Origin of the sequence: uncultured Streptococcus sp., from assembly GCF_963525625.1 — a bacterium.
In the GTDB taxonomy this organism is placed as follows: domain Bacteria; phylum Bacillota; class Bacilli; order Lactobacillales; family Streptococcaceae; genus Streptococcus.
The window spans coordinates 57,672-115,342 of sequence record NZ_CAURLD010000004.1 but is presented as its reverse complement, the minus strand read 5'-3'; the positions used below and the strand labels follow the sequence as shown (position 1 = coordinate 115,342).

Genomic DNA, 57,671 nt, shown 5'->3' with positions numbered 1-57,671 from the left:
GCGCGGCAGGTAATCCACTTCCGCATCCAGCGGACGGATCTCATCAACCTTACGACCATCAGGACGAACCTTATCTTCGGTAATCAAACGACGCACTTCCGCATGCTCCATTTGTTCCAAGATTTCAGCCACATCACGCATGATACGGTCGAATTCTTCATGGTCCGCGTATTTCTCTTCATAAATTGCTGTGACTTGGTCTTTGACAGCCTGAGTTGCTGCTTCACGCGCCAGCTTTTCTTCTACCTGAACAGCCTTTTGCAAGTCGCTATTGTAGGCTGCGACAATCTCTACCTGCAGCTCTTCATCAACATGCAGCAATTCCACTTCAGCCTTTTCCTTGCCGACCGCCGCAACGATTTCTTCTTGGAAGGCAATCAATTCTTTAACTGCTTCGTGCCCTTTGAGAAGAGCTTCCAGCATGATATCTTCAGACAGCTCCTTGGCTCCAGACTCCACCATGTTAATGGCATCTTTGGTACCAGCCACTGTCAGTTCCAAAAGCGAAACTTCCTTTTGTTCCTTGCTAGGGTTGATAATGAATTCACCATCTACATAGCCCACTTGAACTCCTGCGATAGGGCCATTAAAAGGAATATCTGAGATAGAAAGAGCCAGAGAGCTACCGAACATAGCGGCCATTTGAGGCGAAGCATCTTCGTCATAAGAAAGAACAGTATTGATAACCTGAACTTCATTGCGGAAGCCTTCCGCAAACATAGGACGAATTGGGCGGTCAATCAAGCGCGCTGTCAAAGTCGCATCTGTCGACGGACGGCCTTCACGCTTGTTAAAGCCACCAGGGTATTTCCCAGCCGCATACATTTTTTCCTCATAGTTGACCTGCAATGGGAAAAAGTCACCAGTAGCCATCTTTTTGGACATAGTAGCCGCAGTTAAAACGGTACTTTCTCCATAGCGAACAACGGCGCTGCCATTTGCCTGCTTTGCAACCTGACCGGTTTCAACTACCAGCTCACGACCTGCAAAAACGGTTTTAAAAACTTGTTTTGTCATAAAGACTCCTTGCCGAGCACATGCTCAAATTTTTTCATACGCCTTGGCTACAAAGATCAAGATATTAAGACCGTCAAAAGCAAAGTAAAAATAGGAAACTGGTGAAATCTTCGATGAAGACAAGACAGTTTATCTTTTTACACAGCTTTTAGGTCGTATTCAGTTCATCAAGATACACTTAAGATGCTAAAGGGCGGTTCAGCTTAGCTTTGATGTCATGGTCTTAGTAGCTTATTATATCCTCATCTTTGTATCAAGCACGTACAGACCTTATTTTACCACAATTTCAGACAAAAGAAAAAGGCTGGAAATGGCTTTTTTCTATAAAAGTACTGAAAATCTATTTTTCTTTTCTATAGCTGATTATAGTTGGCTGTCAGAGTTCGTTTTTTCACTTTCGATTCGTCAAATAGGATGGCGGTATAGCCACTATTCACTTTTCAAAGAGGACTTCTTGCTTTATAATAAATACAGTGACTCATTTCAAACATATAAAGGAGACAATCGTGCCAAATCATCAAACAGTTGAAAAGAAAGATTTTTTCTCGCTCCTTGCGACAGCCTTAGTCTGCTTTGCAGGCATCTTATCTGAAACCAGTATGAATGTAACCTTCCCGCATCTAAGTAAGGTCTTTGGATTAGGATTGGGAACGCTACAATGGATTACGACAGGGTATTTACTAGCAGTGGCTATTACAATTACTTTAGGAGCAACCTTAGCCCACAATTGGAAAGAGAGAACCATCCTCTTTACTGCTTTGGCCAACTTTTGCTTGGGAACGCTAATTGCCATGTTGGCTCCAAGCTTTCCCATCTTGATGATAGGGAGAATCCTGCAAGGAGGAGCTACTGGATTAGCCATTCCTTTGCTCTTTAACTTGATTGTTGAGCGTGTTCCTAAGCAAAAAATTGGAACCTACATGGGCTTGTCTGGGATGGTGGTCAGCCTAGCACCAGCAATTGGGCCGACTTACGGCGGTTTTATGATTAGTCGTTTTGACTGGCATATGATTTATACCTTTATTCTTCCTGTCCCAATCATTTCCTTTATCCTTGGCTTTTTCTTTTTAAGAAATTCCGAACAGTCTAGGAAACGCGCCTTTGATCTTCTCTCATTTCTCCTCTTAGCAAGCTCACTCGTCTTTGCCATTGTAGCCATCTCCAGCTTAGAAGAAGGACATATCGATTGGCTCTATCTTGTTCTCTGCATAGTGCCACTAGCTTGCTTTATCTATCGGAGCTTGAAAATTGATCATCCATTCCTGGATATTCGGATTTTAAAGCAACCAACGGTCTTATTGGCTATTTTACCCTTCTTTATTTTTCAGTTTATCAATCTATCGGCTAATTTTCTGATTCCCAACTTTCTGGTCATAGAAAAAGACATTTCAACCGCTCAGGCAGGCTTTGCACTGCTTCCAGGAACCATGCTTGGAGCCTTCCTCTCTCCTGTCTTTGGTAAACTCTATGATAGAAAAGGCCCGAAACCAACCCTTTTTACAGGAAATTCTCTTCTTTTCCTCGCTGTACTCTTTCTCCTTATATTTACAAAAGAACTCACCTTAACAGCTGTTATTGCGATTTATATTTGCTTTACCTTGGGACGAAACATGGCCTTCAATAACACACTTGCTCTAGCCACGACTCAAGTTGATAAAGGAAAAACTGCAGATACGACCGCGCTGTTTCAACTGGCCCAGACCTTTGCGGGCGCTATAGGTACTGCAGTCACAGCTGTCATCGCCAATCAAGCTCCCAATATGACAAAAGGAACTCAAAACGTCTTCACCCTTTTATTGGGCTTGGTTATTTTCGTATTCTTATCTTATCTACTGCTTTTTAAAAAGATTGCTACAAAGAAACTTTGACTTTTATCCTCGATCTGATAAACAGCTAAAAATTACTGACTTATCCTTCTCCCCCAAAGACATTTTGGGGGATTTTTTGCTATACTATTTCTATATACGACAAAAGGAGTAAACTATGGAACAAAAACATCGTTCTGAATTTCCGGAAAATGAACTCTGGGACCTAACAGCCCTTTACCAAGACCAAGAGGACTTCCTGCGAGCCATCGAAAAGGCCAGAGAGGACATCCAGAAATTCGTCCGTGATTACCAAGGCAAGCTCAGCACTTTCGAAGATTTTGAGCGGGCATTTGCTGAGTTAGAGCAGATTTATATCCAAATCAGCCATATTGGCAACTACGGCTTTATGCCACAGACCACTGACTTTGGCGACGAGAGCTTTGCGCAGATTGCCCAAGCAGCTATGGAGTTTGAGACCGAGGCCAATGTCGCACTCAGCTTCTTTGACGACGCCCTGGTCGGCGCAGACGAGGCTGTCTTGGAAAAACTAGGCCAAGAGCCCCATTTGACTTCAGCCATTCGCCAGGCTAAAATCAAAAAAGCCCACTATCTGGGAGCGGATGTCGAAAAAGCCTTGACCAATCTAGGTGAAGTCTTTTACAGTCCACAGGATATTTACACCAAGATGCGGGCCGGCGACTTTGCTATGGCTGACTTTGAAGTAGACGGCAAGGTTTACAAAAACAGCTTTGTCACCTATGAGAATTTCTATCAAAACCATGAAAATGCAGAAATCCGCGAAAAATCTTTCCGCTCTTTCTCTGAAGGCCTTCGTCAGCATCAAAATACTGCTGCAGCTGCCTATCTGGCTCAGGTCAAGTCTGAAAAACTACTGGCTGACATGAAAGGCTATGACTCTGTCTTTGACTACTTACTGGCAGAGCAAGAAGTTGATCGCTCTATGTTTGACCGGCAGATTGACTTGATTATGAGCGAATTTGCCCCAGTAGCTCAGAAATACCTCAAGCATGTCGCCAAAGTAAATGGACTGGAAAAGATGACCTTTGCCGACTGGAAGCTGGACTTGGACAGCGAGCTCAATCCTGAAGTCAGTATTGATGATGCCTATGACCTCGTCATGAAGTCAGTCGAGCCACTCGGACACGAATACTGCCAAGAAGTTGCCCGCTATAAGGAAGAACGCTGGGTCGACTTTGCGGCCAATGCCGGAAAGGACTCTGGAGGCTATGCTGCGGATCCTTATCGGGTCCACCCTTATGTTCTCATGAGCTGGACTGGCCGTATGAGCGATGTCTACACTCTGATTCACGAGATTGGCCACTCTGGTCAGTTTATCTTCTCTGACAATCACCAGAGCTATTTCAACGCCCACATGTCCACCTACTATGTGGAAGCTCCGTCTACCTTTAATGAACTCCTGCTCAGTGATTATCTGGAGCGCCAGTTTGATAACCCACGCCAGAAACGCTTTGCTCTGGCTCACCGTCTGACGGATACCTACTTCCACAACTTCATCACTCACTTGCTAGAAGCTGCCTTCCAACGCAAGGTCTATACTTTGATTGAAGAAGGCGGAACCTTCGGCGCAAGCAAACTCAACGCTATCATGAAAGAAGTCTTGACGGACTTCTGGGGCGATGCCGTTGAAATCGACGACGATGCTGCCTTGACTTGGATGCGCCAAGCCCACTACTACATGGGGCTTTACAGCTACACATACTCCGCAGGTCTGGTCATATCTACTGCCGGCTATCTACACCTGAAAAATGACGAAAATGGTGCCCGTGACTGGCTTGAACTGCTCAAATCTGGCGGCAGCAAAACGCCGCTTGAGTCAGCTATGATTATAGGAGCAGATATTTCGACAGACAAACCGCTCCGCGACACCATCCAATTCTTGTCAGATACAGTTGAACAGATTATTTCCTACAGCGAGGAGTTGGGGGAGTAAGCTCGTATCTTTAGAATTAGACTCGGATTATTCAGCTGAGTCTGATTTTTTTCTTTTAAAAAACAAAATCAAATCTATATTTTCAATTACTACAAAATATTATTGAAAACGCTTCCTTTTTGTGATATGATGTCATTGGATAAATATCCGAAGGGAGTTTTAATATGAAAAATTTTTTTGAAAAGCCGACCTTGAAGAAAATACTGCTTGTTCTGGCAGTTCTCTTCATCATCATTCTTGCACCAATCACTATGCCATTGATGTTCCTAGGAGGATGCTTTGGTATTTGGCGCTTCACTAAACGAAAACCGAATATTCAAAAGCGCAATATCGCCATTGCTGTCACTATTGTAGGGATACTAGGAATCTATGCAGTAGGGAAGTTAACTCCTGATGTTATTAAAGAGCAGACAGAACAAAGCCAGGTAACAAAATTTACATCTAATAGTTCCTCAACTAGCTCATCGTCATCACAAACTAGTAGCTCTACAGCATCTAGCAGTAAAAAAGAAAAACAAGAGAAAGAACGTAAAGAAAAAGAGCTAAAGGAAGCTCAGAAACAAAAGCAGGAAGAGGAGAAAAAAGCTCGCGAGGAACAAGCACGTAAAGAAGCAGAGACTAAGAAAATTGTTGAAGAAGCCAATCAGGCTGTCCAACAGCTTGAAAATAATCAGGTCGCAGAAAATATTTCTCCGGCACAGGCAGCAGTCGAACGCGTTGCAGATCCAACTACAAAATCTAACTTGACGGATCGCATCGGACGAGTTCAAAATGCAATTAACCAACGGGCTGAAGACGCACGCCAAGAAGCGGAGAGACAGGCAGCGGAACAGCAACAAACAAGAACGGTTTATGTCGCTCGAAACGGAACCGCGGATGTATATTGGTATAGCATGGAGAACATGCCATCCAATACACGTTTTGACAAAGTCGTGTCCATGACCGAAGCAGATGCAATTGCCTCTGGAAAACGACACACAAGTAAAGAATAATATAAAAGAGATGAATAAGAAAGATTTTCCCCTTCACCTCTTTTATCCTTAAGACAATATGCAGAAAATGACAAACCCCTTCGCGACACCATTCAATTCTTGTCCAACACAGTTGATCAGATTATTTCCTACAGCGAGGAGTTGAGTCAATAAAAAAAACAAAATCAGCTTGAACGAAATTCAAGCTGATTTTTAAATAGTTTAATAAAAATAAAGAGGCCCAAAAAAGCGGATATAAAGTAAAATATAGGCACTAAAACAAGCGATAAATATAAGCCATCTTGTCCAGTAATGTGACTTAGTATAATTCTTCATTCGCAGCAACCCGATGAAAAACCAAATCAGACTCCAAAAAACCAGACCTAATATCTGAGGAGAAAAATACGAAATTAAAAGCAAAACAGGGATCAACAAGGCCAATACTAGTATGATTCTTTTTTGAGTGATCTGCTCTCTAGGAATCATCCACCCTACAAAGAAACACAAAATCGCTGGAGCAACAAATGGTGTAAAAATCATAAAAACAAATAAAAGATGTTTTAGCAACTCAATCATTAACATTACTTCATTCCCATCATGTTTTAAATAACCAGGCTCCCTAACGAGACCCATTGGAAAAAAATACTTCTACTTATTATACCTTAAAAAGTGAATTTTCAAACAAAATTTTTAAATTGACTCATTATTGTTATAATCGAAATAAAAAAGACCGCTCTAAAACAAGAGCAGTCTCATTTTAAAACAGGCCTATATAACCGTAATCTTACTTTATCCCAACTCCGCCACAATAGCTTTAATCTGCTGGGCAGTATGAACGCCCGCTACCTGCTTGACGACTTGACCGTCTTTTTTAAAGAGCAAGGTCGGGATAGACATGATGCCAAAAGCGCGTGCTGTAGCTGGATTTTCGTCCACATCCATCTTAACAATCTTGAGCTCATCTTCGGAAAGTTCCTCTGAGAGCTTGTCAAGGATTGGCCCCTGCATCCGACAAGGTCCGCACCAAGTGGCCCAAAAGTCAATGAGCACTAATCCATCTTTTGTTTCTTGCTCAAATGTTGCATCTGTGATTGCTTTTACCATTATTTTTCTCCTTTATTCTTAGTCAAACTTTGTCAAATCCTGCTTCATCAGGAAAAAGAAGACATCTCCATAAGTGCCCTGGTAGTTCAAATCATGACCTTTATAAGTCAGTTTTTTAACTGGGTAATAATCTGCCACTCCAATCAAGCAGGCTTGCTGGGATTGCTCAAACTCCTGATAAGACTCAAAGGTCATCTTCCGCTCCTGCTTGACAGCATCCAAATATGTGATTTCAATCATAACTTCTCCTTTTCAAAACTACTCTTGTAATTTTTATTTTATGATTATATTGTAATCTCTTTTGTTACATCTGTCAAATAAAACGACTTGGAGAAATCAATTCACTTTTTAAGCCACTCACTGATTGCCTGACAAACAAAAAAGCCTCCCATCGGAAGACTTTCCCATATAAATAAGAAAAAGCAGGCTCAATGCCCCTTGTGCTTTTCCAATCGTTTTTGCTGTTTGAGTTCGAATTTCCTTTGCTTAGCCAGTTCTTTCTGCTGCTTACGCTTGACTCGAGCGATTTTCTTTTGCTCTTCAAATTGCAGCTTCAGCGCTTCCTGAGACTTTGAAGAACGTGAAGCCAGCTGCTCTTTTTTAGCCTGTCTCTGCAAGCGTTTGGGACTGATGGACTTAGCCTTCTCCTTTACCCTGATGCTAGGACTAAATTGCAACCGATGATAATAACGGTTTAGAAAATCCAACAATTCCCGCGTGCTAGGCTCTGCACCAAAGGTGACTCGGCAAACTCTATAAGATTGAGCATGTTCCTGCTCGAAAAGACCGTGCCAAAATCCCTCTTCAAAGTAAACTGTCAGCGTCATTGAAATCTTATCCATGACAGCACCTCCTTTAAAAAATCCCTAAGAATGGACAACCAAGGAGGAAGGTTACTGACAAAAAATCGATTTTTTGCGTCTGGACTACCAACCAGAACTGTGTTTTTATCTTAGTAGCTACAGTCTAGCAATATTTTCTAAAAAATTCAAGGCTATCTGAATCTCGCTTAGATAAATGAATTGGATTTTCTTGTATGAGATCCAGAAAAATCAAAAACAAGAAAGCTCTCTTCTTGTAAAATACATTCATTTCCGATATAATACTACAAATACTGAAAGGAGAGAACTATGAAGTATATTTGGGCTTTTTTAGCAGCCTTGAGCTTAGCTGGACTGGTTCTTTTCTTCTGGCACTCCCAAACCAAATCAAATCCTACTCCTCCTAAGCCAGAAACCACACAGACAGCTTCTAGCGAGAAAATGGACAATCAACCGACTCCGACAGAAGACATCGTGTCTGAAGAATACAGCGTTTCATACGATGACAAGCAGCTCTACGGAAAGATTACTGCTCCTTCTGACTACAAGAGTAAAAAATTGCCGACTATTGTTATCGCACATGGATTGAACAACACCCTTGAGCAATATGAAATGTACAGCCAGCTGTTGGCAAAGCAAGGTTATCTGGTTTACAGCTTTGATTTCTACGGCGGCAGCCGTCAGTCGAAGAGCGGTGGACAAGATATGCTGAATATGTCGGTCAAGACCGAACTCACAGACTTGACTCAAGTCATGGAAAAGCTTCGTTCCGAGGCCTTTGTAGATAAAAGCAAAATGAGCTTATTCGGTGCCAGTCAAGGCGGCGTTGTTGCCAGTCTTTATGCTGCTGCTTATCCGGACCGCGTGCACAAACTCCTGCTCATCTTTCCAGCTTTCGTTCTTTTCGATGATGCCAAAGAGACCTATCGTGAGCTAGGGAGTCCTGACTTCGACCAACTTCCTGATAGCTTGACACACCACAATGCTACTCTGGGCAAGATTTATCTAATTGATGCCTTAGACATTGACATCCAAGCAGAACAGACCAAAATCACAGCTCCGACCCTCATTATCCATGGTACCGATGATGCAGTCGTGCCCTACCAGTATGCTGTTCAAGCGAGTCAGACCATTCCAAATGCAAAGCTGGTCACTGTAGAAGGCGGGGAGCATCGTATTGACGAAAGATTTGCTATCACTGCCGCTCCTGCCATCCAAAAATTCTTGAAAGAGTAAAGTCGCTGATAGAAAAAGTTCTTCTAAAGAAATAGAAGGACCTTTTATTTGGAAAAATTAGAAGAATTAGACTTAGAAATGATATTTGAATATCTTAAAACGAACTAAGAGGAATGATGAATAAAAAGGTCTCTAAAATCAGAGAGCCAATTTGAGCTCGGGCTAAAATTCTCGTGAAAAATTAAAAATCTCCCCGAAGGGAGAAGATCTGGTTGATTTTACCTTACAGTGCTAGGAACCGTAACCGAAGATAATACTTGAGTATATCGAGGTAAGGCGAAGGAACAGAAAAAAGCCCTCTGGAATCAGAGAGCCAATTTGAGCTCGGGCTAAAATCCTAGTGAAAAAGATGAAACTCCTTGTGTTCATCGAACACGATGTCGTTTCCCTATTTTCATACGGATTTTTGACGCCCTTAGCATCATGATTCTTGCTGGATAAAACGTTTATAAACTAGGCGACGAGGCGAAGATTGTACTAATGGTACATCGAGGCGAAGTCAACGAAGTATAGAAACGTTTTAGACGCAAGATTAGCGACGAAGTCCAAGAGAGTTGATCAACTCACGGTAACGGTTAACGTCGTTTTTACGCAAGTATGCAAGCAAGTTACGACGGCGACCGATTTTCTTCATCAAACCACGGTAAGTAGCGTGGTCTTTTTTGTGTTGTTTGATGTGGTCGTTGAGGTGATTGATTTCCCAAGTAAGGACAGCAACTTGTACCTCTACTGAACCAGTGTCACCTTCGTGACGTGCGTATTGTGCAATGATTTCATTTTTTTTCTCTTTTGAGATTGCCATGATATACTCCTTTTCTTTACGCTTCATCCGAGTGACAGGTTTGGCATGGCCTGCAACCAAGAAGAAGTTATTTGTCTTTGCGACATACTTATTCTACCAAGAAGGGCTACCTTTGTCAAATGATTCTGTTTCAACTCTTTTGTATAAGGAATTCAGGCTCTTTCATTTACAATTCTACCCCAAAGATTTCTAAAGAAAGCATTTCTTCCTCGGTCAATCTCCGCCATTCTCCAAGAGCTAGTGCGGAATCCAACTGTAGGAGCCCCATCGTGAGGCGCTGCAGATCCGTGACTTCTTTTCCGCAGGCAGCCACCATACGCTTGACCTGGTGGAACTTGCCCTCAGCTAGGGTAATTTCTACGAGAGAAGTCTCTTTTGCCTCGTCCAACTCTAAAATCTTGAGCTGAGCTGGCTGACAGGTGAGGTCTTTCAGTTCTATTCCTGCAGCAAAGCGCTCCACATCTGCTTGGTTCATCAGGCCTGCCACTTGAGCTCGGTAGATTTTTTCTACATGCTTTTTGGGTGACAGCATGGCATGAGCCAGCTTGCCATTATTGGTCAGAAGGAGCAGGCCGTGGGTATCAATATCCAAGCGGCCGACAGGAAAAACTTCTTTCCGACGGGCAGTCTCGTCCAGCAAGTCCAGAACCGTCTTATGACGGTCATCCTCTGTCGCCGAAATGACTCCCTGTGGCTTGTTGAGAAGGTAGTAGACGAATTTTTCATAGGTCAACCTTTGGCCAGAAACAATAATCTCATCTGCTGTCTCATCAATCTGAGTCTTAGGTAATTTCTCTGCTCTGCCATTGACCAAAACCAGCCCTTTCTTTAGAAGCTGCTTGACCTGAGCGCGTGAGCCCAGACCATTTTCTGCTAAAAATTTATCCAGACGCATCGTATAACCTCCTAACTTTCTGAAGCCATTCCGCTCTTTTCTTTGCTAAATCTTAGAACAAAGAGCGAGGTCAGAATCATAGCCAGCCCCAAAACGCTGAAGATAAAGGCTGGAGCGTTGGAGAATCTCCCAATGAAACTGAGGACAAAAGTAGTGGCTGTTGCTCCGATACTGCAGCCTAAAATCACGATAGAAGTTGCTTGATTGAGGAGGTGGGCGGAAATGCGCTCGGACAGGGTGTAAAAAATGGTCGTCAGACCGACACTATAGACAAAGCCAGCGCTAATAGTAGCCATGCTGAGTGACAAGAGATTAGGTGAGAAGCCTATGATAATCTGAGTCAGGCCAAAAACCAGACCAGAAAGCATCAGCAGTTTGTCTCTAAAAAGACGGGTCAAACTAGCAAAGCTGACTCCCGCTGCAATCCCAATCAACTGCATCAAGGAAAGAATCACACCTGCAGTCTGGGCAGTCCCCATGCCGGACTTCTCTACAATCCCCGGCACGCGCACATTGATGGCAATATAGGTCAGCACAATGACCCCCGACACAAAGGCAAAAGCTAGACTCAGCTGCCAATCATGACTGCTTAGCTTAGGAGTCAATTCAGACTGTTCTTGCTGCTTTTCAAAGACCTTGTCATAAGGAACAAAAAGCAGATAAAGCGCCAAAACCACCAGTCCAAAGGTGTAGACGAGAAAGGCAGCATGCCAGCCGAGAGGAAGAAGCCAACTGACGCCAAAAGTCAGCAGGGCTGTCCCGACTACTTCTGCTGATCCCCTCAGTCCTAAAAGCCGAACGCGTTCCTGTCCCTTGTAGCGCTCGCTAACAATCGAGATAGCCTTGGCATTGAGCAGACCAATTCCCATCCCAAAGACAAGCCGAGATACAAACATAAGCCAGTAAAACTGATTAAGAAGAGGAAGAAGCCCGCAAAGTGAAAAAATCACAAGTCCACTGACAATCATCTGGCGCTCTGTCAGGTATTTTTCAATGACCCTATTAAACAGCAACATCAGCATAATCCCAGCCGAAGGCAAAGAAACCAGAAGTTCTACCCAACTTTCTGGAATGCCTTTATAAAAAGCAAACATGGCCGACTGGGCACTGGAAATCGAAAAAGCCGTAGTCAGAATCAAAGAAAGCGAGAGGATACTCACCTTTTCCATCAATTTTTTCATTCTATTTTCCTTTAAAATTCACACTACCTCTATCATACAGTTTTTTGGGTCAAGACGCAATTTCTTTGTCAGGAATATTATGGGGCGCTGTCGCTTCATCAAAAAGCAGGCACCGCCAGCCAGTCAAAACCGCTCCCGCCTTTATTTCTTGCAGGTTTTATGTTATGATGAAGGATAGAAAAAAGGAGAGAATCATGTCTGTGAGTGAAAAAACATCTGTTATTGAACGATTAACCAAACCAGCCCATTTAATTGATATGAAGGACATTATCCGCGAGGGCAATCCGACCCTGCGCGCTATCGCTGAGGAAGTCAGCTTCCCTCTCTCAGACCAGGAAATCATTCTGGGCGAGAAGATGATGCAATTTCTCAAGCATTCCCAGGACCCAGTCACGGCAGAAAAAATGGGGCTGCGCGGCGGTGTTGGTCTAGCTGCTCCCCAGCTGGATATTTCCAAACGGCTCATCGCTGTTTTAGTTCCCAACCCTGACGACGAAGAGGGCAATCCGCCTAAGGAAGCTTATAGCCTGCAAACACTGATGTACAATCCTAAGATTGTAGCCCATTCCGTTCAGGATGCAGCCTTAGCTGATGGTGAAGGCTGCCTATCAGTCGATCGAGAAGTACCGGGCTACGTAGTTCGTCATGCACGAGTGACCGTGGATTACTTTGACAAGGATGGTCAAAAGCATCGTATCAAACTCAAGGGCTATAACGCCATTGTTGTTCAGCATGAAATCGACCATATCAACGGCATCATGTTCTATGACCGCATCAACGAAAAAGACCCGTTTGCAGTTAAAGACGGCATGTTGGTGATTGAGTAAATAGCTTATATATCATTATCAAAAATACCTAGATAGAAATTATCTAGGTATTTTTTTCTACTCTAACTATCCCGTCTCCAGAAAATAGCCAAGAGGATAACTGCTCCTAGCACTGATGGAACAATAGCTGTATCAGCAAGCATTGGCCCCCAATGGCCAAAGAGAAATTGACCTATCAAGGAACCAAACCAACCCAAGAGGATTTTTCCGATACAGCCCATGCGCTCCCCACGGCTGGTAATAGCCCCGGCGATAAGGCCGATGATAAAACCGACAAACATACTACCAATCATATATTCCCCTTCTTTCTATATTTCTAGCAAGGCTTCTCAAGAAGCAAGTGGAAGCTGTCATTATGGAATGAGCCATTTAGGACAGCTCAAAATCTTAAATTGCCCAGTCTCCATTTCTAAAGATTGCTACACGGCTGCCGTCTTCTCGGATACCGTCAATATCCATCTGATTTGAGCCAATCATAAAGTCCACATGGACATCCGAGCGGTTGAGACCCGCTGCTTCCAGCTCTTCTTCAGAGAAATTCTCTCCACTGACCACACTAGTCGCATAGGCTGCACCGATAGCCAAGTGATTAGAAGCATTTTCATCAAAGAGAGTATTGAAGAAAGTAATGCCTGACTGAGAAATCGGGCTTGGATCTGGTACCAAGGCACACTCACCTAAAGCACGCGCACCAGCATTTTCAAAGACAAGATCCTTCATAACCTGGTCGCCCTTTTCAGCAGTAATGTCCACAATCTGTCCATCCTTGAAGGTTACCTTGATGCCTTCGATGATGTTGCCATTGTAGCTAAGAGGCTTGGTGCTGGTCACATAACCTTCTGCCCGGCGGAAGTCCGGTGCTGTAAAGACCTCTTCTGTCGGCATGTTAGCAATGAAATACTCGCCCTGAGCATTAAGACTGCCTGCTGACTCCCAGTGATGGTTCTTGGGCAAGCCCAATGTCAAGTCAGTTCCCGGCGCTGTGTAGTGCAGAGCAGTGAATTGCTCCTCATTTAAAACCTTAGCTTTTGAGCTGAGTTTTTCTTCATGGGCCTGCCAAGCGGCTACTGGATCATCTTCATAGACACGGCAGGTCTTGAAAATCTGATCCCAGAGCAAGTCTACCGCTTCCACATCGCTGGCTGCATTTGGAAAGACCTTCTTAGCCCACTCTGTACCGGCTGCTGCTGCAACTGTCCAGCTGACTTTATTGGACTGGGTTGCAATTCGCATCGGCTTCATGGCTATGCCCATAGCCTTAGCAGAAGCTGATAATTTCTCAGCATCCACGCCGTTCAAAGCCCCCGGATCAGATGAACGAACGCCCAAGCGGCTGGCTTTCTTTTCGAGGAGATAGTTCATCTCAGCCACCTTATAGTCTGGAACATTGTCCAAGCGCTCCATTGGTGCATGGAGGAATTTCTCCCGCGCAGTCAAATCATCCGCCCACTGGACGATGACCTCGTGAGCCCCCAGAGCATAGGCTTCCTTGACAATTAAGTGAGCCAGCTCACGCTGCTCCACATCAATATTGAGAGCCACTGTGTGACCCGGCTGCACATTAATACCATTGGCAACCAATAGTTTAGCATATTTTTCTAAGTTTTCTTTAAAATTTGGCAGAACCATTCTGCTTCTCCTTTTCTTTTGTTAATTCTCTTTAAACATGGACAGCAGGCTAACCACTGCCACCGTACCGCAAATCAAAGCGGTCATTTTCAAAATCGTATCTGGATCAAGATCCAGCTGGTAATCAAACACTTTTTGCGCTGGCTTATCCTGAGCGGAAATGGTAAGTTTCATGAGATAGTCCTTTCTAAATCATAATTCTAAGGTATAAACTCTTACTTGTACTGGCGTCTTCAGAATCCTCAATTATCTTTTAATAGATTAAAATAAATCACTATGACTGCCTGTCCTAAGCAAGTTTAAAATCAATTCTTCCTTATCCACTTTATAAACCAGGAGCCAATCCGGCTGGATATGGTATTCACGCACGCCTTTAAAGTGCTTGGATGCTGTCAGTTGATGATCTCGATATTTAGCAGGAAGTTCTTTTTCCTGAATCAAAAACTCTAATACTTCTTCTAACAAGTTTGCCTTAAGTCCACGCTTCATAGCCAACTTAAAATCTTTTTTAAAATGTTTATGATAACGAATCTTAAGCACGCAAATCCTCCATCAAGTCTGAGACACTCCCAAAAGACTGACTCATATTCCGATTTTGCTCTAAATCTGCCAATACTTCCATTAGCTTCCTGCTTTCATCCAGTCTAACATCAAAGGGCAGTCCTTGGTACTGAATAGCCTGACGAAGAAAAATATTGATAGCCGTCGTCATATCCATTCCCAAGCTGTTGAAAACCTGCTGAGCCTGCTCCTTGATCTCACTGTCCAAGCGGATGCTCATACTAGTCTTTGACATACTCTCACCTTCTTTCTATAGACTATTTTAACAAAAAAGAAAGCTGATGTAAATCTATTGGATATACATCAGCCCCTTAAATTATGCTAGATTTGACAACTTACTTTTTATTTTCTATAAATTCGCTCACCATAGGTATAATCTCTTTCTCCAGTCCTACAATCTGATCTGATTTCCATTTAGTCTTTTCCGTTATGGCAGCCATTATTTGTAATTTTAGACTCTGACGTTTGAAGATATCCTCTCTCTTCCATTGTGCTAGTTTAGACTCTGGATAGGAATTTCCAAACTTAGAATTCTGACTATCTGTAATGATACAAAGATTGCCAAAGGAATGTAAAAACTCAGCAGGTAATTGGCACTCTCCATCATGTCCATTTGGATTCTGAGGAAACCAATGCTCTATGGAACGGCGATATGCAAATTTGAAATTATCAAATTTAATATCCTTGTACTCTTTCTCTAATTCGGCACGATTTTTCCATAAAACATAATCTACAAAGTTAAAAGCATAAACAGGAATTGCACCGTATTTTTTGATACTTTTTTCTTCAGTAAACAATCTTTCCTCAGCATATCTCACTGCCATTTTTTCAAGAAAATCCTTAAACTGACTAGCAAATTCTGTTTGATTTAACTCTTCAATATGGTTAAACAAGAATTGCAAGATTTCATATAACCAACGACTATCACGATTGGCAGTAAAGGTCACAGCAAACATGGATTGGAGGAGGATAATGTTTTTGTTTAAATTGTCAAAAGTATTTTTTTGAAAATTAATTCGAACATATTTCCATCCTCCATTTTCATTTCGTTGATATGTCTCATACTGACCTCGTTTGATTTGCCATTCGGTTTCATTTTCTAATTGGACATTTTTTACGATAAGCGTATCAAATATATGCTTCATAGTCAGAAGTAGTTGCCCAAATTGTTGGACCCATTCTCTATCTCGTCGTTCAATTTCAAAAATTTTCAATAATTTTTTATCATCAAATGTAGTTTCATTACTTCCTTCAATGATGAAAAACACTTGAAGCAAAAACGTTGGAAAATCAATTACAGTTGTATAGTTTGAAATATCTGACTCTTTACTTACTGCTCTCCCCCTCTCAGATTTGTCCCCAGAAATAGCCTCTAGTAAACTTTTTGTCTCTAACTTATCAACTCCTATCTTATCAAATACTTCTTGCAATTTGAAATTAGCATATTCTCTCCCAAAAATTTTCTCCCCCTCTTCATCAGGATTATTTGGTCTACTTCGAATTTGAAAAGCTTTTAATACTGGCTTATCAAACTCTGCGCAGGCATCCCAGATTCTTGCGAATTTTTGCGCCATTTCTTGATCTTCACCAAACTTAGCCATCATTTGCGCCTTAAGAATTTCATGGGCCTCTAGTTGTTCTCCTCGAGAGTTAAATCGTTCGAAATAGAGATTCAAATCTAAATCATTAGGAAGAATACTACGAAAAATAATGACTTTATCAAAAAGATAATTAAAGAAAGATTTAGATTCAAATTGGCGCTCCTCTAGCACTTTTTTCAATGCGTCATGAGCATGTCGGTAACCTCTAGTGAGTTCATTTTCATCGTCTTCAGAAATTTTTTGCTTGGTAAATAGCTTTTGAATGTTCTCATTTGACTTCTTCCTAGCTGGGAAAGTAAGATTGACAGCTTTCAATCTATCAAAACCAAACTCATGTTTCAAAGCCAAGGCAATCAAATTAAGGGCTGTTGTCCGCTGTTGCCCATCTATGATTTTGAAAAGACCATTCTCTTCATTAACGACTAATGTTCCAATATAGTAATTTTCTCTTTGTTCTTGAAAAGCATCTGCTACATCGTTCAATAATTGCTCAATTTCATCATAAGTCCAAGCAAAATTTCTCTGGTAAAGAGGAATAGCATAGCTATCTTCATTTAACAAACGACTAACTGATAAGCTTATATGTGTTTCTACCATTTCTCTTTTTCCTCCTCTATAATCTGCTCCACTGTATAATTTTCAAATAATTCTCTATCTATCTTGACCATGAAATCATTTGGAGTTACAGCATGGGCTAAAAGTTGGAATAGTTTTTGAACCTCTTTTTGTCTGAAACTTCCTCCAGCAGCATATTTTCCTACCGTTGCATCATATATCGCTCGAGATTTAACACGGGGGTAATAAGACCAAATAAATAAGGTCTCTACTATTTCCTTTGATAGCTCTTCTTTTCCAAATCTCTCGGCAAAAAGCGAACAAATATTTAGGAACATATTGTGGCACTTGAGATAGCGTCCCTTTGAGCTATTGTATATTTTCAACATACCTTCTGGGTAAGTTAAATTTTTTTCTTCCTCCTCTGACTCATTAGAAATTCCTAACTGTTCATTTAAAAAATCTTTATGATTTTTAATAGTTTCATAAGCAGATTCAATATACTTAAAAAATTCACTTCCATCAATGATAGGCATGGTAATTGACATAGGGAACTCTTCAACATGACGATACAATTCTAGGTATGGAAAGTTCTGATTTAAATCAACACCTTTAAAATCATCGATAAAATCCTCTGTAAAACGAAGATAAGAACCATAACGCTTGTTTGTTAATCCTGTCTCTCCTCGAGACCAACGTCTCATACGGAAAAGATGTTTATCAAACAACTCTTTGAGGCTTAAGTCTTTGTCTTCCACAAACTGTTCCCACTTTTCAACAATCTTTTCATCTTCTGAATCTTGCTTACGAAGATGATAAGCTTTGAGTAAATCGTGAGGTTCTAGAGATTTTCCACGATTATTTTGTGAATCAAACAATTGAAAAGCCTCTGATAATCGTTCCTGTGGCATAGTAATCACCGAGACAGAACAATTTTCAAGTAGAAAACTACACACCTGTTCAGCTTCTTTCTCGCCTACAAGTTGGATTAAATTCTTCCATTCATTAAAATTTTCGTAAGCATTATAGCAAGATAGTTCTCCAAAGTCAGCTTCAAGTAAATTTCTTGCTCCTTTAAATTCTTTATCTCTGCCTAAAGCGTAAAGAAATAGCGAAATGGAAAGCAATCGTTGCTGGCCATCTACAATATCTAGGCATCCATCATTCTCATGCAAGATAACAGAGCCAACTTGATATTCCTTTTTCTCCATAGCATCTCGTAAATCATAAAAGAGATTACGGATATGCTTTCTGTTCCATTTATAAGGTCTTTGATAACTTGGTATTGTTAGCCTATCCCATTTCAATATTTCTGATACTTTTTTACTTTCAAACCCTATTTCTTTTTCATTGATATTCATCATTATCTCCTAAAAATCTTATCAGCATAGAATCTTTGGGCCATTAATGCTTTGGAATAATAGTAGCATTAGGAATTGCTTTTGCAACGTTTTCTGCTGCTATTTTATCAAAAAATGGTCCTGCGATTTGATTGCCAAACCTATCAACTACAATCCATTCAATCATTTTTTCCTCCTTTATTTCTTAATGGATAAATTCTACATCTTTAGGTGGACATTTTATGTCCACTTAAGTTCAAATATCAAAAATATTTATTGATAGTAGCCTAAAATTTCTTTCATCGTCTTCTGAATATTATCAACTAAAGACTGTGGCGACAAAATCCTCACTGCTTCTCCTTGACTGAGTAGCCAACGTTTAAGACCAGGTGTATATTGACTTTCAAATTTAAACCGTGTCCATCCTTCGTCGGCAGATGAACACTGTGCATTAGGAAATTGGTCTAAAACAATAGTTGGATCATAACGGAATTCTAATTCAACTGTGACCTTTCTTCCTAAAAAAGCGTCTACTCGCTGATTACGAATATCTCCATCCCTGAATTTTCTGCCATAAGAGATGTTGGGTTTAGATTCCTTTGTGGACTTCCAAGTCTGGATTCTGTCCAAACGCAAGGTCATATAATGCTCATTCTTAAGATTGTAAGCTACAATATAAAAATAATGAATATCATAGTACAGAGAAACTGGAAAAATTAAATGTTCTTTTTTATCTTGATAGGGACTCTTGTAGACAATTTCTAGCACCTTCTCCTTGCGAATCATTTCTGACCATTCCCAAATCTTTTGAATACGATTTTGCTCGTCTGTAATCGGAGCATAGTTCAGTCTTTCGCTGTTGATAATCATTTCTATTTCTTTTTGTTCCTCTTTTGAAACAAGCCCCAACAAACTTTTTAACAAGTCCTCATTTTCTACTTTATTTAAGGCTCTATTTTCTAATAAAATCTTAGAAATTATTAAAATATCTTTTTTATTAAAAAGTGATTTTCCTTTTAAATATCTTGTATGATGTTTTGAATCGTATGCCAACTCAGCTGCTATCATGGGCTGAGTCATTAAAAAATCACCTAATAATGAGAAATCTCTCTGAATCGTTTTTGCACTAACCTCAAACTCATCACTTAATTGATTTTTTGATAGATGAGCTCCTGCTTGCAAACGTAACAAAATGGATAAAATACGTTCTTGATCGTTCATAAAACCTCCTCTTTCCCTATATTATAACATAAATATTCTATATATCTGCCCTGAATCCTATTATTTTTGAGTTATTTTCTTTTTTCTCTAAATCGTGTATTGCTTTTGCAAAATCTATGTAAGACAAATAGCTCAACTCTGCATCAGTTAGATCTGATACTCTCTCTTTTTTCATCAGTCGCTCCGCTTGAATATATAAAACTAATTCAAATAGTTTTCTGACATAGCGAGCATTACCAAAACTTTCTGAGCAAAGGCACTTTTCAAAATGGGTCAAAAGGATAGCTTTGCATTTCTTATCTATTAGATAACCTTGTTGATCAGCCATTAGAGTCAGAATGTCATACAGTTCATACTTGTTATAATTATCAAAATGAATTTTTCTACTAATTCTAGAAGCTAAACCTGGATTGGTATTTAAAAACTCCTCCATCATTTCTGTATAACCAGCGAAAATCACAATGACGTCATTTCTATTATTTTCCATTTCCTGAATAATTGTAGGAATCGCTTCATTAGCAAAATCACGCTCACCTTGTGGAATTAGACTATATGCCTCATCAATAAACAAAATACCACCTTTTGCATTATCAAATAATCTTTTAACCTTTGGAGCTGTTTGGCCAACATATTCACCAATTAAATCTGAGCGCCCTACTTCAATCAAAGCGTTTGATTTAATAATTCCATGTTCATAAAAAATCTTTGTCAACAATCTAGCAACGATTGTTTTTCCAGTACCAGATGCTCCAGAAAACATAAAGTGCATACAAGGCCGAACGGGCGAAGAATGTATTTCAAGTCTTCTTTGCAATATAGAAAAATAAGCTAAAATTCTATGAATCAGATTTTTAACAGTAGATAAGCCAACCAAACGATCTAGCTCCTTCAGAGTATCATAATTTGTAGCTAATGGATTGTTGCAACCTTTCATACAAAACAGCTCCAACGGCAAAGAAGAACTTTTCTTTCCAATACTCAAATTACTTTCTATTACATTATATTCAATAATCTTTTGAGCAAAATAACAACTATCGTAACTATTTGTAAGACAATTGTGATTTGAAAGTAAGTTTATTTGATCTTCTTTTAAATGAAAGCCATAATTCCCTAAGCGAAACTTTATAATATTAACAAGTTCGTTATATGAGTAGGGAGGAAAATTTAATTCATAAACGACATGAAATAGTGGAAGAAATTCTCTAGATATTTCATATGCTACGCTATCTGATTCTGCCAAAAAAATATATATTCTTCCTTCCGTTGCTTCTACAATATTATTTTTTAATTCCTCTTTTTTTCTAGGATGCATAGTTGAATAGTTCTTTATTACCACTAAACGCTGTTCTGACTCAAAATTAACTGAAAATCCATCTTTCAAAATAGTCTTAGACTTGACATTTAACAACCTCATCAAATATTCGATAGCAAATTTTTTACCAGTTCCTAAAGAACCTTTGAAAATTAAAAACTGATTTTCAACAAGGACCTTTTCTTTCTTCCGCCTTCTTTCCTTTTGATTATTTAAAAACATTTTTAGTTTTAAAACATACTCTTGAAATTCATTCAAACCTATAATATTTAAGTTTTCCCATTCTAAATCAGTAATAGCAAAGCCATCAGAATTTGAAAGCTCTCTTTCATCTGAATAAAGAAAAAGCTGACCTATTTGAGCTGAATACTTGTTCCCCACCTCCTTTAAATATTCACTTTTACTAATAGATTTAACTTTAAAATCAGTGCGTTCTTCATCATTAATCCCCAAAGTTTTTAGCTTATCAAACAAATCCTCTTTGGTACGTTCTGTGACTCCAACAACGTAAAGACATGTTTGGTTTTTGAAACAATAAAACCATTGATTCTCCTTGATAAAATCCTCATCTGCTTCTTTAATATTTTTATTCATTTTGCTAAATTCTATTTGATAAAAAAACATCTCTTCCCCCATCTACTATTTACTAAAATAAAGATAGCAAAAAAGATGGACAAAATTCGTCCATCTTTTAACTTTCTTTGAATTATCTTAGAAAAACTCATCAAACAAACTCAACTGGTTATCCTCAGGCATATTGCCTAGGATGCCCATGTCGTCCATTTTTTCGACTAGAGTACTAGAGAGACCGCCACGTTTGCGGAGCTCTGTCTTAGAGAGGAATTCGCCTTCTTCCCGCGCTCTGACCACTTGGCGGGCAACGTTGTCACCCAGACCGTCCATGGCAGAGAATGGTGGGATAAGGGTATCCTCTTCGATGAGAAACTCAGTCGCGTGGCTCTTGTAGAGATCCAGCTTCCCGAACTTGAAGCCCCGCTCCAGCATTTCATTGACGATTTCCAGAGTCGTATAAAGGTCAATTTCTACATTGGAGGCTTCGTTGTTCTTGCGCTTTTCAGCGATTTCGTTCATCCGGCGTTTGACGGCATCAAGTCCGCCACTCATGGTCTTGATATCAAAGGCCTTAGCCCGGATGGAGAAATAAGCACAGTAGTAATAAATCGGATGATGTACCTTGAAGTAGGCCACCCGCAGGGCCATCATAACGTAGGCTGCCGCATGGGCCTTGGGGAACATGTACTTGATCTTTCCACAGGACTCAATGTACCATTCTGGCACATTGTTTTCCTTCATGGCCGAGATGTAGCCATTGCGCTCTTCTTCAGAAATCTTCAGCCAAAGGCCCTTCCGCACACGCTCCATGATCGTAAAGGCCATCTTAGGATCCAAGCCCTTATGCATGAGGTAAACCATGATATCGTCCCGACAGCCGATAACGGTGGACAGGTCAGCAATCCCTTGCTTGATCAAGTCCTGAGCATTGCCTAGCCAAACGTCTGTACCGTGAGAGAGACCAGATAGCTGTAAGAGCTCGGCAAAGGTGGTCGGATGGGTCTCATCAACCATGCCCCGTACAAAATTAGTCCCAAACTCCGGAATCCCCAGCATACCAGTCGGCGTGCCGATTTGCTCCTGAGTCACACCCAGAATGTCTGTTCCAGAAAAGAGGGCCATGACGCCAGCATCATCCATAGGAATGTCATTAGGATCAATGCCAGACAAGTCCTGAAGCTTCCGAATCATGGTCGGATCATCGTGTCCCAGAACGTCTAGCTTGAGGACATTTTCATCGATATCGTGGAAGTTGAAGTGGGTGGTCTGCCACTCGGCCGTCACATCATCAGCTGGATATTGGACCGGTGTAAAGTCATAAACATCCATGTAGTTAGGGATAACAACGATTCCGCCCGGGTGTTGTCCAGTCGTCCGCTTGACTCCGGCAGCTCCCTGCGCCAGACGCTCAACTTCGGCGTCCCGATAGAACTTCCCGTAGTCGCGCTCATATCCCTTGACAAATCCATAGGCCGTCTTAGCCGCAACGGTACCAACGGTTCCAGCCCGAAAGGCATACTCCGCACCAAAGATATCCCGCACGTCCAAATGGGCGCTCGGCTGATCCTCTCCAGAGAAGTTCAAGTCAATATCGGGTACCTTGTCCCCGTCAAATCCAAGAAAGGTCTCAAATGGAATATCCTGACCGTTCTTGCTCAGCTTGTGACCACACTCTGGACAGTCCTTATCCGGCATATCAAAGCCAGAACCATAGGAGCCGTCCGTGATGAACTCGCTGTATTGGCATTTGCCACAGACATAGTGGGGCGACAGGGGATTAACCTCGGTAATTCCAATCATGGTCGCGACAAAGCTGGATCCAACTGACCCCCGTGAACCTACCAGATAGCCCCGCTCATTGGATCGTTGCACCAGCATCTGCGAAGCCAAGTAAATCACGGCAAAGCCATTCCCCAAGATGGAGGTCAGCTCTTTTTCGATCCGCAAGTCCACGATATCTGGCAGCGGATTGCCATAAATCTCAAAAGCCTTTTGATAGGTCAGATCGGCAACTGTCTCCTCGGCCTTGTCAATGAAAGGCGTATAGAGGTCGCCCTTGACCACCTCGACCGGCTCAAAGGTCTCCGCCAGCTGATTCGGATTGGTGATGACTAGCTTCTTAGCTAAGTCCTCGCCCAAGAAGGCAAATTCGTCCAGCATCTCATTGGTGGTCCGGAAGTGAGCCTTAGGAAGCGGAGCCGGCTGGGCATTTTCACCGTGACCAATAGTCCGGTTAATCATGGCTCCCTGACCGAGACTCCGTACGATAATCTCACGATAGATTTCTTCTTCCGGCTCGATATAGTGGACGTTCCCTGTCGCAAGGACAGGCTTGCCCAAGCGATCTCCGACCTCAATCAAATTGCGAATTATGGTCTGCAGTTCTTCTTGGTCTTTTATCTGCTCCTTGGCAATCAGCGGCTCATAGATAGCCGGTGGCATGACCTCGATAAAGTCATAATACCTGGCCACTTCGACAGCCGCATCCACCCCCTGAGAGACAACAGCATCATAGACTTCTCCTTCTGAGCAGGCCGAGCCCAGAATCAGACCGTCACGATGAGCATCCAGCACGGTCCGTGGAATCCGCGGGACACCTTCGAAATACTTGGTATTGGACAGACTGACTAACTTGAAAATATTCTTTAGTCCCGTCTGATTTTTCACATAAATGGTCGCATGCTTGACCCGAGCTTTCTTATAAGAATTCTCATCGACCAGATCCGTATTCAAATCCTTGAGATTGGTCACGCCATGCTTTTCAGCCACATCCTTGATAAAGATAAAGAGGAGGCGGCCTGTCGCTTCCGCGTCATAGTTGGCCATGTGGTGGTGCTCCAGAGCAATCTGGAAACGCTTGGTCAAAGGCCCCAGACCATGCCGCTTGTACTCTGGATAGAGATTGCGGGCAAATTCCAGCGTGTCAATGACTGGTTGGGTAATCTTCGGCAGGCCATGCCGCTCATAATTGACATTCATAAAGCCCACGTCAAAGGTAGCATTATGGGCAACGAGGACGCTGTCCTGGCAAAATTCTTGAAATTCTTTCAGAACTTGCTCTAGCGGTTTGGCATTGCGGACATGCTCATCTGTAATCCCGGTCAGATCTGTCGTAAAGGCCGACAGAGGATGGCCAGGATTGATAAACTCATCAAACTCAGCGATGATATTGCCCTTGTGCATCTTGCTGGCAGCGACCTGAATCAAGTCATTGTAAACCGCTGAAAGTCCTGTTGTTTCCACGTCAAAGACTACATAGGTCGCATTGCTCAGCTCCATGTCCACTTCATTGTAGACGATAGGAACCCTGTCTTCTACAATATTGGCCTCCATACCGTAAATCAGCTGAATACCAGCCTTCTTAGCAGCCTTGTAGCCATGGGGAAAGCTCTGCACATTGCCATGGTCAGTAATGGCGACAGCCTTGTGGCCCCACTTGGCTGCCGTTGCAACGATTTCCTCGACCTCAGGCAGAGCGTCCATCGTAGACATATTGGTATGAGCGTGAAACTCAACCCGTTTCTGACCCTCAGGCATCAGATCCTTGCGCTCATAGTGGGTGACGGCCTGCACATCCTGCACATTCATGGTCAGGTCGCGGGTGAAGTTGTTCATCTCCACATTTCCCCGCACCCGCAGCCAGGCACCTTTCTTAATCATGTCAAACTTCTTGGCTTCTTCTTCGTTTTTCATCCATTTCTGCAAGGAGAAGCTGGAAGTGTAGTCTGTCATTTTGAAATTGAGCAGGACCCGGCCGGTCCGAGTGACCTTCTGCTCCAAGTCAAAGACCATTCCCTCGAAGACCAGACGGTTTTCTTCAGTCTGAACTTCAATCATAGGGGTAATCTCTGCCTTGTCCAGCTTTGGTTTAGCCGCAGCCTTGCGAGCTTGGAAGTCATAGGCTGGCTTTTCCTCTGGCGGTGGTGCCATCTGCTGCAGGGATTCCATGGCTTTGAGGGCCTCTTCATTGGCTGCTTGGACAATCTTGTCATTCTCCGTCTGGAAATTCTCCGCTTGCTGCTGGGTCAACTCATCGCTGTGCTGGACCTGACAGGTCAGCTGAGGAAAGCCGTACTTGACCAGCTGCTGGCTGAGATTGGGCAGGTGATTCTTGCGAAAATGCTCGGTATCAATGGTCGAGGGACCTTCAATTAGCAACTTGTCCCCATCCAAATGAACCCGCAAATCCTGATAAAGGCTCTTAAATCCATGGCTAGCACATGGACCTTCCTCAAAGGCCAGCTGGTAATAAGCCTGCAAGAGGTCATCCGATACCTGAGGGGCCTGACAGTGAATTTCAAAAACAGCTTGATTGCCCGTCTTAGAAAACTCTTGAGCTAAGCGCTTCTGCAATTCCCGAAAAATCTCAATAGGCAGAATATTCGCAAAAGAAAAATGAAACTCCCAGACCCGACTGACCTTGTGGACCAGAACCTTCTCGATTTCTGCATTCAAAAAGGCCTCTGAATTTCTCATTTCCAGTGGCATATCCAGCTGATGCATTAAAATTTCAAACTTGTTTGACATGATATTTCCTCGTACAGTAGTGACCCTATTTTACCATAAATCAGCACTTTTTTCGATAGAAAAAGAGTAGGCCAAAGCGCGAGTCCTACACAATTGTCAATGCATTCTCTTGATACTAAGTTATGATATAATAGAATAGAACATTTATTAAAAGGAGTCTTAATTGTGAAGAAAATTTTACTAGCCAGCGCCTGTCTATTGACCCTGACTGCCTGCAGTATGCCTAATCAGAATCAGCAAGAAAACAAGCCCAAGCAAAATCAGAGTCAAAGCAAAGCCAAAGAAGAAAAGGTGAAGACAAAAACTTTTTCTAATAAAATCGATGAGTATTATACTAATTCAGTCAAGCTTTTCTATACCAAGGACAAGATCCTATCTTTTCAGCTAATTTCCAGCCAAGCTATCCCTGAAGATAATCAAAAAATGAGCGTAGAAGAACTAACAAAAATCTATAGAGAAGATCTTAAGAAAAGTCCCATGATTGAAGATCAAGAAAAGCTAAAAGGGCTTGAAATTCACGTTGAGATTTCCGAAGACAAGAAAAAAGCTATAGCCATTTTTGACTTTGACCTCAGCAAAATAGATCAAGAACAACTGATTCAGTCAGCAGGTGACTCTGAAAGCAGTCAAACTTTCTTCAAAAGACTCCAAGATAAACCGGATGTTGTCTTTGATTTTTTGAAGGGGCAAGGACTTAAAGAAGAATAAAAAAGCTTTCTGAGTGATTTAACTTTACTGTTAATGCTCAGAAGGCTTTTCTGTTTATTTTTAAATCCCAAAGGGGCAATATGCTATCTTAAGACTGCTTCTGCCAAGGCTTTTTGGATGGCGATGACGCTGCGATCGCTGGTAAATTGCAGGACTTCTGCTGGCTCTTGAGCGCTGGAAACCCAGATTTTCAGCTCAGCATCTAAGTCGAAATGTCCGGCTGTTTCTACTGAGAAGCGACTGATAGAGCGATAAGGAAAGGACTTATAAGAAGTCTTTTTGCCAGTCATTCCCTGCTTGTCGACCAAGATTAAACGCTTATCTGTAAAGACAATCAAGTCACGAATGAGGCTAAAAGCCAGTTCCACATTCTCTGTTGTTGTCAGAATATCCTCTAATTGTCTTTCTGTTTTTTCAATATCTTTCTGAGAGGCGTTGCCTAATAAACCGCCGAATAATCCCATCATTCGGTCCTCCAATCTATTTTTTCCTACTATAGCATTTTCACCTCCAATTAGCAAAAGAAAACTGCCAGATAAAACTAGCAGTTTAGTTTATTTTGTCAAAATAGACAAGGTTTCTAGCAGATTATCGGCATGGACTTCAATGGTATCGCCAGTAGCCTTAATCTTGACTTCGACAATGCCTTCGGCAGCTTTCTTACCAACTGTCACACGGATTGGAAGACCAATCAAATCGCTGTCGCTGAACTTAACACCAGCGCGCTCATTGCGATCATCCACCAAGACCTCATAACCAGCACTTAGCAAGTTAGCCTCGATTTGGTCAGTTAGAGCCAAGGCTTCCTCGTCCTTGACATTGACCGGAATCAAGTGCACATCAAATGGTGCCAGCTCTTTCGGGAAGTTGATGCCCCAAGCATAGCGGAATTCACCCTTAGGAGTTTTATTGACAAAGAGACGGGCATGCTGCTCCATAACAGCAGACAGGAGACGGCTGACACCGATACCGTAGCAACCCATAATCATTGGTACTGCTCGGCCATTTTCGTCCAAGACATTAGCATTCATGCTGTCAGAGTAGCGAGTTCCCAACTTAAATATGTGCCCAATCTCAATCCCGCGAGCAAACTTGAGGACACCTTGGCCATCCGGAGAAATTTCACCCTCACGAACTTCACGGATATCCACATACTCAGCGGTAAAGTCACGGCCTGGATTGACACCGGTCAAGTGGTAACCATCTTCGTTAGCGCCAACTACTGCGTTAGCTAGGTCTTGCACCTTGCGGTCAGCGATGATTCTCACGCCTTCTGGCAGATTGACTGGTCCTAGTGAGCCAAATCCCGCTCCCAAGAGCTGACGGACTTGATCTTCACTCGCCACATCAAAGAAATCCGCTGCCAAATGATTTTTCAGCTTGACTTCATTAAGCTGATCATTGCCGACCAAAAGTGCTACGACAGGAGACTCGTCAGCCATGTAAACCAAGGTCTTGATTGTCTGGCTTTCATCTAGCCCAAGGAAGGCAGCAACTTCGTCAATGGTCTTGCAGTCAGGCGTTGAAACGCGGACTACTTCTTCCTCAGTCACGACACGTCCTGCAGGCTTGTATTCATCCGTTGCCATTTCAAGGTTGGCAGCATAGCTAGACTCACTGGAGTAGGCAATAGTATCCTCACCAGATACCATCCAGCTGGTCAATTCTGTCCGAATAGCTTCCTGAACATCCTCAGGAATTTCATCAAAGCTGGCTACAGACTTGTCCAAGACAACCCAGCGATTCAAATCTGTCCGGTCTGGCGTAATAGCCATGAATTCTTGGCTGTCCTTGCCCCCCATGGCACCACCATCGCCGATAATGGCTTTGAAATCCAGCTCGCTGCGGGTAAAGATTTTCTCATAGGCAGACTTGTATTCATCATAAGCTACATCCAAGCTGTCATAGTTAGCGTGGAAACTGTAGGCATCTTTCATGATAAACTCACGCGTCCGCAAGAGCCCGTTACGAGGACGCTTTTCATCACGGTATTTAGGCTGAATCTGATAGAGATTGAGCGGCAGCTGTTTGTAGGATTTAACCGAATCACGGACGATAGCCGTAAAGGTTTCCTCATGGGTTGGCCCTAGGATAAAGTCTGATTTCTCACGATTTTTCAGCTTGTAGAGGTCTTCACCATAGGTCTCATAACGGCCAGACTCGCGCCAGAGGTCTGCACTGAGCAGGGCTGGCGCCAGCATCTCCACTGCACCAATCTTGTCAAACTCTTCCCGCATGATTCTTTTGGCTTTTTCAATCACGCGATTGGCCAGCGGCAGATAAGAATAGACCCCAGCTGAAACCTGACGGACATAGCCAGCCCGCAGCATCAGAGCGTGACTGATTACTTGAGCATCGCTAGGCATCTCACGCAGGGTTGGAATTAACATTTTACTTTGTTTCATAAAAACAAAACTCCTTGACTTTCATTGAATAATTTCTTTTTCATGGCTTCAAGAACCTTAGGCTCTTAGAAGAATAATTTCATAATATCGTTCCAGGTAACGGCAATCATCAGGATGACCATAATAGCCACTCCAGACAGAGTGATATAGGTCTCCGTTTCTCTTTTCAGCGGTTTTCTGCGGATAGCCTCCAGAATATTGAGGACGATTTTTCCGCCATCCAAGGCTGGAATGGGAATCAGGTTGAAAATACCGATATTGAGCGACAGCATGGCCAAAAGGCTGAGGACTGCTGGCAAGCCTTGCTCTGCAGCCTGACTGCTGAAATTGTAAATAGCGACTGGTCCACCCAGCTTATTGATATTGAAATTGAAGATGATATCTTTCAGAGCTGACAAAATACGAACCGTGGTAGACCAAGCTGCAGTAAATCCGCCAATGACCTTGTCCCAGAAGCCTGTCTTGACCGTTGGGGATACCCCTAGCAGATAACGATTGCCGTCTTTTTTAGGCTGTACGGTAATTTCTTTCGTTTCGCTGCCGTGCTTGTAGGTAACTGACAAGGTCGGCGCTTCCTTGCTCTTGCCTGTGATTTTCGCCAGAGCACTGGTTAGATCCGCCCAGTTGCTAATCTTATAGTCATTAATCTTAAGGATTTGATCGTTATTTTGAACCCCAGCAGCTGCTATAGCACTGCCATCCATAACTTGGAAATGATTGCTGTTTTCATCGCGAACGCCACCTTGAATAAAGGCCAGCAGCATAAATACCAGCACGCTCAGAATGAAGTTATTCATAGGCCCAGCAAAGTTGGTAATAAGACGACCCCAGATACTAGCATTCTGATACTGAACATCCAGCGGTGCAATCCGCACCTCAGTGCCGTCTTCTTCAACAATCGTTGCATCATGATCTACTGCATAAGTCTTGAGCTCGTCAAGGACCAGACCTGTGATTTCCAGCTTATCCTCAAAGTCAAAGCCGGTCACATTCATGGGCAGAGCTGTCTGGTCAACCTTTTTGCCAGAGAGATTGATGCGAACCACCTTGCCCTCTGCATCCAAGGTCAGACTAGCCGGTGTGCCCACCTTAATGTCAGTGGAGTCTTCCCCCCAGCCGGCCATGCGCACATAGCCCCCCAAGGGTAAAATCCGAATCGTATAGGCCGTCCCGTCTTTACCAATATGGGAGAAAATCTTAGGTCCCATACCGATAGCGAACTCTCTGACCAAAATGCCGGACTTCTTTGCAAAGTAGAAGTGTCCGAACTCATGGACCACCACAATGATCCCAAAAATAATAATAAAGGTTATAAACTGCATGGACTTCTATATTTTACCTTTCCTAGAAATCTTGTTTTTGCTTTTAAATCAAAGAAGGAGCAGAAAACGGCCAAATACCGAGCTTCCCGCCCCTGCATAGCTGACACTCTTGAAAATAGGATAGCGGCTCAGGTCAAACTTTTGAGCTCCAAATCCCAGTTCCTTCTCAGATTGTGCGGTCTTTGGACAAACTTGCCATCCCTTGCCTTCAGCTAGGCACGACTGTCTTAGAACAAGCCGAAGAAATGCATGAGCGGAAAGACAAAGAGAAGGCTGTCAAAGCGATCCAAGACACCGCCGTGGCCAGGAATGAATTTACCAGAATCCTTGACCCCGAAATGACGCTTGACTGAGCTTTCGACCAAATCACCCAACTGGCCGGCAATACTAAAGAGCACTGCCAGAATCAAAAAGACAAGGGCATTGTAAGGTGCGTAGACTTGCGGTCGAACCAACAGAAAGATTCCAGTCACTAGAACAGCTGATAGAATGCCGCCCAGGCTTCCTTCAATAGTCTTATTAGGAGAAACTCTCGGCGCCAGCTTTCTTTTACCGAAACGCACCCCAACCAGATAAGCTCCGCTGTCAGTAGCCCAGACGATAAAGAGAGCTAGCAGGACCTTGTCAATATTCATCAAGCGAGCATCAATCAAGGCATTAAAGCCAAGACCGACATAAAAACTAGCTGCAATCGGATAGGCCGCATCCTCAAAAGTGTAGTTGGAACCTAGCACAGTCGAAATCAACAGAAGGAAGACGACCAAGCCATAGGCCACGACATTGCCATCCACCGGCAGAAACTTCAGATAGTTCTCCAGAGGCAGGGTTAGGACAAAGGCTGCCAGCATGGCCAAGACGCCTTCGATGGTCGCTGTCGGCAGACCTTTCATTTGGAGAAATTCATGCACCGCCAACATAGCCAGCAGCCCCACAAAAATCTGAAAGATGACGCCTCCTGTCAATACCAGAGGAATAAAAATAGCAAGAGCGATTCCCCCAAAGATTAGACGTTTTTGTAAATTTTTACTCATACTCTTTTTCTTTCTCCCTTAAACACCGCCAAAGCGTCGATTCCGACGGCTGTATTCTGCAATTGCAGCCTTCAAAGCCTTTTCATCAAAGTCAGGCCAGAGAATATCGGTAAAATACAGCTCACTGTAGGCTGACTGCCAAGGCAGAAAATTGCTGAGACGCAGCTCTCCGCTGGTCCGAATCACCAGATCCGGATCGCGCAGCATCTTGGGCAAGTTGCTGGTATAGAGGTAGTTGCCAATGACTTCCTCTGTAATGTCGCCGGGACTGAGTTTGGCATCCAGAACATCCTGAGCAATCTCTTTAACAGCCTGATTGATCTCATATCGACCACCGTAGTTTAGGGCAAAATTGAGAATCAAACCTGTATTGAGCTTGGTCAGGCTTTCCGCCTTTTCCAAAGCTTCAAATGTCGCCTTAGGGAGCTTAGCCGTATCACCAATCATCTGAATCTTGACATTGTTCTTGTGAAGCTCCGGTACATAGCGGTCGTAAAATTCAACCGGCAGATTCATGATGAAGGAAACTTCCTTTTCCGGACGAGACCAATTTTCCGTTGAAAAGGCATAGACAGTCAAGACCTGAACACCCATTTCCTTGGCAGCAATCGTCACCTTTTGCAGGGTTTCCATGCCAGCCTTATGGCCGAACACACGCGGCTGCATCCTTTTTTTGGCCCAACGGCCGTTGCCGTCCATAATAGCAGCAATGTGCTTTGGAACATTCAGCGGTGCGTTCAGCTTTTCTTTTTTCTTAAAACCAAACATACTTTTTATCCTATTTAAAGTTTTGTCAGTTCATTATATCATAAATCCTTGGAATGTGGGCAATTCATCCGCTTTTTCAAGCCTGAGAGCATAAAATAAGGACAGAATGTCAACCGGAGAATCCAAACTCAGTTAAAACTCACCAGCTTGTCCAAACTGCAAGGCAGATAAGGTTGCAATCAAACACCTCCTAGCTACATGAACCAAAACAAAAAAACAGCCCGCAAGCTGTTTATTTCTTTACTCTTCAATCGCTGATTCTTCCTCGGGAAGGTCAACGCTTCCCTCACCGCCAGCAACAGCAGGAATCCCCTCAGTCAATGGCAGTACAGTCTTAATAGCTGTCAGTTCAAAGGTCAGGTAAACACCGTCCACATCTAGAACAACTGTCTTTTTATCTGTGTCCACTTCATCAACTGTTCCGTATAAACCACCGATAGTAATAACTTCATAACCCTTTTGCAGCTTGTTAAGACTTTCCATACGCTGCTGAGCCTGTTTCTTTTGGGCACGCATTTGGAAATAGGTCATCCCTATCAGTACAACCGCAAAGACAATAAGCATAGTTGGATTCATATATTTTCTCCTTCGAATGTCATATATGAACTACTATAGCAGATTTCCCTTATTTTTACAAGACGATTCTGACTTTTCAGGCAAAGTCCGTCTCAAGTCGGAGGAAGCGTGACTGACCTAACGACATTTTCTAAAAAAGCAAAAATCAGGATGACCTACACCCTGATTTTATGTCTTTTTATTTAAGATTTTTAACAACTTCTGCTACGTGCTCAACTGTAAAGCCGTATTCTTCCAGCACCTTGCCTGCTGGAGCAGATGCACCGAACTGGTCGATTCCGATAACTGCACCATCCAGACCGACATACTTGTACCAAGGCTGGCTAGCTGCCATCTCGATCGCTACGCGGCGACGAACTGCATTTGGCAGAATTTCTTCTTTGTAAGCTGCATCTTGAGCATCAAAAAGCTCTGTTGATGGTACGCTGACCACACGGATTTTAGCGCCTTCTGCTGCAAGTGCTTTAGCAGCTGCAACAGCCAAATTAACCTCAGAACCAGAAGCCAGCAAGATGGTATCGAAATCTGCTCCTGTTTCATAGACCACATAAGCACCTTTAGCTACCTTGTCAAAGTTTGTGCCTTCTTCAACTGTTAGATTTTGACGGGTCAAGACCAGAGCAGTCGGAGTAGATTGACTCTTAAGAGCCAGGTACCAAGCTGCCTGAGTTTCACGCGCATCTGCTGGGCGGAAAACAGTCAGGTTTGGAATGGCACGCAGACCAGCCAAGTGCTCAATCGGTTCGTGAGTTGGGCCGTCTTCACCTACTGCAATAGAGTCGTGAGTAAATACATAAGTCACTGGCAAACCTTGCAGGGCAGACAAACGGACAGCTGCCTTGACATAGTCTGAGAAGACGAAGAAGGTACCACCGTAAACGCGAAGACCACCATGAAGCGCCATACCGTTGAGAATTGTTCCCATAGCAAACTCGCGCACACCAAATTGGATATTGCGGTTGAGACGGTGGGCATCATCCTGCAGGCCGTCTTCCTTGATGTAGGTCATATTGGAATGAGCCAAGTCAGCAGAACCGCCGAGGAAAGTTGGAAGGACCTTAGCTGCTGCATTGAGGGCGTCCTGACTAGAATTACGGGTCGCTTGAGAGAAGCCATTTTCAAGTACTGGGAAATCTTCTGGCTTAATCTCTACTGGATCTTGACCAGCAATGATGGCTGTTACTTCTGCCGCCAATTCTGGATGGGCTTGCTTGTAGTCCTCTACTAACTGTTTCCAAGCATCGTAAGCCGCTGCACCACGCTCCGCTACATTTGTGCGGTAGTCAGCATAGACTTCCTCAGGAATTTCAAATGGCGCATAGTCCCAGCCCAAGGCTTGACGAGTAGCTTCTGCTTCTTCTGCTCCAAGAGGCGCGCCGTGAACTGCATTAGTTCCTTGCTTGTTTGGAGAACCGTAACCGATAACTGTCTTGACTTCAATCAAAGATGGCTTGCCGGAAGCTTTAGCTTCATTGATAGCTGCATCAATCGCTTCAAGATCTGTTCCGTCTTCCACCAAGGCAGTATGCCAACCATAGGCTTCATAGCGGGCACGAACATCTTCTGTAAAGGAATCCTTGGTCTCTCCATCGAGGTTGATATTATTTGAATCATAGAGAACAACCAACTTGTCCAGTTTTTGCAGACCAGCATAAGAAGCAGCTTCAGCTGAAACCCCCTCCATCAAATCGCCGTCACCACAGATGACATAAGTATAATGGTCGAAAATTGGATAGCCATCACGATTATACTTGGCAGCCAAGAAACGCTCTGCCTGAGCAAATCCAGTAGCTGTAGAAATACCCTGTCCCAGTGGGCCAGTAGTGGCATCGACACCAGCCGTGTGGCCAAACTCTGGGTGACCAGGTGTCTTAGAAGCCCATTGGCGGAAGTTTTTGATTTCGTCCATGCTGACATCTTTAAAGCCAGACAGATGAAGCAAAGCATAAAGCAACATAGAGCCATGTCCTGCAGACAGGACGAAGCGGTCGCGGTTAATCCAGTTTGGCTGTTCTGGATTAATACGCAGTTGTTTAGTAAACAAGTCGTAAGCCATCGGCGCAGCGCCCATGACTACGCCAGGGTGACCTGACTTAGACTTTTCAATCGCGTCAATCCCTAAAAAGCGAATGGCATTAACTGATAATTGTGACATTGGATTCTCCTTATTTTTACTATGACCTGTTCTGACATCAGAACAGGATAAACAATGGTCGTAGAAACGAAAAATTGTCTCATGTCTATTATATGAAAATTATCCCTATATCGCAAGATAGGGATAATTTTTATATAATAGATTAATTATAAATCTTGAAAGCGGTAACAAAAAGACCAAGAATTACACAGGTGACTGTTCACTCTTGGACTGTCAAAAAAATCTGCCCCTAAGGACAGAAAAAAGTAAGAAAGTGAGCATCGCAGCTCCTAAATTCGACGACGCTCCTGGCTTGTCTCATCAAGAGGCATAGAAAAACCCAGATATCCAAATGGTTAGCTGGGTTAGGGTTGAGCTACATCATAGTTTTAGACTATCCTGCGGCCTTGTGATGAATGGTGATGCCATATTTTTCATGGTTTTCTTCATACCAATTAATTAAGGCCATCGCAGTTTGATAAGTAATGTTCTTAATCTTACTGGTTCCTTTAGTTAAGGTCAGGATACTCATCTTGCTGATGTTTGCATCCGTCGCAATCCGATAACTAGTTAAGGTTCCATTAACTAACAACTGAACAACAGCCTCGACTTTCCTGTAGTCAGGCATTGTTGTAATATCCAACTTTTTCATAATTAAATCCTCTCCTAAAATTTAATTTACTAATCCATTATACACTTTTTTCTGACATTTACATATATAAAAACTTGAAAATGTACAAAAAAATTAGAACATAATTCATTGAAATGTCAACTTTTCCTGTTTTATAGACTTTTGAGAGTCTTTTGCCTCTATTAAGATAGAAAAAAAGAATTAATATTATCTTCTTTTCTTACTTTGTTAGATCGCCTTTCCGTATTATGTTGTGCATAATTACCAGTGGCCAGACAGACTTAGTAATTCTAAAAATCTCTGTATACATGACAGTCCAGCATGCAACAGTTATCATCCCAATAAGGAAGAATGTAAACCTTCCAACCGGCAAGGTATTTTGGATTTCTCTCTCAGACAGAAACTTCATAATGTAAGGCAGATGCCAAATCCACCAGATAAAGCCAACAAGTAGATATAGTTTTAAGTCGGATAATTTTAATTTGATTAATTGATTGGTAAGATATGCCCTCCAAACAGATTCTTCAAAAATATTTGGGAACTATATACCTGTTTACACTGACCACAAAATGGAGTGCTTCCGAAAATATACAAAAAGGCGACTTCCGAAATGGAAATCGTCTTTTAATGTGATGTCAATAATATTTTCTAAGTTTATCTTGATTTTCTTTGAAAAAGTTCTCTAACCAATCCATGCCATAAGCATAGCTAAAACCTTCTAGGAGAACTGAGAAGTCAATACTATCAAAGCCCATTTTTTTCAAACCATCAAAGGTGTTGAATGGCGAACGAAAATGCTTGTATTTAATAATCGCACCAATATCTTTTAAATCCTGCTCTCTAGTACTCACCATCTTCATTCCCAACACATACTCAATCGGGGTTGCTAAAACCGTTAGATTCTCAAACGAGTATAAGGTTTCACATAAACTTAACGGCGGCTGTTTGTTCATATTTGCCACATTATTGTTGAGCCATAGCTCTTCGTGAGTGTTAAGATTAAACTCTTGTCCGACACGAGCGATAATTTCATTGATTTTTTGGCTTTCTTCATAAAAAGCATCCACATCTTGCGTTGCACGCAAACCATGATATTCCAAGACATAGCCACCAACACAGATAATGGTCAAAGTAAGATTTGCCTGAACCAATTCCTTATTCAAGGCTTCAAAGACAGGTTTCATTTTATCCATGTTTATATTTCTCCATCATTTTTTGAACATTGGCTAATTTAGCTGGCTTATTTAATGAAATCACATATTCATGAGTTGGTGTGTGCTCTTGAATGGCATACTTTAAGCTAACCTTTTGAAAATCAGTTAATTCTTTGGAGACTAGTAATTTCTCAACATCCTCATTTGTTAAATAAGAATGGTCTTCAAAAATGACTTTTCGCAAATAACGAAACCAATGACTTGCATTGAAACGTGATTGCTTGGATGCATTTATCATATAATCATACCAATCCATCATCTTCCTCCTGTAAGATTTAGTTCATGTTATTGTCGTTTATATTTAAAAGTCTAACTTTTTCTCTTTCTTAACTGTTTATCTTCTTTAGGATTATAATTCAAAGCCTGTTGTAGTTTCAAATCAAAATCAGAAAGTTCTAGTTTTTCCTCCTCAAAAGGAATATCGGGAAGTTTAAAACGAAATTTTTTATAAAAGAAAGTGTTGAACTCCTCTTTGTTATCTGAAATATCTACTAGAGTATCTAGTTCGGAAAGTCGATTCTGTATGCTGATTTTTGTAATATCGTCGAGCTTTTGGTAAATTGCATAATACGATAAATCTTGGAAAAATTTCCGATGCGATTTAACAACTGCCTGAGTATAAGGGCAATTATAATAACTGAGATATTTTTTGTAAAAATTATCAGATAGAGAAATTTGGTAATCTACTAAATTATTGTCAATCGTTTTGGAAACTGTTCGCTCCATTTCTGCATGTAGTTTATCCATGGATTAGCTCCTTGTATTTTGTACGAACTCCTGAAGATGCTAGTAGAAGATTGAAGCGGTCATTATCCGCCATACTACGAGTATTATAGCGGAATACAAATTCATCCACGTAGTCCTGCAAATGCTTCTTAGACCATGAATGGTAAATTCCTAATACCCCTCGTTTAAGCCCTGCCCAGAAACCTTCAATCGTGTTTGTATAAATATCATCAATGACATACTCATGAGCACCATGGTTTACAAAAGCGTGGTCATACATCTTCGCAACTTTATTATAACCTAACCATTCATCAGTGTAAAGTTGAGCGGTATCTTTAACAAATTTAACGACTTGTTCTGTCAGAGTTTTTATACCTGTATCACTTACTTTATAAGCATTTAATTTTCCTTCTCGTGCAACCATACCGACAACTGGAGTTTTATCTTTTAGAGAACGACCTTGTGCATTTTTGACCTTTTTAGAATTATGACGATTCTTATTTTTACCACCAATATAGGTTTCATCTACTTCGACAGTTCCGTCCAACTCATTGTTATTTTCTGAACCAAAACATCTACGAATACGCTCCAGCATAAACCAAGCTGTTTTCTGAGTAACATTAATATCTTTTGAAAGTTGAACTGAAGAAATGCCTTTTTTATGAGAAGTCACCATCCAAATAGCGATAAACCATTTTTGAAGAGAGACTTTAGTGTTATCGAACATCGTACCAGTTTTAACGCTAAAATATTTACCAGTATTCTTGCACCTATATTTACCATTCTTGCATTTATAAACCTTAGATGTTTCATCAAAAGGACTGACTACATAGCCATTCCAACGAATTTTTTCTAAATGTTGTTCACAATGATAATCACTTGGGAAAGCATTCATCAAATCGTACAATGACCTAAACTCACCTAACATCTCTCTGCTCCTTTTATATTGTAAATCCATTATATCATTTAAAACATAAAAATCAACAAAATGGTGTAAAATTGGGTATAATTCTTTTCAAAACTAGTATTTTGTGATATAATAGTATTGTTATATAAGCAAGGAGAAAAATATGACAGAAATCAAATCAAATCAAATCAAATCAAATCAAATCAAGCTGATTATGTAGCTACTCAGCCTTTTTGTCAACCCCTTTTGAAGACTTTTTCACGTTTGTGTGAGAAGGTCTTTTCTGTTATCAGAAATGAGGTGGCGTAAATGGTTAGAAAAGATAAGATAGTTACACCAAGCGTCACTCAAAAACTTCAAGAATTAGGTTATAATGTTTCTGATTGGGATGATAGCCAGACAGAATCAAAATTAACAAGTGAAATAATTGAAGTTCTATCGCACTCTTCTAAGGAAATGAACGGGAAAAATGGTATTCCTGATAGAATTTACTGTAATAAGGAAAAAAGATTATTAATTCTTGTTGAAGAAAAACCAACAATACAGGAACACGAATTAGATAGTATCAAAAAAGGATGTGTAGAAGGACTCAAATGGTATCTAAGTAAATTTGCGATTAAAGAGTTCTCCACGTGGAAAGTTGTTGGAATTGCTGTTAGCGGGGATGTGTATGATGAGTACAAGCATAAGTTTAGCTGCTATTATATAGACACAAAACAAAATATCAAATATATTGACAAGGTGTCTAATTTTCTTACTGAGACGGAATTTTTGGCACTATTCAACAACCTTGACGAAGAAAAAGCGATTGAAGATATAACAAAAGTAAGTAAGAAGGTAAATAATCTGTTACGGTCAATTGATTCGCAAAAACGACCTACACTACTTGCTGTACTAATGATTTGTCTCTACAATAAATCTGAGAATTTTTACAATAATTTTCCCGATTTATACCCTAGCTATACTCCAATTCAAATACTTGATAACCTATATCCTACGGTAAAGGGAATTTTAGAAAAAGAAGGTATTCCTGAAAATAAACTGAGAGCTTTAGAAGGAGAGTTGGGTTCAATAAAAACAGATGTAAATTTGCAAAACACTGCAATTCTTAAACAAATTCTAGATGAGTTGAATCAAAAAGTCATCCCACTGTTTAATAATCATTTCTCAACCAATTCAAACTATGATATTATGGGTAAATTTTATGAAGAATTTCTAAAATTTGCAGGAGTATCTAACGTAAAGAAAGGGATTGTGCTAACCCCAAGGCATATAACTGGCTTATTTACAAAACTCATACCCTTAAAAGCAAACGATGTAATTTTAGACCTTTGTTGTGGTACTGGTGCATTTTTGATTGCTGGAATGAATAAACTACTATCTATACAGGGTGCAGATGAAAAAAACATAAAAGAAAATCAGTTACTCGGATTTGAAATTAATTCTACAATGTATATTTGTGCTATCTCAAATATGCTGTTCAGAGGAGATGGAAAATCTAGAATATACAATCTGGATTCTGTTAATGATAAAGAAGCTGACAAAATTTTAGAAGAAGTAAAACCGACGATTGGATTTATCAATCCGCCATATTCAGGTAAAGAAAACAAGGATGACCCTACTCCAAAAGAAATAACATTCTTGAAAAAACTGTTAGACAATTGTTCAAGGTATGGGGTGGTAATTGCTCCATTATCAATGTACTTCAAGGATAAATCGCTTAGAAATAAGATTCTATCTAAGCATACTTTGAAATATGTCATCAATATGCCAAAAGACCTATTTCAACCTAACGCTTCAACCAGTACAGCAATAGCTGTTTTTGAAACACATCTTCCTCACGATTATAATAATGATGTTGTTTTTTATGATTTGAAAAATGATGGTTTTATATTATCCAAAAACAAGGGTAGAACAGATATATACGACCATTGGAATGATATTGAAGAAAAACTACTCAATGAACTTATTCACGGAAATACATCGGATGGGTACAACATTATTCGAACTAAAATCAAAAAAGGTGATGAATGGACAGTATATGCTCATTCTCGAACAAACTATGATGAGTTATCCAATAGGGATTTTGTTAAGACTATATCTGATTACCTTCTTTATCGTTCAAAACAAGAATTGTCGTTACTTGAAGAAACGGGACTATCAGAATTTCAAGAAATAAATTTACTTTCAAATTTTGTAGGTGAAAAATTGAGTAATTCAACGACTATATTTCCTGCACCCGATAAAAATATTGATGAAATAAATTGGGATTACTTCAATATAAACAAAGTTTTTGATAATATTGAAGGAACAAAAGGAGCTACTACTTTTGACCTCATTCAAGGCATGGATATTCCATATATTGCAGCTAAGAAAAAAGACAATGGGTTTGATAGATTTGTCTCAAAAGAAGGAAATGAAGAGTATATTTCTAATGGAAACGGAATAGTTTTTGTGAACTTGGGTGATGGAAGCGGAGGATATTCAACATATCAACCAGAACCATTCATAGGAATGAATGGTAAAACTTCTGTTGGATATAGCGAGCATTTGAACAAGTATACTGCAATGTTTTTGATAACTATTTTAGACAAAGAACGTTACAAATATTCTTTCGGTAGAAGCTGGAGTGGAGAACGTTTCAAAAACACAGAGTTATATCTCCCCAAAAATAATCTCGGAGAGATAGATTGGCTTTATATAGAAGAATATATAAAAAGTTTACCCTACGCAAATTTAATTTAATAAAAAGACGATTTCCTCAATTTGGAAGTCGCCTTTTTTAATATTGTCGAAATACTACATATTGTGGTTGTGTAAACAGATATATAGTTCCCAAATATTTTTTATGAATTGAGTCCCTACATGTGTAAGCAAGATTCCAAGATAGACCATGAGCTCAACCTTCACATCTGTCACTCTGATGCCTTGCGTCATCAGCCCCAATAATATCACTATTATCGTAACAAAAGGGTAGACTAAAAAACTAACAAGGTATAATTTTTTGTTATGTTTAAAATTAATGGAAAACCCTGCCTCTTTCCAGCCGTCTCGGCCAAAGCTTCGGAGAAAGATGGTACAGATTAACGGAGTTACCAGCCAGATCAGCATCCCTAAAGAGCCGCTTCCTATATCTGTTCCAATATTTTCGTAATGAGCTTGGCCAGTTACTTTATCAACAACATAACCAATCCAGCCACATAGGGTGCTGAAGAATGCAAAGATAATGACATTGCGCTTAATTGTAGTTATGGACTGTTTCATAGCAGTCTCCTTTCGTCAAAAAATTATTCCTCTCTCTTATTTGAGAGAAGCTAGGTTGATTCGAGTCATCAACTGCTTCGGCAATATCAAAACTTTGTTTCATTTTACCGATACCTTCTAAGCAAGCCTGGCTTTTCATCAGCATCAGATTTCAATACTTTATATACCTAATAGTAACATTTCTTTTAGGTGCTGTCAAGAAGAATTTAGTTGAGATTTTGGGATAAATGCTAATTTATTTCCAGAAAGGGGAGATATTTGAATTCCTACTCAACAAAAAAGACCTGCCTTCATCTAAGAAGGAGGTCTTTGAAAACTTAATTAACTTAGTAAGCTTTATTCTGCCTGCTTGTCTTCTTCAGATGCGGCAGCGCCTTTTTCCCGGATAACCAAGACACCATCTTCCAAATCGGCCGTCAAGTGCTTAGCATCTAGATTATCCAAGTGGAAGTCAGTCACCTTGTCACGAATTTGCTGCTCGATGACACGACGGAGCGGACGAACACCCATGACCTTGTCATAACCAGCATCGCGCAGGAATTCTTTAGCTGCATCAGATACAGCCAAATCAATTTCTTTCTTGCTCAAGGTTTGATTTACTTCGATCAGCATGAGATTCACAATCTCCATCAAATCTTCTTTCTTGAGATGAGAGAACTCAATAACCGCGTTAAAACGATTGAGGAACTCTGGACGGAAATAAGCTTTGAGTCGATCCATTAGATCAGGCTTTTCTGCATCCTCTTCCAAGCCTGCTTCATAGCCAAATCCGGCATTGGAAGTCGCAATGATGACCGTGTTCTTGAAGTTGACGGTATTCCCTTGACCATCTGTCAAGCGACCATCATCCAGAACTTGAAGGAGAAGGGTAATCACCTGTGGATCCGCCTTTTCAATCTCATCCAAGAGAATGATAGAGTAAGGATTGCGGCGCACACGCTCGGTCAGGGTATTACTGTTATCATCATAGCCGACATAGCCTGCAGTGGTACCAATCAGCTTGGAAACAGCAGTCCGGTCGGAGTATTCTGACATATCCAGACGGATGATGGCTTCCTTGGTACCGAACATATCCAAAGCCAGTTGCTTAGCCAACTCAGTCTTGCCGACACCTGTCGGACCAACGAAGAGGAAGCTGCCAATTGGACGGTTGCCTTCATCAAATCCTGCACGGTTACGGCGTATAGCTCTAGCCACGGCTTCTACAGCCTTGTTTTGACCAATCACCTTAGCTTTGAGGCGGTCATTCATGCCCTTAAGGCGCTCAATGTCGCTGGCTCCCATTTGAGATACCGGCACACCCGTCATCCGTTCAACAGACTCTGCTACGTCGTTGACTGTAGCCGTCACCTTCATGTCCTCAGTGTGGTTTTGAATTTTCTTTTCCAGCTCTTCAATGCGGGTCTTGGCATTCAGAGCTGCTTCATAATCTTCTTTCTCAACAGCTGCTTCCTGCTTGTCTTTTTGCTCAGCAATCTCATGTTCCACCGCATGAACATCGGTTACTGGATGCTGGGCTGCCAAGTGGGCAGCAGTCACATCGACCAGGTCAATCGCCTTGTCTGGCAGGCTCCGTTGTGGAATATACTGGACAGAGTAGTCCACAGCAGCTTTCAGCACTTCATCCGGCAGGATGACATTGTGGTGCTTTTCGTACAGGTCCCGAATACCTCGAAGGATCTGATAGGTATCTTCGGCAGACGGTGCATTGACCTTTACTTCATTGAAACGACGAGCCAAAGCAGCATTTTTAAGGATGGTATTGCGGTACTCATCCTGAGTAGTCGCCCCGATAACGGTCAATTCACCACGAGAAAGCGCTGGTTTGAGAATATCCGCCATGCCCTTAGAGCCACTATCTCCACCGATAGATCCTGCTCCTAGGATTTGATGGATTTCATCAAAGAAGAGGATAATGTTGCCGGCTTCCTTGACTTCATTGACCAAGTTTTGGATGTTTTCTTCAAAGCTACCACGATACTGGGTACCAGCTTCCAGACCAGAAATATCAACAGAAATAATTTCCTTGTTCTTGATGGCCGCTGGCACATCACCATTGACGATAGCTTGAGCCAATCCTTCTACGACAGCTGTCTTACCAACTCCGGCATCACCGACCAATACAGGATTATTCTTAGTCCGACGAGAAAGGATTTCAGCTGTTTCTTGGATTTCCTTATTGCGCCCAATGACTGGATCTAACTTACCATCACGCGCTTCTTGGGTCAGATTGCGACCTAGCTTAGCCAGGATACCATCCTGCTTAGGTCCCTGAGCAGCAGTCTGGCTAGTCTGCTCACCCGCTCCTTGACCGGGGAGCTTGCCAGTAGCTCGGTACTGAGCAAACTCTTCCGGTGTGACCTCTCTACCATTAATCAAGTAGCGCCGGTGTTCGCTGTTGTAGCCGCCCATGCGCCCCATGAGTTGGTTGAAAAGGTCGTCCATATTGTTAAAATTGTTGTAGTTGTTGTTCATAGCATTGCCTCACTTTTCTTCATTTTTTGCTTTACATAATTTTTATTTTTACCAAAATTTCAGATAAGAAATCTTTTCCTTACCTACTATAAATATTCATTTGGGAGACTTTCTCCTATCTATTATTTTACATAACTTATTCGATTTTCAAAAATCAAGACTGAGTCAGTCTCTACTTTTATGAGTGAATCAAATCTCTTTCAGACGAAGATAATTTTACATAATTTTTAATCCTCCCAAAATAATTGCCTTCCGGCTGTATTCATACCTTCTGATTAAATTTACGTAAACTTTTTTGTTTACAGTTGTAATTTTATCATGACAGAATTTATTTGTCAATAGATTTTACATAATTTTTTTGAAATTGAAGAAAAAAACCCAATTTATAGGAAATCGGGATGTATAACGTTGAAGAAATAAACAGTATGCTTATCTTTTTGAAATTTATTACCGTACTATAGCTTTTCATATACCGACTCAATCAAACTTCTCTTTTTTTGATAAAACTCCGATATAGTATAAGAGGCAATGAGCTCTTTTAAAATTGCGCTGGCTTCCAGGCTATCTGAAAATATAAGCTCCAGTTCCTGATTTTGAAAAGAACGAATATACTTTTGAAGTTCCAATGCTTGACTAAGAGATTCTGCTTGAGGACTTACAAGACAGTAAACCAGTCCACCTACCTTATTATTGATTATTTCTTCTACGCTTCCTTGCTGTGTAATATAACCGCTTTCGATGATATAGATATAGTCTGACACCCGCTCTAATTCATCTATATTATGAGAAGTTAATAAAACAGCTGATCCATTTGATTTTAATTCTTTAATAATATCTAACATAATTAGTGCGGATGGCACATCTACTCCAGAAGTTGGCTCATCAAAAATATAGCTTTGGTAACTCCCGATAGCACACTGGATAAAGGATAATTTTTTCTTCATTCCAAAAGAGAAATCACTAATTTTATTTTTTAATTTATCCTTTATTCCTAATCTACTGGCAAGTTCAAGGGCTTCAGAAAATTCTGCGCCTTTCAGTTGAGACATAAACTTCAGAAATTCAATACCGCTCCAAGTTGGATACATAGAAGCAGCATCTGGCATTACGGATACTTTATCTTTTGTTATAGTTCCTGAATCACAGCGATAGTAGCCCATTATCAGACCAATCAGTGTTGATTTTCCCGCACCATTTTTTCCAACCAAAGAAGTAATCTTCCCATTTTCAAGATTAAGATTAATGCCTTTTATCACCTTATTCTTGTTAAATGCTTTTACGACATTATTGCATTGAATCATCTCAAACCTCTTTCTCTTCAAATATTCGCAATCCAATAAATACCAGTACAGCGGATAGAAGATATAACACTACAACTTCCCATGTCTTTGCCAAATAATGATAAGGCAAAAACCAACGAAAAACTTCTAGTATTTCCCAATTTTTCAACATGGAAATGGTATAAAGAACTGGAAATAAAATACTCAACATCAAGTTTAGCAAACTTGATAAGCGTTCACTTTTTGAAATAGTAGAAACTAACATGACAACACTTTGAATATATAAATAAAAGCCAACGATTGAAAGCAAGGAGTAGGGTGGGATAGAAAATAGCCCTTTTGTTGCGAACACAATCAACAATGAGAGGAAAGTTAAAATCAGAAAGTAGAATGCCGAAGCAGCATATTTAGATAGATATATGACACGTCTTGATATATAGGGGGTCAAAAACCTCATGGTCTGCGACTCTGCTTCACCAGAAATCAATCCCGAAAATAGCACAGAAGCAAACAAGTACCCTAAGAGAGCATAGATAATAAATAATGATTCAATCAAAGCAGAGCTAGCATTACTATCTAACAATTTTGTCACCACTGTTGAATACTTACCCATAAAATAAGCAGATACAGTGAAAAAAGCACAGACAAAAATTGATTTCTTAGAAAAAATCTCTCTTCTGAGAGTTGATAAAAATAAAATCACCATCCACCTCCGGAAGTTAAATTACGGTCAATTGATTCCACTATATTAGTTTATTTAAAATAGCTAGAAGCAATATCACAAAAAATATACAGATGCTTACACTTTTTACTAAATCTCTCAACGTGATAACTTGTGAATCAATCTTTTTTTCGATATTAATTGGCATAAAGTAATTAATCAGATAAAATAAAATAATCACAAGAAGATAGTTAATCAAATAAATTAATACTCTATGTGTTATTGTTCCTATGATAATTACCATGGGTAAAAATACTAATGATAACAAAAAAGTTGATCTTATAGCATAATATCGCAGTTCTTTTAACGTTTGACCATTATAAAAAAAGTGTATTTTCCCTTTTTGGTTCCTGAGATATTCAAAATAAACCAAATACATAAAGCATAGAATAGTAGAAACTAGTATAAATAGATAGTCATTTCTGCTATCTGTGATAAAACTTGTGGCAGATAACAAATAAACAATTATTAGATCATACAAAACTTTTGTTCTACAAATAAATATAAAAAACCTTCCAAACATTTAACTCCCTTTTCTAGAACTTAAAATCCACCAATTTAAAATGAGGAAAAAAACATATATTAGTATTAGCGACGAGAAATTCATGTTTATTGCATGCTGCATAATATTAGTAATAACAGCTGGTAACATTCCACGAATACTAAGAGCTAAAATAATGCAATAGATTGCTTTAATGATTGTACTTCCCATCTCTTTTTTTCTGTTTGACAAATATAGTGTACTAATTGAAATTTGCAAAGTAAAAAAAGAAAGAATTATCATAAAAAGGAAACAATATTTAAAGGATATATATGTAAAGTTTAAAGGGACTAAAAAATAAAAAGTTAGTAAAGTTGATAGTAAAATTTTTCTATAAGTGAAATAATGCTTAGTAGTACTTATGTTTAAAAAAGGAAAGAAAGCTCTCAATGAACTTGAAGTTTTAAATAATTTCTCCGTAGATACAGCAACATCGCACTGCCCAATCAAAAGCAAGAATTTTAGACCACATATGCATCTCCTTTCCAACTGCCATTAAAAAACTTGTCAGTAGCTAGCAAAAGCTCAATAATAGCAGTAATATGTATTGCAAATATTTACAATACTACTATACCGTCAATTTCCTTATTTTTTTATATTTCTCGAATCCGAATTTTTAATTTTCATTTTTTTCATATTTGCGATTTTATATATTTTTTACTAATTTAATTATCTCATAAATTTAGAAATTTTATAACTATTTTCTTGTAATTAAATTATTGTTATTCTATAATATGTAAAAAGGAGGTCAGTATGAAAAAATCTGTTGAATTGGGTGAACTATATAAGGATCTAAGAATTGCCAGAGGTTTGAAACTAAAGGATATAGCCAGAGATAATTTATCACTCTCCCAGCTATCAAAATTCGAAAATGGACAATCCATGCTGTCTGCCGATAAATTACTCCTTGCTATCACAGGGATTCACATGAGCTTTGCTGAATTTGGTCACGCTCTCAATAATTATGAAGTCAGTAACTTTTTCAAATTAGGTCAGAAAATTGCCACACTTTTTTCTAAACAAGATATAACTGGATTGAAAAATTTGTTAATTGATTACAAAGATTATGAGATATCTGAAATCTATAATCAATTAAATTTAATTGTTATTAGAAGTAGTATCCACTCCTTAGAACCCACATATGCCATTGATGAGAAAGATAAGGATCTACTTTCTACATATCTCTACAGTATTGAAGAATGGACAGAATATGAACTCTATCTATTTACAAATACCATGCCCTTACTGACCGATGAGGATTTAATTTTTCTCAGTAAAACATTCCTAGAACGTGATAAATTATATGCGTCTATTCCTACACATCAAAATTCTTCTAAATTGACGTTACTAAATCTAATCGGCCAAATGATTGACCGAAAACAATTTTACTACGTCAAATACTTTTCAGATATTTTAGAGGAGCGCATTAATTATCTAGATATGTTTCTTATCGTCAATTTAAAATTTTTATTGTTACTCTCCGAATATTTACAGGGAAAAAGTGAAAATTTAGAAGCTATGAAAAAATATATTGAAACGATTCAGGAGTTAGGAAATCCGCACTTAGCAGATTTGCTTCAAACATATTTACAATAGCTAGATTCAATATCTAATAAGAAGTCTTTATACAGTGAGCTGCACTCCAAAAATTAGATAGAAAATCTAACTTTTGGAGTGCAGCTTTATTAATACCGAACTTTTTATTATAATCGTTGCACAATTTTTTTATTTAACAAAGTAAATCTGCAATAAACGGAAAGATAATAATAATTGGTACCGTAAAGGCAAAAATAGATATAAAGATATGTTTTAGCATATTAATGTCCTCCTTCTACCCTCATTCTATCATAGAATTCATAGAATGATTCATTTTATCAAATATGAAATATTTTATACTCAATGGAAATCAAAGAGTATAACAATGAAAAGCCACTATCTATCAAAAGTCGAGTCCTTGCTCATTCCTATAAAGATGCCTTATTATCAAAAAACAAGCCCTGCAAGCTAATGTCATGCAGAGCCTTATTTGTTTCAGCAGAATTTTTTCGTTCTTAGAAGAGTTCTTTATAAAAAGCAATCGTTTCTTCTAGAGTTGGCATGAATGGATTGCCTGGCGCACAAGCATCAATCAAAGCGTTTTTAGATAGGTAGTCAAAGTCAAAGTCTTTTTCTTCGATACCAAGTTCAGTGAGTTTCTTCGGAATGCCGACCGTTTCAGACAGTTTTTCGATTTCAGAAATAGCATAAGCTGCACATTCTTCATCAGTCTTGCCTTCGATTTGCAGACCAAGAGCTTTGGCAACATTGCGGAAAGCTTCTGGTACCCGTTTAGCATTTTCACGCTCTACAACTGGCAGGAGCATGGCACAGCAGACACCGTGCGGCAGATTGTAAACTGCCCCAAGCTGGTGAGCCATAGAGTGAACATAACCTAGACCAGCATTGTTAAAGGACATACCGCCAAGGAAGATGGCATTCACCATGCCTTCACGCGCTTCAATATCATGGCCATTTGCAACCGCACGAGGAAGGTATTCCTTGATAAGTTCAATAGCTCCGATAGATAATTTCTTGGTTACACCGTAGGCTCCTGGTGTGACGAGAGCTTCGACTGCGTGAGTCAAAGCATCCATCCCTGTTGCTGCTGTGAGGGCAGCTGGTTTGGATACCATGAGTTCAGGGTCATTGACTGAGATCAGGGCCAAGCTATTCTTGTCCACCATAACCATCTTAACCTTGCGTTCCTCATCTGTGATGACGTAGTTGATGGTGATTTCAGCCGAAGTTCCCGCTGTAGTATTGATTGCCACTACTGGCAGACCTTTCTTAGCAGACTTGTGCAAACCCTCGTAGTCTTGTGGTTTGCCACCATTTGTCGCAATAACTGAAATACAGCTAGCCGCATCCTGCGGTGAACCTCCGCCGACACTGATGATGAAGTCACAGTTGTGTTCCTTGAGAGCAGCTACACCATCCATGACATTCTTACAAGTCGGATTTGGCTCAACATCGCTGAAGACCACATACTGGATACCTTCTGCATCTAGTGGTGCTAGGATTTGTGGCAAGATATCACTACCTTCGATAAACTTATCCGTCACCAGCAAGGCCTTGCTATAACCCACCTCCTTAATATAAGGCCCAACTTCCTTGACAACGCCTTTGCCGATAAGATTGACAGCGGGTACGTAAAATGTAGACATATATTTTCTCCTTCTGATTTATGTTGTTAATATAATGATACTGCAAAAGTTCGCTTTTTGCAAGAGTTTTTGTGATTTTTTTAACAAGTAGATCGATAAAAAAAGCAAAGAAAGTCCCAGATAAGGATGAGGAACAAGGACGCTCCTTTCAAGAAGCAACCTTGCCCATCTCTTACCTGTTTTTTCATTAGCTGGCAATGACACCTTTTTTCAAAATGATATTGCCGTACAGAGCTCCCTCGCCCGTTTGGATGACCAAATAAGCTTTTTCCGCCTGCTTATAGAAAGCAAAGCGTTCAAATTCTCTAATGGCTGTACCTGGATAGTGCTTTTCTAACAATGCCTTGTAGTCATTCCAGATGACTGGTACGGTCGGATCTCCCGGCACTACCTGCATAAGACCTGCTTGGTAGTCGCTATAAGTATCCAAGGGCAGCACAGTCAAGATAGCATCTAGCAGTGCTGGAACTCCGTGGCCGTCACAGCGAACAACCCGCTGACCAATCCGATGGGCAGGGAAGTTTGCATCGGCAATGACCACTTCATCTCCGTGCCCCATCTCCATCAGATACTTGACCAATTCTGGACTTAAAATAGTTGGAATATGCTTTAACATCTAGCTTCCTACTTTCATACTTGCTTGAAATTTTTGATAGGACTGAGCCAAGTCTGAACCTTCTTGAGGCTGGTATTGCTTGGTTTTTTCTGAATCCTTGATGAGCTTTTGGGCAGTCTGCCGATCTTGAATCTCACCCAAGATCAAAAGCTGTGCCAAGATATTTCCCAAAGCGCTGGCTTCAATCGGCCCTGTTAGGACTGGTTTATGGCTTACATCAGCTGTCAGCTGACAGAGCAGCTCATTTTGGATACCGCCGCCGACCATGTGAATCTGCTCGATTTTCTGACCGGTCAGGCTCTCAATTTGCTCCACGGTTTGACGGTAGGCAAAAGCGAGACTTTCCAAGACCACTCGGACAACCTCTGCTTTGCTTTGAGGGACAGGCTGGTTGGTCATATGGCAACGCTCCTTGACCTTAGCCTCCATGTCTCCTGGAGCTGCAAAAATAGCATCATTGGGGTTAATCCAAGAGCGATTATTCGTGACGTTTCTTGCCAGATTCACCATTTCAGCAAAGCTGATGTCCTGACCTTGCAAGCGCCAATCCCGCTGCAGTTCCTGGATAATCCAGAGCCCTGTCGTATTCTTCAAAATCCTATAGCGTCCGTCAAAGCAGCCTTCATTTGTCAGATTGGCCGCTAAAGCTTCCTGACTGGTTACAGGATTCTGAGATTCTAGACCGACTAGAGACCAAGTACCGCAAGAGATAAAGGCTGTTAGCTGCTCACTCGCATAAGGAATAGCCAGAACAGCTGCCGCTGTATCATGACCAGCCCCAGCAATGACATCAAAAGGCTCAATTTTCAGCTCTTGTGTGATCCGTGGCGACAGACTTCTCAGGACTTTTCCTCCCTGTATCACCTCACCAAACCACTTTTTAGGAATCCCCAGCGTCTCAAAAACGCTGTCAGACCATGTCTGAGAATTGATATTGAGCAAACCGCTGCTGCTGGCAATGGTATACTCGCTGGATAAAACACCTGACAAAAGATAGTTAATCAAATCCGGCATGAAGAGCACGCGCTCTGCAACTCTTGCCAAATAGGGCTTTTCCTGCAAATCAGCGAATATTTGCAGGACAGTATTAATGCAGGCAGGCTGTACGCCTGTCTCCTCAAAAAGCGCATCTTTGCTGATTTTCTTATAAAAAGTTTCTTCGTATTGGCCCATACGATTGTCACGATAACAATGCGGCTGGTAGAGCAGATCTCCGTTTTGGTCTAGGTAGGCATAGTCCACACCCCATGTATCAACGGATATGGATCGAATAGGAATCCCATCTTCTGAAGCTTTCTTGATCCCAATTTTAATTTCTCCAAACAGATGCAGGATATTCCAATAAAGACCGTCATTCACGTTCATCGGCTCGTTTTTGAACCGATGAACTTCTGATAGCTGGATACTATGGCCATTGTAAATTGCTTGCATGACACGACCTGAACTAGCACCTAGGTCAATGGCCAGTAATTTCATCAATGTCATTCTCATCTCCTCCAATACACCAATCTTTACAAACGATTTTGATTATTGGTAAAGCAATGGTTTGATTTCATCAGAGTCGATGTTCTTGGCATCATACCATTTTGATCCTGTGTCTACATCTTTGACTTCTTTTCCTTGAGCCGCTTCAATAGCTAATTTTACAGATTGATAGCCGATTTGAATCGGATCTTGCGTAACAGATCCTACAAAGAGACCGTTGCGAATCGCATCTTGCTGTAAGGCACCTGAGTCAAAACCGACAGCCAAAATCTTGTCTGCACCGAGCTTAGATTCCTTGAAACTGCCATTTGCGTTGATAATAGCTTTAGCTGCAAATTCATTTGAACCGTAAATAGCGACTGTATCTGATTTTTCAAGCACAGTTGATGCTTCTGTCTTACCAGCTGCATCATCTACCTGTGCTGGTACACGAACTTCAATGATAGCTTTGGCATCTGATTCAGAGACATTGTTCTTGAATTTATCGTGACCAACAACCGCAGTTTTAATACCTTTCTTTTCTAGCAACTCAACCATCTTATCAATGAAACCGGAAGTCCGTTGTGTGATAGAAAGTGAATTTGCTTCTTGGGAAACTACCCCGATACGAACCGGTTTGTCACCCAATTTCTTTTCTAACAATGGGAACAAGTGTTCTGCTGCATTGGCACCAGCAGCATGGTTGTCTGTAGAGGCTGTTGCTTTGATTGCTCCGTCTGGCGCACCCGGAACCCCTGAGTCAAAACCAATCAGCGGGATATTCTTGGCTTGGGCTTGTTTAATAGCGTCTAGCTCTGATTCGGTATCAAGCGCTGCTAGGGTAATCGCATCTGGATTTTTGTTAATGGCATTGTTCAACTGTTCTAATTGTTCTGCGATAGCGGTTTCATTTTGAGGTCCGACAAAAGTAATCTTGGCTCCAAATTCATCTGCAGCTTGTTCAGCACCCTTATTAACGGCTTTCCAGAAGTCATGTTGGAAACCTTTGGCAATCACTTCTACTCGATAGTCTCCACCCTTGCTGTTCGCAGCTTTATTGCTGTCTTTCTTAGAAGAACAAGCAACCAGTCCAATCGCAGCAGCAGCAAGAAGTGCCGCAGTAGCAAATTTAAATGATTTTCTCATGATAAAAGCTCCTATTATGTTTTATATACTCATATATATGATAGCGAGGGCTGTACTTATTTTTTCTTATTCTTGCGAATGAAAATATCAAAGTAAACAGCGACGATAACAACAAAACCAGTAATAAAGAGTTGATAGTGGGGCTGTAGGTCGATATATGGCAAACCAATTTTCAGGACTGACATGATGAAGACCCCGATAATGGTACCAATAACAGATCCGACACCACCAGCTAGAGAAGTTCCCCCTACTACGACACCGGCAATCGCATCCAGCTCCATACCGTTACCAGTACCTGGCAGAATCGTAGAGTAGGTGGCCGCATAAGCAACGGCTGCAAGCCCTGCTGACAGACCGCCTATGACATAGGCCATACCTTCCCATTTGACAACATTGACCCCAGACAGACGAGTAGCTTCTTTATTGGAGCCAATCGCGAAGATATAGCGGCCAATTTTTGTCTTGTTCAATACTACCGCAGCAAGGACAGCCACAAGCACCAGCACGATCAAGCCTGTCGGGAAATTATCCTGGGTTCGGAATAAATCTTTATACCAACCTTCACCTGTCCCACGAAGAGGGAAGGTTACACTTTGGACATTTGAGACAATGGAGCTCAGACCGCGGGAAATCATCATCGTACCCAGTGTCGCGATAAAAGGCGGTAAACCGAATTTTGCGACCATGATTCCATTGAGCAGGCCGAATAGTCCTCCAATGACTAGAATGGCCAGCAAAGACAGCCAGAGCGGCCAGCCCATCTTGGTATGAAGGACACCCCCGATAATAGCCGAGCACATCATCACCGTACCAATAGAGAGGTCAATACCACCTGTAATGATGACAAATGTGACCCCAATGGCAAGGAAACCAATGTAATATGACGCATCCAAGATACTGACTACCGTATCAAACGAACGAAATGATTCGCTGGAGATGGCAAAGAAGGCAAAGATTACCACCAAGGCAATCAAGGCAATCAGCTTTTGTAAACCAACTGTTTTTTCTAATTTCATCCATAAGGATTGTTTCTCTTCCATACGTAAACACCTCTGTTTTCACTTTTAACGGTCAGTCGCTAGCGCCAAGATTCTCTCTTGCGTTGCTTGGCTAATATCCAGCTCACCCGTTTTTCTACCTTCACACATGACTACGATTCGATCGCTCATCCGTAAGATTTCTGTCAGTTCTGACGAAATCATAATAATGGATTTGCCTTGAGCAACCAGATCATTCATCAGTGTGTATATTTCACTTTTTGCTCCGACATCAATCCCTCGTGTCGGCTCATCAAAGATTAAAATATCACTATTTTGTTCCAGCCATTTGGCAATGACTACTTTCTGCTGGTTGCCTCCCGAAAGATTGCGAACTAGCTGTTTGGATGACGGTGTCTTGGTATGTAAAGATTGAACAAACTGATCACTTGCCTTGACAATAGCACCATCATCAATCAAGCCAGCCTTGATATACTTATCAAGATTGGTTATAACCGTATTGTTGGCAATGGTCATGTCCACGATGCAGCCAAAGCGCTTGCGGTCTTCAGATAAGTAACCAATCCCTTCCCGAATGGCATCTTGGGGAGAATTGATGCTTACTTCTTTCCCATTTATAACAATGGAACCGCTTTCTTTTTTGTCTGCACCAAACAGCAAACGGGCAACTTCTGTCCGACCGGCTCCCATCAATCCTGAGAAACCTAGAATTTCACCCTTATGGAGTTTGAAACTCACATCTTTAACGGCCGTTCCAGCACAGAGGTTTTTCACTTCCAGTACCACAGGAGCATCTTCTGCTACTGTTGACGCAGCCTTAGGATCTTCATAAATCGTCCGTCCAACCATCATAGAGATGATTTCATCCTTGGTGGTGTCTTTGGTATTGACCGTGCCTACATACTCGCCGTCTCGCATAACAGTCACGCGGTCTGTGATGCGGGCAATCTCATCCATCCGGTGAGAAATGTAGATAATACCGACACCTTTAGCACGCAGGTCGTCAATGATGACAAAAAGCTCATTGATTTCCGATTCAGTCAGTGCTGCTGTCGGTTCGTCAAAGACTATCACTTTGGCATCCATTGAGAGGGCCTTTGCGATTTCGACCATTTGTTGTTTCCCAACCGTTAGATTTCCTACTTTTTCAGTTGGGTTGATGTCTAGTTTTAAGAGACTAAAGAGTTCTTTTGCTTTTTTAATACTGGATGCATCGTTAATGAAGAAGCTGCCTTGAACTTCTTCCCGTCCAATAAAGATATTTTGAGCCACTGTTAGATGGTTCATCATATTCAATTCTTGGTGAACGATAACGATTCCTGCATCCATTGCTTCCTTGGGCTTGGAATAGACCACCTCTTCTTGATTGTAATGAATGGTCCCCTCATTTGCTCCGTAGATACCAGTCAAGACCTTCATCAAAGTGGATTTACCAGCCCCATTTTCACCCATTAGAGCATGCACTTCACCAGCCCGCAAGTCAAAATTGACCCCTTTTAAGGCTCGGACTGGACCGAAGCTTTTAACAATGCCCTTCATTTCTAATATGACAGGATGATCCATGCTACTCACCTACCTGTTCCAGTTTTGCAATTCTTGCTTTTAAATCTTCGATTTCTTCTATTTGATTGAGAAATACGGCGGCCAATTCGAGTAATAAATGGCTATTCATAAAATGGTCCTGAGCATGGACCGCCAGCAGACTTGGAGGATTGGCTTGACCACTCAGTTCAGACTGGATAAGGCTGGTCTGTAAGTTGTGAGCCTCCACGCTGAGTTTTCTCGCTTGTTCCAACTCAGCATTTGATACTTCCTTCTGACCTGACTGAGCCAACTCCAAACTCTGCATGACTTGCGCAGTCACTTTACTACTCTTGATAATCAGTCGCATCAGCTCTTGGCTTGAGCCTTTGTCTTGTCCTGCCATAGGCTTAGTCCATCAATACTTCAGCCTGACGAAGCACTTCTTCGCCTCTCATCAACTCGAAATCTTCATCACTAATGACTGCGACTGGTACCTGTAGGCTTGCTTTAGCCTTTTCTTCTAAATAGGCTAATTGTGGGCTGAGCAATAAGACATCGATATTCTTCAAGTTATTCATACCCGTAATCCCAATGGAATAAAAGGAATAATCCAATTGGTCACGATGAATAACTTCATTGATTCGCTCTACCAACATACTGGTTGTTAAGCCACCCACACAGGCTAGAATAATTGTCTTGGTCATCTAAGCTACTCTCTTTCTATTGGGTAGGCTGTGTGCCTAGAAAGAGGCACGCCCACCCAAAATCTTTATTTATGAATTGGTCCTAATAATTGGCAAGCACGGTAGTCGGCTGATTCCAAATCTTCTGTGCCAAACAGTGACCAGTTCTTGGGACGGAAGATGTCTTCCTCTGGCACATTGTGCATATTGACTGGGATACGCAGCATGGAAGCCAGCGTAATCAAATCCGCCCCGATATGGCCATAGGTAATGGCACCGTGGTTGGCTCCCCAGTTGTTCATAACATCATAGACAGACTTGAAGGCACCTTTTCCTGTCAAACGCGGTGCAAACCAAGTGGTTGGCCAGCCTGGATCTGTCCGATTATCCAAGGTATGATGCACTTCCTCTGGCAATTCCAAGGTATATCCTTCAGCGATTTGCAAGACCGGACCTACGCCTTTCAGGATGTTCAAGCGCACCATGGTCACAGGCATATGACCCTTGGTCAAGAAGCGAGTAGAGAAGCCGCCGCCACGGAAGTATTCGCGATTGGCTGGTGGGAAGTCCGTGTTTTCAAGCATGGCATCCACTTCACTTTGTTCTAATTCCCAGAATGGCTTGATAACTGGCTTGCCATCTCGACTGGCTTGACCAGTTCCATCCAGGGTACAAGAACCAGAGTTAATCAAGTGTAGGAAGCCATCAGCTGCCTGGCCTTCTAACTTGTGTCCTGTCACACGTTCTACCGCTTCTGGACTCCAATAAGTCCGGACATCTGCGAAGATTTGCGGTGTATTTGTCAAGAGGTAGTTAAAGAGCATAGACACACCGTTTAGCGAGTCATTTTCTGTCGCAAAGACATAAGGCTTACGAATGCCGTTCCAGTCAAACTGAGTATTGAGGAAGGTTTCCATGAAGTCCCCGTTCGGGAAGTGGTCAGTCCATTGACGCTGACCTTGGAAGCCAGCAACTAAGGCATGATGCCCAACAGCTTCTTCCTCAAAGCCAAGCTCAGCCAAGCGAGGATTGCCTTGCATGAGATCCCGGCCAATCATGAACATCTTGACTACAAATTCCCATTGTTTTGCTTTTTCTTCTGGAGAAAGAACCAAGTCCTCACGGTTGCGATCCACACCCTCTTTGATGTGCTCTTTGACCCAAACCATGGCCCGTTCAAATTCTTCGTGGTCATAAATGCCACGGTCAATCCGACGAGTAAACTCCGTCATATCAACTGATTCATTACGCATACCCAGGTATTCTTGGAAGAAGTCTGGATTGACAATGGAGCCACCGATTCCCATGGAGACGCTGCCCATGGACAAGTAAGCTGTGTCACGCATCAGTCCTGTTGCCAAAGCAGCCCGGCTATAACGGA

At 41.3% G+C, this 57,671-nt stretch carries 53 protein-coding genes (2 of these 53 cut by a window edge); 8 read left to right on the top strand and 45 right to left on the bottom strand.

The features are described from left to right. Positions 1 to 1,017, bottom strand: the start of a protein-coding gene (gene pnp, locus RYK49_RS03705) for a polyribonucleotide nucleotidyltransferase (RefSeq protein WP_314830710.1). 1,185 nt of this gene lie to the left of the window's left edge; only the first 1,017 of its 2,202 coding nucleotides appear in the window; it begins with the start codon at positions 1,015 to 1,017; its stop codon lies off the left edge, out of view. 506 nt (positions 1,018 to 1,523) lie between these two features. Between pnp and RYK49_RS03700 the strand changes: the two genes are divergently transcribed. From RYK49_RS03700 to RYK49_RS03690, 3 genes are all read left to right on the top strand, one after another. Continuing rightward, entirely contained in the window at positions 1,524 to 2,885 is a 1,362-nt protein-coding gene (locus tag RYK49_RS03700; RefSeq protein ID WP_314864906.1) for an MFS transporter, read from the top strand. Between the two features lie 115 nt (positions 2,886 to 3,000). Continuing rightward, the gene (pepF, locus tag RYK49_RS03695; RefSeq protein ID WP_314864905.1) at positions 3,001 to 4,797 is read left to right on the top strand and encodes an oligoendopeptidase F; all 1,797 of its coding nucleotides are present in this window, start codon (positions 3,001 to 3,003) and stop codon (positions 4,795 to 4,797) included. 164 nt (positions 4,798 to 4,961) lie between these two features. After that, positions 4,962 to 5,789, top strand: coding sequence for a hypothetical protein (locus tag RYK49_RS03690; RefSeq protein WP_314864904.1), 828 nt, complete (start codon positions 4,962 to 4,964; stop codon positions 5,787 to 5,789). Positions 5,790 to 5,990: 201 nt separating this feature from the next. On the opposite strand, the gene RYK49_RS03685 is transcribed toward RYK49_RS03690, so the two are convergent. From RYK49_RS03685 to RYK49_RS03670, 4 genes are all read right to left on the bottom strand, one after another. Then, complete coding sequence (locus RYK49_RS03685) at positions 5,991 to 6,401, bottom strand: hypothetical protein (protein ID WP_314830713.1); 411 nt, start codon at positions 6,399 to 6,401, stop codon at positions 5,991 to 5,993. 156 nt (positions 6,402 to 6,557) lie between these two features. Next, positions 6,558 to 6,872 (bottom strand): thioredoxin, encoded by a 315-nt coding sequence (gene trxA / locus RYK49_RS03680; RefSeq protein WP_002902269.1) that lies wholly within the window; start codon positions 6,870 to 6,872, stop codon positions 6,558 to 6,560. A gap of 18 nt (positions 6,873 to 6,890) precedes the next feature. After that, on the bottom strand, positions 6,891 to 7,112 hold the full coding sequence (locus RYK49_RS03675) for a DUF4649 family protein (protein WP_002899027.1): 222 nt from the start codon (positions 7,110 to 7,112) through the stop codon (positions 6,891 to 6,893). 188 nt (positions 7,113 to 7,300) lie between these two features. After that, a complete protein-coding gene (locus tag RYK49_RS03670; RefSeq protein WP_002902267.1) occupies positions 7,301 to 7,714 on the bottom strand; it encodes a YjdF family protein in 414 nt (137 codons plus the stop codon). 288 nt (positions 7,715 to 8,002) lie between these two features. Here RYK49_RS03670 and RYK49_RS03665 point away from each other — a divergent pair, with 288 nt between their 5' ends. Beyond that, positions 8,003 to 8,929 carry a S9 family peptidase gene (locus RYK49_RS03665; RefSeq protein ID WP_002914057.1) on the top strand — a complete coding sequence of 309 codons (927 nt, stop codon included), beginning with the start codon at positions 8,003 to 8,005 and terminating at the stop codon, positions 8,927 to 8,929. 532 nt (positions 8,930 to 9,461) lie between these two features. Here the strand turns inward: RYK49_RS03665 and rpsO are convergent. The 3 genes from rpsO to RYK49_RS03650 all read right to left on the bottom strand — a co-directional run bounded on the left by rpsO (position 9,462) and on the right by RYK49_RS03650 (position 11,807). Next, complete coding sequence (gene rpsO / locus RYK49_RS03660) at positions 9,462 to 9,731, bottom strand: 30S ribosomal protein S15 (RefSeq protein WP_004193424.1); 270 nt, start codon at positions 9,729 to 9,731, stop codon at positions 9,462 to 9,464. 166 nt (positions 9,732 to 9,897) lie between these two features. Continuing rightward, entirely contained in the window at positions 9,898 to 10,626 is a 729-nt protein-coding gene (locus RYK49_RS03655; protein WP_314830716.1) for a pseudouridine synthase, read from the bottom strand. A gap of 11 nt (positions 10,627 to 10,637) precedes the next feature. Beyond that, positions 10,638 to 11,807: an MFS transporter gene (locus RYK49_RS03650; protein WP_314830717.1), complete on the bottom strand. Its 1,170-nt coding sequence runs from the start codon at positions 11,805 to 11,807 to the stop codon at positions 10,638 to 10,640. A gap of 194 nt (positions 11,808 to 12,001) precedes the next feature. Here RYK49_RS03650 and def point away from each other — a divergent pair, with 194 nt between their 5' ends. After that, on the top strand, positions 12,002 to 12,634 hold the full coding sequence (def, locus tag RYK49_RS03645) for a peptide deformylase (RefSeq protein WP_268682402.1): 633 nt from the start codon (positions 12,002 to 12,004) through the stop codon (positions 12,632 to 12,634). A gap of 62 nt (positions 12,635 to 12,696) precedes the next feature. On the opposite strand, the gene RYK49_RS03640 is transcribed toward def, so the two are convergent. The 11 genes from RYK49_RS03640 to RYK49_RS03590 all read right to left on the bottom strand — a co-directional run bounded on the left by RYK49_RS03640 (position 12,697) and on the right by RYK49_RS03590 (position 25,953). After that, positions 12,697 to 12,927, bottom strand: coding sequence for a GlsB/YeaQ/YmgE family stress response membrane protein (locus RYK49_RS03640; protein ID WP_002893807.1), 231 nt, complete (start codon positions 12,925 to 12,927; stop codon positions 12,697 to 12,699). A gap of 94 nt (positions 12,928 to 13,021) precedes the next feature. Next, positions 13,022 to 14,263: an aminopeptidase gene (locus RYK49_RS03635; RefSeq protein WP_314830718.1), complete on the bottom strand. Its 1,242-nt coding sequence runs from the start codon at positions 14,261 to 14,263 to the stop codon at positions 13,022 to 13,024. Positions 14,264 to 14,284: 21 nt separating this feature from the next. Then, on the bottom strand, positions 14,285 to 14,437 hold the full coding sequence (locus RYK49_RS03630; RefSeq protein WP_314830719.1) for a hypothetical protein: 153 nt from the start codon (positions 14,435 to 14,437) through the stop codon (positions 14,285 to 14,287). An 87-nt stretch (positions 14,438 to 14,524) separates the two neighbouring features. Continuing rightward, a complete protein-coding gene (locus RYK49_RS03625) occupies positions 14,525 to 14,803 on the bottom strand; it encodes a type II toxin-antitoxin system YafQ family toxin (protein WP_314830720.1) in 279 nt (92 codons plus the stop codon). Further along, on the bottom strand, positions 14,796 to 15,059 hold the full coding sequence (locus RYK49_RS03620) for a type II toxin-antitoxin system RelB/DinJ family antitoxin (protein ID WP_314830721.1): 264 nt from the start codon (positions 15,057 to 15,059) through the stop codon (positions 14,796 to 14,798). The genes RYK49_RS03625 and RYK49_RS03620 overlap by 8 nt, the downstream gene beginning before the upstream one ends. A 100-nt stretch (positions 15,060 to 15,159) precedes the next feature. Next, positions 15,160 to 17,022: a DUF262 domain-containing HNH endonuclease family protein gene (locus RYK49_RS03615; protein ID WP_314864899.1), complete on the bottom strand. Its 1,863-nt coding sequence runs from the start codon at positions 17,020 to 17,022 to the stop codon at positions 15,160 to 15,162. Beyond that, positions 17,016 to 18,344, bottom strand: a complete 1,329-nt coding sequence (locus RYK49_RS03610) for a DUF262 domain-containing protein (RefSeq protein ID WP_314830723.1) — start codon at positions 18,342 to 18,344, stop codon at positions 17,016 to 17,018. The genes RYK49_RS03615 and RYK49_RS03610 overlap by 7 nt, the downstream gene beginning before the upstream one ends. Positions 18,345 to 18,384: 40 nt before the next feature. After that, entirely contained in the window at positions 18,385 to 18,507 is a 123-nt protein-coding gene (locus tag RYK49_RS03605) for a hypothetical protein (RefSeq protein WP_002893824.1), read from the bottom strand. Positions 18,508 to 18,593: 86 nt separating this feature from the next. Beyond that, a complete protein-coding gene (locus RYK49_RS03600) occupies positions 18,594 to 19,541 on the bottom strand; it encodes a WYL domain-containing protein (protein WP_314830724.1) in 948 nt (315 codons plus the stop codon). A gap of 37 nt (positions 19,542 to 19,578) precedes the next feature. Further along, entirely contained in the window at positions 19,579 to 21,477 is a 1,899-nt protein-coding gene (locus RYK49_RS03595; protein WP_314830725.1) for an AAA family ATPase, read from the bottom strand. 87 nt (positions 21,478 to 21,564) lie between these two features. After that, positions 21,565 to 25,953 (bottom strand): PolC-type DNA polymerase III, encoded by a 4,389-nt coding sequence (locus RYK49_RS03590; protein ID WP_314830726.1) that lies wholly within the window; start codon positions 25,951 to 25,953, stop codon positions 21,565 to 21,567. Positions 25,954 to 26,118: 165 nt separating this feature from the next. On the opposite strand from RYK49_RS03590, the gene RYK49_RS03585 reads away from it, so the two are divergent. Further along, entirely contained in the window at positions 26,119 to 26,661 is a 543-nt protein-coding gene (locus RYK49_RS03585; RefSeq protein ID WP_314830727.1) for a DUF1307 domain-containing protein, read from the top strand. 83 nt (positions 26,662 to 26,744) lie between these two features. Here the strand turns inward: RYK49_RS03585 and RYK49_RS03580 are convergent, their stop codons facing one another. The 13 genes from RYK49_RS03580 to RYK49_RS03520 all read right to left on the bottom strand — a co-directional run bounded on the left by RYK49_RS03580 (position 26,745) and on the right by RYK49_RS03520 (position 38,396). After that, a complete protein-coding gene (locus RYK49_RS03580; RefSeq protein WP_032916189.1) occupies positions 26,745 to 27,125 on the bottom strand; it encodes a PH domain-containing protein in 381 nt (126 codons plus the stop codon). Between the two features lie 90 nt (positions 27,126 to 27,215). After that, positions 27,216 to 29,066: a proline--tRNA ligase gene (locus tag RYK49_RS03575; protein ID WP_314830728.1), complete on the bottom strand. Its 1,851-nt coding sequence runs from the start codon at positions 29,064 to 29,066 to the stop codon at positions 27,216 to 27,218. A 65-nt stretch (positions 29,067 to 29,131) separates the two neighbouring features. Beyond that, positions 29,132 to 30,388, bottom strand: a complete 1,257-nt coding sequence (gene rseP / locus RYK49_RS03570) for an RIP metalloprotease RseP (protein WP_011837532.1) — start codon at positions 30,386 to 30,388, stop codon at positions 29,132 to 29,134. A gap of 227 nt (positions 30,389 to 30,615) precedes the next feature. Beyond that, positions 30,616 to 31,419, bottom strand: a complete 804-nt coding sequence (locus tag RYK49_RS03565; protein ID WP_314830729.1) for a phosphatidate cytidylyltransferase — start codon at positions 31,417 to 31,419, stop codon at positions 30,616 to 30,618. Between the two features lie 18 nt (positions 31,420 to 31,437). Next, complete coding sequence (locus RYK49_RS03560; RefSeq protein WP_314830730.1) at positions 31,438 to 32,187, bottom strand: isoprenyl transferase; 750 nt, start codon at positions 32,185 to 32,187, stop codon at positions 31,438 to 31,440. Positions 32,188 to 32,427: 240 nt separating this feature from the next. Beyond that, positions 32,428 to 32,763: a preprotein translocase subunit YajC gene (gene yajC, locus RYK49_RS03555; protein ID WP_002927941.1), complete on the bottom strand. Its 336-nt coding sequence runs from the start codon at positions 32,761 to 32,763 to the stop codon at positions 32,428 to 32,430. A gap of 178 nt (positions 32,764 to 32,941) precedes the next feature. Beyond that, positions 32,942 to 34,918 (bottom strand): transketolase, encoded by a 1,977-nt coding sequence (gene tkt, locus RYK49_RS03550; protein WP_314830731.1) that lies wholly within the window; start codon positions 34,916 to 34,918, stop codon positions 32,942 to 32,944. 373 nt (positions 34,919 to 35,291) lie between these two features. After that, positions 35,292 to 35,549 carry a hypothetical protein gene (locus RYK49_RS03545; RefSeq protein WP_002927965.1) on the bottom strand — a complete coding sequence of 86 codons (258 nt, stop codon included), beginning with the start codon at positions 35,547 to 35,549 and terminating at the stop codon, positions 35,292 to 35,294. A gap of 199 nt (positions 35,550 to 35,748) precedes the next feature. Beyond that, entirely contained in the window at positions 35,749 to 36,015 is a 267-nt protein-coding gene (locus tag RYK49_RS03540; RefSeq protein WP_314864922.1) for a type II CAAX prenyl endopeptidase Rce1 family protein, read from the bottom strand. 148 nt (positions 36,016 to 36,163) lie between these two features. Then, entirely contained in the window at positions 36,164 to 36,721 is a 558-nt protein-coding gene (locus RYK49_RS03535) for a DUF6036 family nucleotidyltransferase (protein ID WP_314830732.1), read from the bottom strand. Continuing rightward, positions 36,714 to 36,998, bottom strand: coding sequence for a hypothetical protein (locus tag RYK49_RS03530; RefSeq protein WP_014713812.1), 285 nt, complete (start codon positions 36,996 to 36,998; stop codon positions 36,714 to 36,716). Before RYK49_RS03530 ends, RYK49_RS03535 begins: the two co-directional genes overlap by 8 nt. A 53-nt stretch (positions 36,999 to 37,051) precedes the next feature. After that, positions 37,052 to 37,489, bottom strand: coding sequence for a hypothetical protein (locus tag RYK49_RS03525; protein ID WP_314830733.1), 438 nt, complete (start codon positions 37,487 to 37,489; stop codon positions 37,052 to 37,054). Continuing rightward, on the bottom strand, positions 37,482 to 38,396 hold the full coding sequence (locus RYK49_RS03520; RefSeq protein WP_314830734.1) for an IS1595 family transposase: 915 nt from the start codon (positions 38,394 to 38,396) through the stop codon (positions 37,482 to 37,484). The genes RYK49_RS03525 and RYK49_RS03520 overlap by 8 nt, the downstream gene beginning before the upstream one ends. Before the next feature lie 288 nt (positions 38,397 to 38,684). On the opposite strand from RYK49_RS03520, the gene RYK49_RS03515 reads away from it, so the two are divergent. Beyond that, the gene (locus RYK49_RS03515; protein WP_314830735.1) at positions 38,685 to 41,120 is read left to right on the top strand and encodes an N-6 DNA methylase; all 2,436 of its coding nucleotides are present in this window, start codon (positions 38,685 to 38,687) and stop codon (positions 41,118 to 41,120) included. Between the two features lie 54 nt (positions 41,121 to 41,174). Here RYK49_RS03515 and RYK49_RS03510 read toward each other — a convergent pair whose 3' ends face one another. The 4 genes from RYK49_RS03510 to RYK49_RS03495 form a co-directional block, all read right to left on the bottom strand. Further along, positions 41,175 to 41,639, bottom strand: coding sequence for a hypothetical protein (locus RYK49_RS03510; protein ID WP_314830736.1), 465 nt, complete (start codon positions 41,637 to 41,639; stop codon positions 41,175 to 41,177). 336 nt (positions 41,640 to 41,975) lie between these two features. Continuing rightward, positions 41,976 to 44,114 carry an ATP-dependent Clp protease ATP-binding subunit gene (locus tag RYK49_RS03505; protein ID WP_314830737.1) on the bottom strand — a complete coding sequence of 713 codons (2,139 nt, stop codon included), beginning with the start codon at positions 44,112 to 44,114 and terminating at the stop codon, positions 41,976 to 41,978. 455 nt (positions 44,115 to 44,569) lie between these two features. After that, positions 44,570 to 45,415 (bottom strand): ABC transporter ATP-binding protein, encoded by an 846-nt coding sequence (locus RYK49_RS03500; RefSeq protein WP_314830738.1) that lies wholly within the window; start codon positions 45,413 to 45,415, stop codon positions 44,570 to 44,572. Between the two features lies 1 nt (position 45,416). Continuing rightward, positions 45,417 to 46,100 (bottom strand): hypothetical protein, encoded by a 684-nt coding sequence (locus RYK49_RS03495; RefSeq protein WP_314830739.1) that lies wholly within the window; start codon positions 46,098 to 46,100, stop codon positions 45,417 to 45,419. 1,309 nt (positions 46,101 to 47,409) lie between these two features. On the opposite strand from RYK49_RS03495, the gene RYK49_RS03490 reads away from it, so the two are divergent. Further along, positions 47,410 to 48,252: an Rgg/GadR/MutR family transcriptional regulator gene (locus tag RYK49_RS03490; RefSeq protein ID WP_314830740.1), complete on the top strand. Its 843-nt coding sequence runs from the start codon at positions 47,410 to 47,412 to the stop codon at positions 48,250 to 48,252. A gap of 455 nt (positions 48,253 to 48,707) precedes the next feature. On the opposite strand, the gene RYK49_RS03485 is transcribed toward RYK49_RS03490, so the two are convergent. The 9 genes from RYK49_RS03485 to RYK49_RS03445 all read right to left on the bottom strand — a co-directional run. After that, positions 48,708 to 49,859, bottom strand: coding sequence for an iron-containing alcohol dehydrogenase (locus RYK49_RS03485; protein ID WP_314830741.1), 1,152 nt, complete (start codon positions 49,857 to 49,859; stop codon positions 48,708 to 48,710). A gap of 187 nt (positions 49,860 to 50,046) precedes the next feature. Next, the gene (locus RYK49_RS03480; RefSeq protein WP_314830742.1) at positions 50,047 to 50,475 is read right to left on the bottom strand and encodes an RbsD/FucU domain-containing protein; all 429 of its coding nucleotides are present in this window, start codon (positions 50,473 to 50,475) and stop codon (positions 50,047 to 50,049) included. Further along, on the bottom strand, positions 50,476 to 51,960 hold the full coding sequence (locus tag RYK49_RS03475; RefSeq protein WP_314830743.1) for a rhamnulokinase family protein: 1,485 nt from the start codon (positions 51,958 to 51,960) through the stop codon (positions 50,476 to 50,478). Between the two features lie 42 nt (positions 51,961 to 52,002). Next, positions 52,003 to 53,085, bottom strand: coding sequence for an ABC transporter substrate-binding protein (locus RYK49_RS03470; protein ID WP_314830744.1), 1,083 nt, complete (start codon positions 53,083 to 53,085; stop codon positions 52,003 to 52,005). A gap of 56 nt (positions 53,086 to 53,141) precedes the next feature. Next, on the bottom strand, positions 53,142 to 54,101 hold the full coding sequence (locus tag RYK49_RS03465; protein ID WP_223313787.1) for an ABC transporter permease: 960 nt from the start codon (positions 54,099 to 54,101) through the stop codon (positions 53,142 to 53,144). Positions 54,102 to 54,149: 48 nt separating this feature from the next. Beyond that, complete coding sequence (locus tag RYK49_RS03460; protein ID WP_002927994.1) at positions 54,150 to 55,646, bottom strand: sugar ABC transporter ATP-binding protein; 1,497 nt, start codon at positions 55,644 to 55,646, stop codon at positions 54,150 to 54,152. 1 nt (position 55,647) lies between these two features. Further along, entirely contained in the window at positions 55,648 to 56,010 is a 363-nt protein-coding gene (locus tag RYK49_RS03455) for a PTS lactose/cellobiose transporter subunit IIA (RefSeq protein ID WP_314830745.1), read from the bottom strand. Between the two features lie 4 nt (positions 56,011 to 56,014). Next, complete coding sequence (locus RYK49_RS03450) at positions 56,015 to 56,311, bottom strand: PTS sugar transporter subunit IIB (protein WP_002916544.1); 297 nt, start codon at positions 56,309 to 56,311, stop codon at positions 56,015 to 56,017. A gap of 65 nt (positions 56,312 to 56,376) precedes the next feature. Beyond that, positions 56,377 to 57,671 carry the 3' portion of an L-fucose isomerase gene (locus tag RYK49_RS03445; protein WP_125445685.1) on the bottom strand. Its footprint extends 472 nt past the window's final position, so 1,295 of the gene's 1,767 nt are visible here — the last part of the coding sequence; the start codon falls outside the window, past its right edge; the stop codon is at positions 56,377 to 56,379.

Coding starts and splice junctions, on each gene's coding strand:
- RYK49_RS03630 (WP_314830719.1), bottom strand. CDS start 14,437: ATGAAACTTACCATTTCCGCTCAGGATAAGCCAGCGCAAAAAGTGTTT.
- RYK49_RS03565 (WP_314830729.1), bottom strand. CDS start 31,419: ATGAGTAAAAATTTACAAAAACGTCTAATCTTTGGGGGAATCGCTCTT.
- RYK49_RS03545 (WP_002927965.1), bottom strand. CDS start 35,549: ATGAAAAAGTTGGATATTACAACAATGCCTGACTACAGGAAAGTCGAG.
- RYK49_RS03460 (WP_002927994.1), bottom strand. CDS start 55,646: ATGGATCATCCTGTCATATTAGAAATGAAGGGCATTGTTAAAAGCTTC.
- trxA (WP_002902269.1), bottom strand. CDS start 6,872: ATGGTAAAAGCAATCACAGATGCAACATTTGAGCAAGAAACAAAAGAT.
- RYK49_RS03495 (WP_314830739.1), bottom strand. CDS start 46,100: ATGGTGATTTTATTTTTATCAACTCTCAGAAGAGAGATTTTTTCTAAG.
- RYK49_RS03530 (WP_014713812.1), bottom strand. CDS start 36,998: ATGGATTGGTATGATTATATGATAAATGCATCCAAGCAATCACGTTTC.
- RYK49_RS03490 (WP_314830740.1), top strand. CDS start 47,410: ATGAAAAAATCTGTTGAATTGGGTGAACTATATAAGGATCTAAGAATT.
- RYK49_RS03675 (WP_002899027.1), bottom strand. CDS start 7,112: ATGATTGAAATCACATATTTGGATGCTGTCAAGCAGGAGCGGAAGATG.
- RYK49_RS03480 (WP_314830742.1), bottom strand. CDS start 50,475: ATGTTAAAGCATATTCCAACTATTTTAAGTCCAGAATTGGTCAAGTAT.
- RYK49_RS03595 (WP_314830725.1), bottom strand. CDS start 21,477: ATGTTTTTTTATCAAATAGAATTTAGCAAAATGAATAAAAATATTAAA.
- RYK49_RS03650 (WP_314830717.1), bottom strand. CDS start 11,807: ATGAAAAAATTGATGGAAAAGGTGAGTATCCTCTCGCTTTCTTTGATT.
- RYK49_RS03455 (WP_314830745.1), bottom strand. CDS start 56,010: ATGGCAGGACAAGACAAAGGCTCAAGCCAAGAGCTGATGCGACTGATT.
- RYK49_RS03610 (WP_314830723.1), bottom strand. CDS start 18,344: ATGATGAATATCAATGAAAAAGAAATAGGGTTTGAAAGTAAAAAAGTA.
- RYK49_RS03510 (WP_314830736.1), bottom strand. CDS start 41,639: ATGAAACAGTCCATAACTACAATTAAGCGCAATGTCATTATCTTTGCA.
- def (WP_268682402.1), top strand. CDS start 12,002: ATGTCTGTGAGTGAAAAAACATCTGTTATTGAACGATTAACCAAACCA.
- RYK49_RS03605 (WP_002893824.1), bottom strand. CDS start 18,507: ATGATTGAATGGATTGTAGTTGATAGGTTTGGCAATCAAATCGCAGGA.
- RYK49_RS03685 (WP_314830713.1), bottom strand. CDS start 6,401: ATGGGTCTCGTTAGGGAGCCTGGTTATTTAAAACATGATGGGAATGAA.
- RYK49_RS03690 (WP_314864904.1), top strand. CDS start 4,962: ATGAAAAATTTTTTTGAAAAGCCGACCTTGAAGAAAATACTGCTTGTT.
- RYK49_RS03600 (WP_314830724.1), bottom strand. CDS start 19,541: ATGAACGATCAAGAACGTATTTTATCCATTTTGTTACGTTTGCAAGCA.
- rseP (WP_011837532.1), bottom strand. CDS start 30,388: ATGCAGTTTATAACCTTTATTATTATTTTTGGGATCATTGTGGTGGTC.
- RYK49_RS03635 (WP_314830718.1), bottom strand. CDS start 14,263: ATGGTTCTGCCAAATTTTAAAGAAAACTTAGAAAAATATGCTAAACTA.
- RYK49_RS03465 (WP_223313787.1), bottom strand. CDS start 54,101: ATGAAATTAGAAAAAACAGTTGGTTTACAAAAGCTGATTGCCTTGATT.
- RYK49_RS03590 (WP_314830726.1), bottom strand. CDS start 25,953: ATGTCAAACAAGTTTGAAATTTTAATGCATCAGCTGGATATGCCACTG.
- RYK49_RS03670 (WP_002902267.1), bottom strand. CDS start 7,714: ATGGATAAGATTTCAATGACGCTGACAGTTTACTTTGAAGAGGGATTT.
- RYK49_RS03575 (WP_314830728.1), bottom strand. CDS start 29,066: ATGAAACAAAGTAAAATGTTAATTCCAACCCTGCGTGAGATGCCTAGC.
- RYK49_RS03505 (WP_314830737.1), bottom strand. CDS start 44,114: ATGAACAACAACTACAACAATTTTAACAATATGGACGACCTTTTCAAC.
- RYK49_RS03485 (WP_314830741.1), bottom strand. CDS start 49,859: ATGTCTACATTTTACGTACCCGCTGTCAATCTTATCGGCAAAGGCGTT.
- RYK49_RS03500 (WP_314830738.1), bottom strand. CDS start 45,415: ATGATTCAATGCAATAATGTCGTAAAAGCATTTAACAAGAATAAGGTG.
- RYK49_RS03655 (WP_314830716.1), bottom strand. CDS start 10,626: ATGCGTCTGGATAAATTTTTAGCAGAAAATGGTCTGGGCTCACGCGCT.
- RYK49_RS03560 (WP_314830730.1), bottom strand. CDS start 32,187: ATGTTTGGTTTTAAGAAAAAAGAAAAGCTGAACGCACCGCTGAATGTT.
- RYK49_RS03620 (WP_314830721.1), bottom strand. CDS start 15,059: ATGTCAAAGACTAGTATGAGCATCCGCTTGGACAGTGAGATCAAGGAG.
- RYK49_RS03640 (WP_002893807.1), bottom strand. CDS start 12,927: ATGATTGGTAGTATGTTTGTCGGTTTTATCATCGGCCTTATCGCCGGG.
- RYK49_RS03615 (WP_314864899.1), bottom strand. CDS start 17,022: ATGGTAGAAACACATATAAGCTTATCAGTTAGTCGTTTGTTAAATGAA.
- RYK49_RS03535 (WP_314830732.1), bottom strand. CDS start 36,721: ATGGATAAAATGAAACCTGTCTTTGAAGCCTTGAATAAGGAATTGGTT.
- RYK49_RS03470 (WP_314830744.1), bottom strand. CDS start 53,085: ATGAGAAAATCATTTAAATTTGCTACTGCGGCACTTCTTGCTGCTGCT.
- RYK49_RS03515 (WP_314830735.1), top strand. CDS start 38,685: ATGGTTAGAAAAGATAAGATAGTTACACCAAGCGTCACTCAAAAACTT.
- RYK49_RS03580 (WP_032916189.1), bottom strand. CDS start 27,125: ATGGGATTATTCGGCGGTTTATTAGGCAACGCCTCTCAGAAAGATATT.
- tkt (WP_314830731.1), bottom strand. CDS start 34,918: ATGTCACAATTATCAGTTAATGCCATTCGCTTTTTAGGGATTGACGCG.
- RYK49_RS03665 (WP_002914057.1), top strand. CDS start 8,003: ATGAAGTATATTTGGGCTTTTTTAGCAGCCTTGAGCTTAGCTGGACTG.
- rpsO (WP_004193424.1), bottom strand. CDS start 9,731: ATGGCAATCTCAAAAGAGAAAAAAAATGAAATCATTGCACAATACGCA.
- RYK49_RS03525 (WP_314830733.1), bottom strand. CDS start 37,489: ATGGATAAACTACATGCAGAAATGGAGCGAACAGTTTCCAAAACGATT.
- RYK49_RS03520 (WP_314830734.1), bottom strand. CDS start 38,396: ATGTTAGGTGAGTTTAGGTCATTGTACGATTTGATGAATGCTTTCCCA.
- RYK49_RS03450 (WP_002916544.1), bottom strand. CDS start 56,311: ATGACCAAGACAATTATTCTAGCCTGTGTGGGTGGCTTAACAACCAGT.
- pepF (WP_314864905.1), top strand. CDS start 3,001: ATGGAACAAAAACATCGTTCTGAATTTCCGGAAAATGAACTCTGGGAC.
- yajC (WP_002927941.1), bottom strand. CDS start 32,763: ATGAATCCAACTATGCTTATTGTCTTTGCGGTTGTACTGATAGGGATG.
- RYK49_RS03475 (WP_314830743.1), bottom strand. CDS start 51,960: ATGACATTGATGAAATTACTGGCCATTGACCTAGGTGCTAGTTCAGGT.